This is a genomic window from Antrihabitans auranticaus, assembly GCF_016481275.1.
GTDB lineage: Bacteria > Actinomycetota > Actinomycetes > Mycobacteriales > Mycobacteriaceae > Antrihabitans.
The window spans coordinates 1-57671 of the sequence record NZ_JAEMNW010000015.1; the positions used below are offsets into that span (position 1 = coordinate 1).

At 64.1% G+C, this 57671-nt stretch carries 51 protein-coding genes and 1 pseudogene (1 of these 52 running past the window's edge); 21 read left to right on the top strand and 31 right to left on the bottom strand.

Annotated elements, in window-relative coordinates:
• Positions 1-184 precede the first annotated feature (184 nt).
• Entirely contained in the window at positions 185-355 is a 171-nt protein-coding gene (locus JGU72_RS29695) for a hypothetical protein (RefSeq protein ID WP_199687907.1), read from the bottom strand.
• Positions 356-1854: 1499 nt separating this feature from the next.
• Here JGU72_RS29695 and JGU72_RS29700 point away from each other — a divergent pair.
• Together JGU72_RS29700 and JGU72_RS29705 are read left to right on the top strand one after the other, a co-directional pair.
• Complete coding sequence (locus JGU72_RS29700; protein WP_199687908.1) at positions 1855-3051, top strand: NAD(P)/FAD-dependent oxidoreductase; 1197 nt, start codon at positions 1855-1857, stop codon at positions 3049-3051.
• The gene (locus JGU72_RS29705) at positions 3048-3965 is read left to right on the top strand and encodes an RNA polymerase sigma-70 factor (RefSeq protein WP_307828667.1); all 918 of its coding nucleotides are present in this window, start codon (positions 3048-3050) and stop codon (positions 3963-3965) included. The genes JGU72_RS29700 and JGU72_RS29705 overlap by 4 nt, the downstream gene beginning before the upstream one ends.
• Here the strand turns inward: JGU72_RS29705 and JGU72_RS29710 are convergent.
• A complete protein-coding gene (locus tag JGU72_RS29710; RefSeq protein ID WP_199687910.1) occupies positions 3962-5404 on the bottom strand; it encodes a carotenoid oxygenase family protein in 1443 nt (480 codons plus the stop codon). The two genes, JGU72_RS29705 and JGU72_RS29710, sit on opposite strands and share 4 nt — an antisense overlap.
• A 125-nt stretch (positions 5405-5529) precedes the next feature.
• On the opposite strand from JGU72_RS29710, the gene JGU72_RS29715 reads away from it, so the two are divergent.
• The 3 genes from JGU72_RS29715 (at position 5530) to JGU72_RS29725 (ending at position 8036) form a co-directional block, all read left to right on the top strand.
• Positions 5530-6150 carry a TetR/AcrR family transcriptional regulator gene (locus tag JGU72_RS29715; RefSeq protein ID WP_199687911.1) on the top strand — a complete coding sequence of 207 codons (621 nt, stop codon included), beginning with the start codon at positions 5530-5532 and terminating at the stop codon, positions 6148-6150.
• 219 nt (positions 6151-6369) lie between these two features.
• Positions 6370-7566, top strand: coding sequence for a zinc-dependent alcohol dehydrogenase (locus JGU72_RS29720; RefSeq protein WP_199687912.1), 1197 nt, complete (start codon positions 6370-6372; stop codon positions 7564-7566).
• Positions 7563-8036: a CinA family protein gene (locus JGU72_RS29725; protein ID WP_199687913.1), complete on the top strand. Its 474-nt coding sequence runs from the start codon at positions 7563-7565 to the stop codon at positions 8034-8036. Before JGU72_RS29720 ends, JGU72_RS29725 begins: the two co-directional genes overlap by 4 nt.
• A 3-nt stretch (positions 8037-8039) precedes the next feature.
• Here JGU72_RS29725 and JGU72_RS29730 read toward each other — a convergent pair whose 3' ends face one another.
• Entirely contained in the window at positions 8040-8483 is a 444-nt protein-coding gene (locus JGU72_RS29730) for a Rieske (2Fe-2S) protein (RefSeq protein ID WP_233533226.1), read from the bottom strand.
• A 254-nt stretch (positions 8484-8737) separates the two neighbouring features.
• On the opposite strand from JGU72_RS29730, the gene JGU72_RS29735 reads away from it, so the two are divergent.
• A complete protein-coding gene (locus JGU72_RS29735) occupies positions 8738-9349 on the top strand; it encodes a hypothetical protein (RefSeq protein ID WP_199687914.1) in 612 nt (203 codons plus the stop codon).
• Positions 9350-9369: 20 nt separating this feature from the next.
• Here JGU72_RS29735 and JGU72_RS29740 read toward each other — a convergent pair whose 3' ends face one another.
• The gene (locus JGU72_RS29740) at positions 9370-10305 is read right to left on the bottom strand and encodes a carbohydrate kinase family protein (RefSeq protein WP_199687915.1); all 936 of its coding nucleotides are present in this window, start codon (positions 10303-10305) and stop codon (positions 9370-9372) included.
• 151 nt (positions 10306-10456) lie between these two features.
• Here JGU72_RS29740 and JGU72_RS29745 point away from each other — a divergent pair, with 151 nt between their 5' ends.
• Positions 10457-11314, top strand: coding sequence for an SMP-30/gluconolactonase/LRE family protein (locus tag JGU72_RS29745; RefSeq protein WP_199687916.1), 858 nt, complete (start codon positions 10457-10459; stop codon positions 11312-11314).
• A gap of 32 nt (positions 11315-11346) precedes the next feature.
• A complete protein-coding gene (gene aztD / locus JGU72_RS29750; RefSeq protein ID WP_374101174.1) occupies positions 11347-12597 on the top strand; it encodes a zinc metallochaperone AztD in 1251 nt (416 codons plus the stop codon).
• A 19-nt stretch (positions 12598-12616) separates the two neighbouring features.
• On the opposite strand, the gene JGU72_RS29755 is transcribed toward aztD, so the two are convergent.
• Genes JGU72_RS29755 through JGU72_RS29765 form a run of 3 tightly spaced genes read right to left on the bottom strand, consistent with a single transcriptional unit; the run spans position 12617 to position 17099 of the window.
• Complete coding sequence (locus JGU72_RS29755; protein ID WP_199687964.1) at positions 12617-14305, bottom strand: SulP family inorganic anion transporter; 1689 nt, start codon at positions 14303-14305, stop codon at positions 12617-12619.
• Between the two features lie 38 nt (positions 14306-14343).
• Positions 14344-15105 carry an MBL fold metallo-hydrolase gene (locus JGU72_RS29760; protein ID WP_199687918.1) on the bottom strand — a complete coding sequence of 254 codons (762 nt, stop codon included), beginning with the start codon at positions 15103-15105 and terminating at the stop codon, positions 14344-14346.
• A complete protein-coding gene (locus tag JGU72_RS29765; protein WP_199687919.1) occupies positions 15102-17099 on the bottom strand; it encodes a phage holin family protein in 1998 nt (665 codons plus the stop codon). Before JGU72_RS29765 ends, JGU72_RS29760 begins: the two co-directional genes overlap by 4 nt.
• Positions 17100-17196: 97 nt before the next feature.
• Between JGU72_RS29765 and JGU72_RS29770 the strand changes: the two genes are divergently transcribed.
• A complete protein-coding gene (locus tag JGU72_RS29770) occupies positions 17197-17517 on the top strand; it encodes a GYD domain-containing protein (protein WP_199687920.1) in 321 nt (106 codons plus the stop codon).
• 5 nt (positions 17518-17522) lie between these two features.
• Here the strand turns inward: JGU72_RS29770 and JGU72_RS29775 are convergent, their stop codons facing one another.
• The 4 genes from JGU72_RS29775 to JGU72_RS29790 are packed head-to-tail and all read right to left on the bottom strand — an operon-like array spanning position 17523 to position 20395.
• Entirely contained in the window at positions 17523-18767 is a 1245-nt protein-coding gene (locus JGU72_RS29775; protein ID WP_199687921.1) for an alpha/beta hydrolase, read from the bottom strand.
• The gene (locus tag JGU72_RS29780) at positions 18764-19009 is read right to left on the bottom strand and encodes a hypothetical protein (protein ID WP_199687922.1); all 246 of its coding nucleotides are present in this window, start codon (positions 19007-19009) and stop codon (positions 18764-18766) included. The genes JGU72_RS29775 and JGU72_RS29780 overlap by 4 nt, the downstream gene beginning before the upstream one ends.
• Positions 19006-19620 (bottom strand): VOC family protein, encoded by a 615-nt coding sequence (locus tag JGU72_RS29785; protein ID WP_199687923.1) that lies wholly within the window; start codon positions 19618-19620, stop codon positions 19006-19008. The genes JGU72_RS29780 and JGU72_RS29785 overlap by 4 nt, the downstream gene beginning before the upstream one ends.
• Positions 19621-19630: 10 nt before the next feature.
• Positions 19631-20395 carry a maleate cis-trans isomerase family protein gene (locus tag JGU72_RS29790; RefSeq protein WP_199687924.1) on the bottom strand — a complete coding sequence of 255 codons (765 nt, stop codon included), beginning with the start codon at positions 20393-20395 and terminating at the stop codon, positions 19631-19633.
• Positions 20396-20566: 171 nt separating this feature from the next.
• On the opposite strand from JGU72_RS29790, the gene JGU72_RS29795 reads away from it, so the two are divergent.
• From JGU72_RS29795 to JGU72_RS29815, 5 genes are all read left to right on the top strand, one after another.
• Positions 20567-22669: a hydantoinase/oxoprolinase family protein gene (locus JGU72_RS29795; RefSeq protein ID WP_199687925.1), complete on the top strand. Its 2103-nt coding sequence runs from the start codon at positions 20567-20569 to the stop codon at positions 22667-22669.
• Positions 22670-22782: 113 nt separating this feature from the next.
• Positions 22783-25095 (top strand): hydantoinase B/oxoprolinase family protein, encoded by a 2313-nt coding sequence (locus JGU72_RS29800; RefSeq protein ID WP_199687926.1) that lies wholly within the window; start codon positions 22783-22785, stop codon positions 25093-25095.
• Positions 25096-25108: 13 nt separating this feature from the next.
• Complete coding sequence (locus tag JGU72_RS29805) at positions 25109-26806, top strand: (2,3-dihydroxybenzoyl)adenylate synthase (protein ID WP_199687927.1); 1698 nt, start codon at positions 25109-25111, stop codon at positions 26804-26806.
• On the top strand, positions 26793-28379 hold the full coding sequence (locus tag JGU72_RS29810) for an FAD-dependent monooxygenase (protein ID WP_199687928.1): 1587 nt from the start codon (positions 26793-26795) through the stop codon (positions 28377-28379). The genes JGU72_RS29805 and JGU72_RS29810 overlap by 14 nt, the downstream gene beginning before the upstream one ends.
• 35 nt (positions 28380-28414) lie before the next feature.
• Positions 28415-29155 (top strand): TetR/AcrR family transcriptional regulator, encoded by a 741-nt coding sequence (locus JGU72_RS29815; RefSeq protein ID WP_233533227.1) that lies wholly within the window; start codon positions 28415-28417, stop codon positions 29153-29155.
• Positions 29156-29177: 22 nt separating this feature from the next.
• Here JGU72_RS29815 and JGU72_RS29820 read toward each other — a convergent pair whose 3' ends face one another.
• Positions 29178-29474, bottom strand: coding sequence for a putative quinol monooxygenase (locus JGU72_RS29820; protein WP_199687929.1), 297 nt, complete (start codon positions 29472-29474; stop codon positions 29178-29180).
• Between the two features lie 60 nt (positions 29475-29534).
• Here JGU72_RS29820 and JGU72_RS29825 point away from each other — a divergent pair, with 60 nt between their 5' ends.
• A complete protein-coding gene (locus JGU72_RS29825; RefSeq protein ID WP_199687930.1) occupies positions 29535-31739 on the top strand; it encodes a DUF2254 domain-containing protein in 2205 nt (734 codons plus the stop codon).
• A gap of 6 nt (positions 31740-31745) precedes the next feature.
• Here the strand turns inward: JGU72_RS29825 and JGU72_RS29830 are convergent, their stop codons facing one another.
• Positions 31746-32069: a DMT family transporter gene (locus JGU72_RS29830; protein ID WP_199687931.1), complete on the bottom strand. Its 324-nt coding sequence runs from the start codon at positions 32067-32069 to the stop codon at positions 31746-31748.
• 167 nt (positions 32070-32236) lie between these two features.
• On the opposite strand from JGU72_RS29830, the gene JGU72_RS29835 reads away from it, so the two are divergent.
• Positions 32237-32788 carry a dihydrofolate reductase family protein gene (locus tag JGU72_RS29835; RefSeq protein WP_199687932.1) on the top strand — a complete coding sequence of 184 codons (552 nt, stop codon included), beginning with the start codon at positions 32237-32239 and terminating at the stop codon, positions 32786-32788.
• On the opposite strand, the gene JGU72_RS29840 is transcribed toward JGU72_RS29835, so the two are convergent.
• The 4 genes from JGU72_RS29840 to JGU72_RS29855 form a co-directional block, all read right to left on the bottom strand.
• A complete protein-coding gene (locus tag JGU72_RS29840) occupies positions 32767-33222 on the bottom strand; it encodes a hypothetical protein (protein ID WP_307828668.1) in 456 nt (151 codons plus the stop codon). The two genes, JGU72_RS29835 and JGU72_RS29840, sit on opposite strands and share 22 nt — an antisense overlap.
• A 5-nt stretch (positions 33223-33227) precedes the next feature.
• Complete coding sequence (locus JGU72_RS29845; protein ID WP_199687934.1) at positions 33228-35174, bottom strand: primary-amine oxidase; 1947 nt, start codon at positions 35172-35174, stop codon at positions 33228-33230.
• A complete protein-coding gene (locus JGU72_RS29850) occupies positions 35171-36625 on the bottom strand; it encodes an APC family permease (RefSeq protein WP_199687935.1) in 1455 nt (484 codons plus the stop codon). The genes JGU72_RS29845 and JGU72_RS29850 overlap by 4 nt, the downstream gene beginning before the upstream one ends.
• A 246-nt stretch (positions 36626-36871) precedes the next feature.
• Positions 36872-38377, bottom strand: a complete 1506-nt coding sequence (locus JGU72_RS29855; protein WP_199687936.1) for an aldehyde dehydrogenase family protein — start codon at positions 38375-38377, stop codon at positions 36872-36874.
• A gap of 369 nt (positions 38378-38746) precedes the next feature.
• Here JGU72_RS29855 and JGU72_RS29860 point away from each other — a divergent pair, with 369 nt between their 5' ends.
• From JGU72_RS29860 to JGU72_RS29875, 4 genes are all read left to right on the top strand, one after another.
• Positions 38747-40204: an APC family permease gene (locus JGU72_RS29860; RefSeq protein ID WP_307828669.1), complete on the top strand. Its 1458-nt coding sequence runs from the start codon at positions 38747-38749 to the stop codon at positions 40202-40204.
• Entirely contained in the window at positions 40201-40950 is a 750-nt protein-coding gene (locus tag JGU72_RS29865) for an IclR family transcriptional regulator (protein WP_307828670.1), read from the top strand. Before JGU72_RS29860 ends, JGU72_RS29865 begins: the two co-directional genes overlap by 4 nt.
• Positions 40951-41533: 583 nt before the next feature.
• Entirely contained in the window at positions 41534-41866 is a 333-nt protein-coding gene (locus JGU72_RS29870; RefSeq protein WP_199687938.1) for a hypothetical protein, read from the top strand.
• A gap of 130 nt (positions 41867-41996) precedes the next feature.
• Positions 41997-42539 carry a hypothetical protein gene (locus tag JGU72_RS29875; protein ID WP_199687939.1) on the top strand — a complete coding sequence of 181 codons (543 nt, stop codon included), beginning with the start codon at positions 41997-41999 and terminating at the stop codon, positions 42537-42539.
• Between the two features lie 4 nt (positions 42540-42543).
• On the opposite strand, the gene JGU72_RS29880 is transcribed toward JGU72_RS29875, so the two are convergent.
• Positions 42544-44034 carry an adenylate/guanylate cyclase domain-containing protein gene (locus JGU72_RS29880; protein WP_199687940.1) on the bottom strand — a complete coding sequence of 497 codons (1491 nt, stop codon included), beginning with the start codon at positions 44032-44034 and terminating at the stop codon, positions 42544-42546.
• Positions 44035-44178: 144 nt separating this feature from the next.
• On the opposite strand from JGU72_RS29880, the gene JGU72_RS29885 reads away from it, so the two are divergent.
• On the top strand, positions 44179-45741 hold the full coding sequence (locus JGU72_RS29885) for a serine hydrolase (protein WP_199687941.1): 1563 nt from the start codon (positions 44179-44181) through the stop codon (positions 45739-45741).
• Here JGU72_RS29885 and JGU72_RS29890 read toward each other — a convergent pair.
• The 13 genes and pseudogenes from JGU72_RS29890 to JGU72_RS29950 all read right to left on the bottom strand — a co-directional run.
• Entirely contained in the window at positions 45738-46760 is a 1023-nt protein-coding gene (locus JGU72_RS29890) for an NAD-dependent epimerase/dehydratase family protein (protein ID WP_199687942.1), read from the bottom strand. The two genes, JGU72_RS29885 and JGU72_RS29890, sit on opposite strands and share 4 nt — an antisense overlap.
• Complete coding sequence (locus JGU72_RS29895) at positions 46757-47065, bottom strand: tail fiber domain-containing protein (protein ID WP_233533228.1); 309 nt, start codon at positions 47063-47065, stop codon at positions 46757-46759. The genes JGU72_RS29890 and JGU72_RS29895 overlap by 4 nt, the downstream gene beginning before the upstream one ends.
• Positions 47066-47166: 101 nt before the next feature.
• Positions 47167-47307, bottom strand: coding sequence for a hypothetical protein (locus JGU72_RS29900; protein ID WP_199687944.1), 141 nt, complete (start codon positions 47305-47307; stop codon positions 47167-47169).
• Between the two features lie 200 nt (positions 47308-47507).
• On the bottom strand, positions 47508-48422 hold the full coding sequence (locus JGU72_RS29905; protein ID WP_233533234.1) for an alpha/beta hydrolase: 915 nt from the start codon (positions 48420-48422) through the stop codon (positions 47508-47510).
• Positions 48423-48581: 159 nt separating this feature from the next.
• A complete protein-coding gene (locus tag JGU72_RS29910) occupies positions 48582-49133 on the bottom strand; it encodes an Mce protein (RefSeq protein ID WP_199687946.1) in 552 nt (183 codons plus the stop codon).
• Between the two features lie 32 nt (positions 49134-49165).
• On the bottom strand, positions 49166-50425 hold the full coding sequence (locus tag JGU72_RS29915) for an MlaD family protein (protein ID WP_199687947.1): 1260 nt from the start codon (positions 50423-50425) through the stop codon (positions 49166-49168).
• Complete coding sequence (locus JGU72_RS29920; protein WP_233533229.1) at positions 50422-51537, bottom strand: MCE family protein; 1116 nt, start codon at positions 51535-51537, stop codon at positions 50422-50424. The genes JGU72_RS29915 and JGU72_RS29920 overlap by 4 nt, the downstream gene beginning before the upstream one ends.
• On the bottom strand, positions 51534-52634 hold the full coding sequence (locus JGU72_RS29925; protein ID WP_199687948.1) for an MCE family protein: 1101 nt from the start codon (positions 52632-52634) through the stop codon (positions 51534-51536). Before JGU72_RS29925 ends, JGU72_RS29920 begins: the two co-directional genes overlap by 4 nt.
• Positions 52631-53671, bottom strand: coding sequence for an MCE family protein (locus JGU72_RS29930; protein ID WP_199687949.1), 1041 nt, complete (start codon positions 53669-53671; stop codon positions 52631-52633). The genes JGU72_RS29925 and JGU72_RS29930 overlap by 4 nt, the downstream gene beginning before the upstream one ends.
• Positions 53672-53681: 10 nt before the next feature.
• On the bottom strand, positions 53682-54719 hold the full coding sequence (locus JGU72_RS29935; RefSeq protein ID WP_199687950.1) for an MCE family protein: 1038 nt from the start codon (positions 54717-54719) through the stop codon (positions 53682-53684).
• Positions 54716-56042: pseudogene (locus tag JGU72_RS29940) on the bottom strand (MlaD family protein). Before JGU72_RS29940 ends, JGU72_RS29935 begins: the two are co-directional and overlap by 4 nt.
• A 3-nt stretch (positions 56043-56045) precedes the next feature.
• Complete coding sequence (locus JGU72_RS29945) at positions 56046-56915, bottom strand: ABC transporter permease (protein ID WP_374101175.1); 870 nt, start codon at positions 56913-56915, stop codon at positions 56046-56048.
• Positions 56912-57671, bottom strand: the 3' portion of a protein-coding gene (locus JGU72_RS29950; protein ID WP_307828672.1) for an MlaE family ABC transporter permease. The gene runs 86 nt beyond the window's last position; only the last 760 of its 846 coding nucleotides appear in the window; its start codon lies off the right edge, out of view; the stop codon is at positions 56912-56914. The genes JGU72_RS29945 and JGU72_RS29950 overlap by 4 nt, the downstream gene beginning before the upstream one ends.

The window sequence follows — 57671 nt, forward strand, 5'->3', positions numbered from 1 at the left end:
ATTCGAAGCCGTCCACAACATCGACCGCGCCCTCGAAGTCGGCTCCGTCCACCGCATCGTCCCCGCCGCAGAACTACGCCCCGGCATCGTCGCCGCCATCGAACGCGGCATGAAACGGACCCTCGCGAAGGGCTGAGTTAGTTGCTTGGAAGGGCCCGGAGTTCGCTCCGGGCCCTTTTCGGGTTCAGTAGCTCGCGCCGACCATTCGCCATTCAGCGCGTTGCTCGAACTCGTCGGCAGTGATCGTGCCGGCAACGTATGCGGCGAGGTCGGCGATCTCGCGTTCGGTCGGTTCACAGAAGTCGCAGTCGTCCGCGAGCGCGCGTGACAGGACGCACCGCTGTTGCTCGGTCAACGGGTTCCACAAGTAGGGCCATCGCCTCGCAAACGGGCACGGTCTCCACGCCATCGCAGCCTCCACCGGTCGGATCAACGTATTTGCACACGCCGACGCAGGGCTCCGGCCCTCGATTGCGCGACGCTTTCCCGACCAACAGCGACGCACCTCTCCGGAAAAGGAGGGTTCGAGGGCCGCACCGCCACGCGTCCTCATCGTAAAGGGAACTCGGCTCGTGCGCCCGGAATGAATCCAAGTTGTGGCTGACGCGTCGGCGGTTCGTTTGGAGATGCCGGGTCACTCTGTCTCCCGAGCCGGTCTTTCCGCTCATCCGACGGGCGATCACTCGGTCGACGACTTCACTAGGACCCGAACCCTCGGTCGTGATCGTCTTAGACGGACGAACCCTCGACAACTCTCTGGTCGCCGTGTCGGATGGCTCGGAGTCATGGGCAGGCGAGCAGGCCTGGCTCGACGAAGCGCTGCCGTTGATCTGAATGCCACCGCAGACAGGTGCGATGACGCGCCCGTTCCAGCCAAACGCAACGTCTGCAGTCGTTGCGTTCGGCTGAAGACGTTGTAGCTGCGGATCGCTGAGTCCCCGGTGTCACAGCAGCATCTGCCGTATCGCGTGAGGGTCAACGTGCGGCCGAGTGGGCTCACCTGGCGGCGACACGGGGAGCGTGCCGCCCACATCACCCGCTCGCCGCGATCGGCGTCTCGTGACGCGCTCGTTTCAGTCAAACGCAACGTCTGCAGTCGTTGCGTTCGGCTGAATCCCTGGTGTCACAGCAGCATCTGCCGTATCGCGTGCGGCCGAGTGGGCTTTCCTGGCGGCGAAACGCAGGGTGCGCCGCCCACATCGCCCGCTCGCTGCGATTCGGCGTCTCGTGACGCGCCCGTTTCAGTCACCCGCAACGTCTGCAGTCGTTGTGTTTGGCTGAAGTCGTTGTAGCTGCGGATCTCTGAATCCCTGGTGTCACAGCAGCATCTGCCGTATCGCGTGAGGGTCAGCGTGCGGCCGAGTGGGCTCACCTGGCGGCGACACGGGGAGCGTGCCGCCCACATCGCCCGCTCGCGCGATTCGGCGTCTCGTGACGCGCCCGTTCCAGCCAAACGCAACGTCTGCAGTCGTTGCGGCTGCGGATCCCAGAATCCCTGGTGTCACAGCAGCATCTGCCGTATCGCGTGAGGGTCAGCGTGCGGCCGAGTGGGCTCACCTGGCGGCGACACGGGGAGCGTGCCGCCCACATCGCCCGCTCGCCGCGATTCGGCGTCTCGTGACGCGCCCGTTCCAGCCAAACGCAACGTCTGCAGTCGTTGCGGCTGCGGATCCCAGAATCCCTGGTGTCACAGCAGCATCGGCCGCACCAAGTGGATCCCGCACGAATACCTCAGCGACGAGACCGCCGACGAACGAAATCCCGCGTGACGCAGGTCACATATACCGCCATGTCACGAATGGCGCGGCTGCTTACGTCTGGTGGTGGTCAGGCAAATCTACGGAGGAAAGCACCATGAGCACCGACACACCGACCACCCACCGCGTCGTCATCCTCGGCGCGGGATACGCGGGATTGTCGACCGCGATCAACCTCGCCGCACGCACGAAGCGTCGCGCGGACGTGCAGATCACGCTCGTCAATGCAGAAGAGCGCTTCGTCGAGCGTCTCCGACTGCACATGACGGCGACCGGCCAACAGCTTGCGGATTTGAACATTCCAGAGTTGTTGACCGGCACAGGAATCGAGTTCGTCCGCGGTTGGGTCACAGCGCTCGACGCCGACGCGCAAACGGTTCGAATCGACGACAAGCGCACTCTTCGCTATGACACCCTCGTCTACGGACTCGGCAGCGTTGCCGATACGTCAACCGTTCCCGGCGTCGACGATTACGCCTACACCCTCGACAGCGCCCGTGACGCAACGACGTTCGCGCAGCGGTTGAACCGGCTCGACCGTGGGACCGTCGTGGTCGGCGGCAGTGGCCTCACCGGCGTCGAAGCCGCCGCGGAAATCGCCGAACAACATCCGCATCTGGAGGTCGTCCTGCTGGGCCGTCACGAACCTGGCGCAACGATGGGTCCGAAAGGCCAGGCCTACGTGTACGACACCCTCGACCGCCTCGGCGTACGCGTGCGCAGCGGCGCCGAGGTGACGAAGGTGCTCGCAAACTTCGTGGAATTGGCCGGCGGCGAGAGTGTTTCGGCCGATGCGGTGCTGTGGACCAGCGGCGTGCGCGTGTCACCCGTTGCCGACCTGGCAGGGCTCACCGTCGACGACACAGGCCGAATCGTCACCGATTCCACGCTGCGTTCGACCTCCCATCGCACTATCTACGCGATCGGCGACGCGGCCGCGATCCAGCAGAGCTACGGCGTTATCCACGGCACCTGCCAGAGCGGCATGCCGACCGGAGTGCACGCCGCAATCTCGATCGCACGCGAGCTGAAAGGCAAGCAGCCCAAGCCTTTCCGATTCGGTTACTACCACATGCCCGTGAGCCTCGGCCGCAAGGATGCTGTCATTCAATTCACCAAGGCCGACGACACCCCGCGGCGCCTGGTCCTGACTGGCCGAAAGGCAGTCTGGTACAAGGAAACGGTGAGTTCAGCACCATGGCCGACGTTCGGCCGGATGAAGAAGTACCCACGCTCGGCGTCGGTGTGGCCCCGCGGTGGGCGGGCCAATCGCCTCCAGGTCGGTGCACAGTGACTCCACTTTCCGAAACCGGTCAGCGGGTATTCGACGAACATCGGAACCTGTTGTTCTCGGTCGCATACCGCATCCTCGGAACCGCAACCGATGCCGAGGATGTGGTGCAGGACGCGTGGTTGAGGTGGTCCGCAGCCGACCGGTCCCAGGTGGCCGACCCGAAGGCGTACCTGGCCCGGATCGTGTCGAACCTCGCGATGGACCGGCTACGGTCCACTCGCAATCAGCGCGAAACCTATGTCGGGCCTTGGCTTCCCGAGCCGATCCTGACAAGCGGTGACGCTGCCGACGACGTGACCACCGCCGAGTCGGTGTCCATGGCGATGCTTGTGGTGCTGGAAACTCTGAGCCCACTGGAACGTGCCGTGTTCGTCCTGAAAGAGGTTTTCGACTTCAGTTACGCCGAGATCGGGGAGGCAGTCGAGCGTTCGGAATCCGCGGTGCGCCAGGCGGCGCACCGCGCCCGCGGCCACGTGCAATCCCGGCGACCGCGATTCAATCCCGACCGGTCGCAGCAACGTGATGTCACCGAACGATTCTTCGCGGCGGCGACCGGCGGCGACATCAACACCCTCATGGCGTTGATGTCGCCCGATGTGACACTGTGGACCGACGGCGGCGGCAAGGTGCGGCAGGCGATGAAGCCGGTGATCGGTGCGGACAAGGTCGCCGCGTGGTTCGCGGGCATTGCTCGCCGCCCCTACCAGGGCATCGAACTGTCGGACATGGCTGTCGAGTTGGCGGAGATCAACGGCCGCGCCGGCTTCGTCTTCACCGGCGCCGGTCGTGTGATTGCCACCCTCACAGTCGATCTCGACGAGGAGGGCCGCATCTCGAACATTCACAACGTCGCCAACCCTGACAAGTTGCAGGCCATCGGTGACGGCACATCTCACGATATTGCCGCTCGCTAGAGCACCGCCGGACCTGCTACTCGCTCGGTGAAACTGCCATGAAACCCGGGGAATACGTGCCGGTCCAAATGCGCAACGGCGATCGGCGCGTGCTCGATGTCTGCAGCATCGAGCACGAACAGCGCTGTGCGGTGCTCGGCGGGCAGGTACGCAACGACCAACAGCCAACCGTCGTCCTCAGCACCCTTTGTGGATGCCCGTACGAAGATCGGCTCGCCCGGGAACTCCCCATGGGCGAAGGTGTGCGCACGCTGTTCACCGGTCTCGTTGTCCAACTTGACTATTGCGGAGTCGAACCCTGGCCCCGACTGCGAGAAGTAGCTGTACCGGTACTGACGACCGGTGCGCCGCTCGTCATGCACCGGGAATTCCACGGATTGCAGATCTATATCTTCGACTTCGACACGACCAGCGGGTCCGATGCGCAATCGTGCGGGCCAACCGAGGCCGGGTTGCTGAGTCCGGAACTGTTTCAGATCGACAGCAAGTAGGTCGAAGCTCGGATGGCGAACGATATCGAGGACGATATCGGACCCGTCCTCGTACGCATTGTTGACGTGCACGTAGACGAGGGGGTCGCATTCGATTACCCGCTGCCGGCCGCCGCACCTGGGAACCAGCACGATTTTCATGCCGAGCTCCGGACGAAACTGCGTCGTATCGCCCGTATTTCCGAATCCGAGCAACGCTCGTGCCGCGTGCACGGGATCGACAGCGATGGGCGCGATGGCGAAAACGAGGTAGTTCTGCGTGATCGCGAAGTCGTGTTGAATCACGACGTCGTCCAACGGCACGACGGCCTCGCTGTGGATCCTGCCGCCAGGGTCGACGCGATAGCAACGCAAACCGGCGGGGACACGGGGCGCGAGCCGGGGCGCCAAATCGAGGCCGAAGTTGAACATCTCGCCCGTCAGTGGATCGATTTTGGGGTGCGGCGAGAACCGTGTCAGCTGCGGGAGCCGACCATCGAACGTGCACTGCCCGATCGTCGTCAGATCGTCAGGGTCGATCGCCCACGGCCGACCGGCGTCACTCAGCGCGAGCAGACGCTCGGCGTGGTAGACCACGTGCGTGTTCGCGCAATCGGCTGGCATCCGTCCCGCGTTGTGCCGCAACGCCTTTGCTTGCGTGTAGATGCCGCGCACCCGATCGCCGTGACCGCGCTGCTCGGCGAGAAACTTCGGCGTCCGGACATATTTGGACTGATAGCGGACCCGCCCTTCGTCGATCACGAACTTCGACACCAGGCCGTCGCCGTCGAACGGGTGTGCAGCGTAGAAGCCGCCACTCTCCCACTGCCCCGGGCCATTTCGATACAACGTGCCGCGCAACTCCTGTGGGAGAGTTCCAGTCAGCTCGAGAACGATGTCGGCGGGAGCCTCGACGGCCGGCCTGAACGCGGCCGCGGCCGCCGGATGCGCTACTGCAGTGGTGGTCATACGGGTCCTCCTTGACCTGACGACTACACGCCTCGGCTGAGCCGAGACTTCTGACTACGTGCGTATTCTCTGACTACGCGCGTACTCACAATGGGTGCCTAGTGGCACTTTGTCAAGATGTGTAGATGACCGAGCGACCGTATGCAGGCAAGTTCGCCGACGAACGTCGAGCAGAGCGCCGCGAACGACTCGTCGCGGCCGGTTTCGAGCTGATGGGAACCGACGGAACGGCTGGAACCTCGGTGCGGGCAGTGTGCCAGAAAGCGGGCCTCACCAGCCGCTACTTCTACGAGAGCTTCGCCGGCCTCGACGAGTTACTACTTGCGGTCTTCGACCACATCATGACAAGAACGACGGATCGGATCCTTGCGGCGATATCGGCAACGGACGGCAGCCTCGCCGCGACGATCGAGGCGTGTGCACGCGCATTTGTCGAGGTCACCCTTGATGACCCACACGCGATGCGCATCGGTTTCGTCGAGGCCTGGAACAGCGAAGCGCTTATGCGCCGCCGAGTTCAGACTCTGCACTCCTGTGCGCACCTGATGGCGTCGATGATCGCCGCCCAGAACGAACTGGATGCACCACGGCTAGCGGCGGTCGAGGTCGCGGCGTTCATGGTGGTCGGCGGCCTACTCGAATCGATCCTCGGTTGGATCGACGGATCGCTCGAAATCGAGCGCGAAGCGCTGGTGAAACATTTCACGGCTGCCGCGGTGGGCGCCATCGAGCGCGCGATCAGCTGAAAGGCTCTGCGGCTCTTTACGTGCGCCCTTCGTACGGTGGCACTGCCGAAGACATACCCTGGTCTGGTTCGCGAACCATGACGTTTTGCGCCGACGATTCGGGGTAGACACCTAGGGCGTGTCCCTATCAGGAGCGGGAGTCACGTACCGGAGTTGAGAAAGCAGCGAAGGGTTCTCTGCCCGCGCCTGCGAATAGCTCACCACTCCGAGGTAGGTGTAATGAAAGCCGTTACCTGGCAGGGCCGTCGAAAGATCACGGTCGAGACCGTTCCGGACCCCATCATCGAGCAACCCACCGACGCCATCATCCGCGTGACATCATCCGGTATCTGCGGTTCCGATCTGCATTTGTACGAGGTCCTAGGTCCGTACATGAGTCCGGGTGACATCCTCGGCCACGAGCCGATCGGCATCGTAGAAGAGGTCGGCAGCGAGATCACGAACCTGCAGAAGGGTGACCGCGTCGTCATCCCCTTCCAGATCAGCTGCGGTAACTGCTTCATGTGCACCCAGGGTCTCACGACGCAGTGCGAGACAACACAAGTCAAAGAGCAAGGCAGCGGTGCTGCGCTGTTCGGGTACTCGAAGCTCTACGGGCAGGTGCCCGGTGGGCAGGCCGAATACCTGCGCGTTCCGCACGCAGATTTCACCCATGTGAAGGTCCCGATCGGACCGTCGGACAGCCGGTATCTGTACCTGTCCGACGTGCTACCGACCGCCTGGCAAGCTGTCGCCTACGCCGCCACCCCGGAAGGCGGATCACTTGCAGTGCTCGGATTGGGCCCGATCGGCGACATGGCCTGCCGGATCGCAATCCACCGCGGGTTACGGGTGATCGGTGTCGACCGAGTACCGGAACGTCTTGCGCGAGCCGCCGCACGCGGTGTCGAAACGATCGACTTGGACGCTGTCGGAGACGGCCTTACCGACACGATCCGCGACATGACCAACGGTCGAGGTACCGACTCGGTCATCGATGCGGTCGGCATGGAGGCGCACGGCTCGCCGGTTGCATCGTTCGCTCAGCGTTCGGCAGGACTTCTTCCGAACGCCCTGGCAGAGAAGGTAATCGACACCGCGTCGATCGATCGACTGGCGGCACTGCTCAGCGCTATCGACATCGTCAGGCGTGGCGGCACGATTTCGCTCATCGGCGTGTACGGCGGAATGCTCGATCCGATTCCTATGCGTGTCCTGTTCGACAAGCAGATTCAACTGCGCATGGGGCAGGCCAACGTCAAGCACTGGGTGGACGACATCCTCCCGCTGCTCACCGACTCCGACCCCCTGGGTGTGGATTCTTTTGCGACCCACAGACTTCCGCTCGATGCGGCTCCGGAGGCATACAAGATGTTCCAGAAGAAGTCGGACGGCGCTGTGAAGATCGTCCTGGACCCCGCTGCGAGATCGCGATGACTACGTCACTGCACGACATCTGTGCAGAGCTGTCCGACGCGGCACGGCAGTCCGGGCGCCGGATCGCCACCGCCGAATCGTTGACGGCGGGCAGCATCGCCGCCGAAATCGGCCGCGCGAAGGACTCTGCCGAGTGGTACCTCGGCGGCATCGTCGCATACAACAAAGCCGTCAAACACTCTGTACTGCATGTACCGCTCGGTCCGGTCGTGTCCGAGGACGCGGCACGGACGATGGCGCACGCAGTGGCCACGATGATGGGCGCGAACCTCGCGCTGGCGGTCACCGGCGAGGCCGGTCCGGAGCCGTTGGAGAGCGCACCCGTCGGCACGGTGTGGTTCGGAATCGCCGACCATGGCACCGTTTCGGGCGAGAATCATCACTTCGACGGCGACCCCGCGCGGATCGTCGAGGCGACGGTGGAAAAGGCTCTGCAATTGCTTGTTGCGCGGATCCGCGCAACGCGCTGAGCGTCAGTCGACGATCACCGAATCGCCCTCGACGGTGACGCTCCGCGGGGCCAGCGGCGCCGTGGCGGGACCGACGAGTACCGACCCGTCGAGACCGAATTTGCTCCCATGGCACGGGCAGTTGATTGTGCCGCCAGAGACGTCGGAGACCGCGCACCCGAAGTGCGGACAGACGGACGAGAAGCCGCGGAAGTCACCGCTGGAGGGCTGGGTCACGACGACATCGCCGAGAACCGTTCCACCGCCGACGGGTACGTTGGCCGCGCTGATCGTCGCTCGGACGGGTGTCACGCCCGGTCCGGCGCCTGAGCCCGGCGAGGCCGATGCGACTGCATTCCCCAATAGGGCGCTGCCTGCGGCTACGGCGGCTGTGCCGGCAACGACGGCTCCGATTGCCGTCCGGCGGGAAATGTTCATGCTTTCGCTGTGCTTGTCGTCGTTATGCATGGCAGATCGCTCTCGAGAGGCTGCGGTGGTCGAATCGGCCCTGTCTGTCGATAACTACGGACCAGGCAGTCGGGCGGTTCAATCCGATCGCCCGAAGTACGTGAAATTGGACTCTTGTGCCGGACGGCCCAGCAGCGAACGATTGATCTGCGGATGTTGCGTCTGCGGACCGTTCGGAATTCTGACCACGGTGAACCGCGACGAGTCAACCCCGTGCACGTTGCGGAGTGACCGCTCCGCATGAGGAGGATTCGATGTTCATTCAAGTCATTCAGGGTCATGCTTCCGATGCCGACGGACTGCGGCGGTGCATGGATCGATGGGCCGACGAGCTCGAGCCCGGTGCGACCGGCTACCTCGGCACCACCTGCGGGCTGTGCGACGACGGCACGTTCATCGCGTTGGCACGATTCGAGTCGGAGGACGCCGCGCGCCGCAACAGCGAGCGCCCCGAGCAGGGCGTGTGGTGGGCGGAAACGGAACGCTGCTTCGACGGTCCGGTCACCTTCATGGATTGTCCTGAGGTGACGCAATGGATGGGCGGCGGTTCGGACGAGGCGGGGTTCGTTCAGATCATGGAAGGCCATACGAGCGATCCGGCACGCATGCGCGAACTGCTGACTCAGGCCGGTGAACGTATTCACGAACTGCGTCCCGAGATCCTCGGGGGCACAATGTCGACGTTCGGCGACGACGGCTACGTCGAGGCCATCTATTTCACGTCGGAGGCCGACGCCCGCGCACACGAGCACATCGACATCCCCGACGATCTGCGCACACTGTTCGAAGAGGAGAACCGTCTAGCAGGCGACGTCACCTACTTCGATATTCACAAGCCGATGCTTGTGTCCGCCCGGAGGCGGTAAAGTGCAGCGCCACAAGTGAATCAGCGTGCCGCCGACAGCTCCGCGAGCGTCGGCGGCTCCGCGCCCGCTGCTGCCACGGTGAGTGCTGCCGACAGGTTCGCATGGTTCAGGCAGTCACGTAGAACATCGAGCGAGATTGCTCGTAGCGCATCCCCACCGAGGAGTCCACGAACAGCCAGTGCGTGCACGAACCCGGACATGAAGGCGTCACCGGCACCGATCGTGTCGACGACGTCGACGCGCCGTCCCTCGATCCGAACCGATCCCTCTGCCGTGTAGGCGACAGCCCCCTTGGCACCCTCCGTGACGACGACGATTCCCGGTCCATCCGACAGAATCCGGGCCATCGCGTCCTCGAATGTGTCGCCGGGGCGCAGCCACTCCAGATCTTCGTCACTCATCTTGACGACGTCGCTCTGCGCGATCATCGCGTCGATCCGGGCGACAGCGTCCGCACGGGGTTGCATCAACGACGGTCTGGCGTTGACGTCGTAGCTCACTGTTACCGCCGGGCGGCGATCCGACACCAGGCGAGCTACCGCGCCGGCACCGGGCTCTCGCGCAACACCGATCGAACCGACATGAATGTGGTCGATCGGCGGAAGGTCTGCGTCTGCGAGATCCCAGTGGATATCGAAGATGTATGTGGCGCTGTGATTCTCGTCGAGCGTTGCCATTGCAGTCGACGTGTCGACCCCCGCCGGACCGGCCTGAACCACCCGCACACCCGACGCGCGCAACACCTCTTCGATAGCGCGGCCGCGCGCGTCGTCGCCGAACGAGGTCAGCAGTGTCGTCTCGATTTCGAGTCGACCGAGGCCCTTTGCAAGGTTCGCGGGACTCCCGCCCACGTATTCCGTGCTCGTGCCGTCTGCGTAGCGCACGATGTCGATCAACGCTTCGCCGACCACGAGGACTCGGCCGCCACTGCCGTCGTTCGAGGCGTCAGACGTCATGTGAGCTGCCTTCCGTCGTTGTCGGATGCACCGAACAATCATCGTCCACTCGCCACAGGCGTTTGTCGATCTCGGCCCCACCCGTTCGTGTAGGTAGCAAGAGGGCGCCGAACCCACTGGCCCTCGTACCTACCGCTAGGAGTGACGAACGATGAGCGAGATTCTGTTGACCGGACTGCGTATCGGCGAGTCGGCCCGTTGGCACGACGGACGGCTGTGGCTGTCGAACTGGGGCACCCAACAGGTGCTCGCAGTGGACCTCGACGGCAACAGCGAAGTGATGGCCACCGTCCCTACAACTCTTCCGTTCTCGATCGACTGGCTGCCTGATGGCCGATTGCTCATCGTCTCCGGACCGGAGGGCAGGCTGCTGCGCCAGGAACCGGACGGATCGCTCGTCGACCACATAGACCTGAGCACGCTGCAGGCGACGTTCAACGAGATCGTCGTGGACGGCCGCGGCAACATCTATATCAACGGCGGCAACGACTTTCATCCCGATGCGGGCGAAGCGCCCGGCTTCATCGCTCTGATCACTGCGGACGGGACAGTACGCCGGGTGGCCGACAAGATCGATTTCCCCAACGGTATGGCGATCACCCCCGACAACTCGACGCTGATCATCGCCGAGTCGTTCGCACAAACCCTGACGGCCTTCGATATCGGCGCGGACGGCGGTCTGTCCAACCGTCGAGTGTGGGCGCCGATATCGGGCGACGGCATCGTGCTGGATTCGGACGGCGCGGTGTGGACTCCGGGTTGGAGCGACTCGGGTCCCGCGTGCGTCCGAGTTGCCGAGGGCGGCGAAGTGCTGGCAACGATTCCCCTGGACCGGGCCGGTTTTGCGTGCACGCTCGGGGGCGAGGACGGGCGGACCCTTTTCATGCTGTCCGCCGAGTGGCGCATGGCAGACGGGTTCGAGGACAACGTCGATCGCCTCATAACCGGCCCGTGCACCGGTCAGGTCACAACGGCTCGCGCACCGTTCCCGCACGCGGGCAGACCGTAATCAGTTTTGACAATCGTTATCATTAAGGTTAGATATGTCGCGTGATCCCCCACACGCGAAAGTTCCGCCGCGGAATCGTCCTCAGCTGTTCACTCATCGCTGCAATCGGCACCACCGGCTGCGGTTCGGATTCCGATTCCTCCGATCAGAAGCCCGGTAAGCCAAGCACTGCAATGGAAGTCGCCACACCGAGTCCGCGAATTGCAGTCACATACGACGGCGGCATAATTGTCGTCGACGGCAAAACCTTCGAACACATCGCCAACTTCGAACTCGAAGGGTTCAACCGCCTGAACCCGGCCGGCGACGGCCGCCACGTCCTCGTTTCGCACGGCAATGAGTTCCGCGCACTCGACATGGGAGCGTGGAGCACCGACCACGGCGATCACGCCCACCACTACGCCGGCGAACCCGCGCTGACCGACATTGCATTCACGTCGGAAGAGCCGGGTCACGTGGTGCCCCACAACGGACGGACCGCGCTGTTCTTCGACGGCTCGGGAGTGGTCGAGACATTCGATTCTGGCAACCTGAGTGCCGGTGTCCAACCCGAAACCCATTCCTACACAACGCCGCAGCCGCACCATGGCGTGGCTGTGGAATTGTCCGACGGTCGGCTCGTGACCAGTGTCGGGAACGAAGAGGAGCGCACCGGCATCGCCGTCCTCGACCGCGAACGCAACGAAATCGCCCGCAACGCGGACTGCCCCGGAATTCATGGCGAGGCGATCGCCGCGCGCGAGACCGTCGTCTTCGGCTGCCAGAACGGCGCCCTCGTCTACCGCGACAACGTGATCCGCAAGATCACCAGCCCAGACCCGTACGGCCGGATAGGCAATCAGGCGGGCGCCGAGGATTCGACGATCGTGCTCGGTGACTACAAGGTCGACCCGAACGCCGAGCTGGAACGACCGACTCGAATCAGCTTGATCGACACCGAGTCCGGCAACCTCCGGCTGGTCGATCTAGGCACCAGTTATTCGTTCCGCTCACTCGCTCGCGGCCCGGGCGGCACAGCCCTCGTGCTCGGCACCGACGGAGCACTGCACGTGGTGGACCCCGTCGCCGGAGCGATCACATCCTCGGTTCCCGTGATCGCGCCCTGGGAAGAACCCGAAGACTGGCAGACTGCGCGACCGACGCTGTTCGTGCTGGATCGCACCGCCTACGTCACCGACCCGGCGTCCGACTCTGTCTATACCGTCGATCTCGCGACTGAAAAAATCGACGGACCGTTCCAGCTCGATCACGCACCCAACGAGATCGTCGGCATCACAGGCTGACAACCGCACTGGCCGAAGTTCACACTGCCGACTCTGCCGACCACCGTCGAAACGCCTCGACGGCGCTCGGCAGAGTCATGAAAATCATTTGTTCGCTTATCTTTTCGATCATTCCAGCGGCGGCGAGAGAATTGCGGAGGTCCTGCTTCACCCGCGCCATCGCAAACTCGATCCCTTGTTCTGCCAGGTCGATGCGGAGCTGATCGAGCGTATCGAGCGCGGTGAGGTCGACTTCGACGTTTGCCTCGGCGTTGAGGACGAACCAGCGCGCCGGGTGTGGGGACTCCGCAACCGCCTGTAACGCCCGACGCCGAAAGTTTTCTGCGTTGGCAAAGAAGAGCGGCGCGTCGTATCGATAGATCACAAGCCCTGGAACGGTTTTCGCGTTCGAGTAGTCGTCGATATCGTGCATTCCGACAACGCCGGGCACGTAGCCGAGGACGCCGTCGTGCGGCCGCGCCACTCTGCGCAAGAGATCCAGGATCGAAAGAGCTACGGCAACACCGACACCGTAGAGAACGTCGAAGGCAAGGACTGCGAACGTTGTGAGGACGGCAAGGACCAGTTCGCTGTTACGAAATCGCGCGATCCTTCGAAACTCGTGGACATCGATGAGGCGCGTTGCAGCGTAGATCACTAGTGCGCCGAGCGCCGCGCTCGGAAAGACCGCCAAAAGGCCACGTGCAGTGAAGATTGCGATCAAAACGGTGGCCAGGGCGACCAGGGAGTACAACTGGGTCCGGCTGCCGATCGTCGCACCGATAGCTGTCCGCGACCCGCTGCTGCTGACCGGAAATCCCTGCAACAGCCCTGCTGCAACGTTTCCCGCGCCGAGCGCCCCGAGTTCGACATCGGGGTCGATGTCTTCACGCGTCCGCGCTGCAAACGCACGACCTGTGAGCACATTGTCGGAGAAGGCAACTATCGCAATTCCGACCGCCGGCAGGAGCAAAACTTTCAGGTCGTCGATGGCGACGCCCTCGAATCCCGGCACCGGCAGGCCGGCGGAAATTGCGCCGACGACACGAATACCCTTGTCCTGCAGTGAAAACAGGGCCACAACGCCCGTAGCCAGCAGAATACCCAACAACGGCCCTGGCAACCGTGGCGACAGGCGCGCAAGGCCGAAGAGGACGACCAGGACGGTCCCGCCAAGCGCAAAAGTCGGCCAATGAATCAGGTCGAGCTGCGTGCAGAAGGAACCTACCTGGGTGACGAACGATTCGCCGTTGACCAGAATTCCGGTCACTTTCCCCAATTGACCGACGATCATCATGAAGGCGATTCCGGCCATGTAGCCGACCAGAACCGGCTTAGAGAGCAGGTCGGCCAGCAAGCCCAGCCGAACCAGCCGCCCGACCAGACAGATCGCGCCAACGAGCAGCGCAAGCACCGCCGCGAGCGCGCCGTAGCGCTGCGGGTCGCTTGCTGCGAGCGGAGCCAAGACCACAGCGGTCATCAACGCCGTCGTCGATTCGGGACCGACCGATAGTTGCCGTGACGAACCGAGGAAGGCGTACAACGCGATCGGCCCGATCGTCGCCCACAAACCGGCGACGGGCGGCAACCCGGCAACGGTCGCGTACGCCATGACTTGTGGAATCAGATACGCAGCAACGGTGACGCCGGCAACGACGTCCCCGCGCAACCATTTCCGCTGGTAGCCCCGGAACTGAGCCACACCGGGCGCCAACTTCTCCCACTGCATCTTCGCAGGATTCCGCACCCTCGCCCTCCGGTCCAGTCCTATACGGCGATCATCTCCCCCAGACCGAGAACGGCCGCACGACAATCCGGCGCTTCACGCGCCAATGCCGCAACGAATTCGGGACCGGCCGCGTCCATCCAGTCGTGTGGCCACGTCCGAACGGCGGGCAGGTGCAGCGTATTCCAGTGGACTGGCACTGCCCAACGCGCGGCGACCATGCGGCATGCGATCGCCGCCTCCACCGGTCCCATATGACCACCCGACAGCCGTTTACCCCACCCGCCGACCGGAACCACCGCGAGATCGATCGGCCCCCCTGCCGCGTCAGGCAACCTGGCCATGTCATCGAACAACTCGGTATCGCCCGCCACCCACACGCGCCCGGACGGTCCCCGGACCAAGTGACCGTTTGCGGCGTTGGGCCGATGCGGCATGGGCCTCGATTCGTGAATGGCGCGTGTCAGTTTTATCTCCACATCCCCCTTACCGATCGGCGTCCACGCATCCGTCCCGATTGCCCGGCCGTCCAGATCCTTTCGGCGCGCCCATTGCGCATTCGCCGCCGCGGTGTAGATAGGCACGTTGCCGAGCAGCCGCAGTGAACCCAGCTCGGCATGGTCGTAGTGGAGGTGGGACAGCAGCACAGCATCGGCGCCGGCCCAAGCCGACTGCGCAGGTTGGACACCGCGGCGGCGCAGGATGCCGTTGTGCCGCAGGAGAAGCGGGTCCGCAACGACCCGTGCCCCGTCGAGGTCGATGACGACAGTGGAGTGCCCGAGCCACCTGATTCCCAGGCTCATGACGATGCAGTCCGCAGGTTGCTCCTGTGACCCAGGGATTCGAGAATGCCGACGAGGTGCCGATGCAACACATCACCACCGATGATCGGCTCGGTCGGCATCAGCAATTCCGGCGGCGCGAGGACGAAGCCCCTGTCCTGCCAACCGCCCAAACCGCCGTGGCAACCGACAAGCGGCTCGAACGCGGCCACGTCACGGGTGTAGGTGTCGATTGCACTGTTCACGTACAACTCCGGGGCTGCCGCCTGCTCCGTGGCTGCGAGCAGGACGGTCGGCGCATGCGCTCCGAACGGCAGCAATGGGTCTACTCCCTCGATGACACCGGATCGCAGATAGTGCCGACCGGCGGCGCCGATCGCGACCGGACCGTCCGCACCGAGCGCCGCGACGAAACCGATCCCGGGATGCGCAACCAGACCGGGCACCAGCGCTGGCCAGCGCTCCTCGATCTCTTCGAGCAGCAAACGCGTCGGCGCCGGTATGTACACAAGCCCGAGATTGCCACTGCCGAGGACGATCAGTTCGGCACCGGCGTCGGATTCGGTCGGCAGGATTCGCTGCCCGACCCTGGTGGCCGCGTTGTGCGAAACACCCGACGAGAGGTCACCGGTCAGGTCTTCGAGCACCGAATCCACACGGCCCCAACCCTCGACGCTGCTCTCGATCCCCGTGGTGTGCGAGTGCGTGAGCGACTCGCACAGTTCGCTGAGATCGAGGCCGTACCGTGCCGCGAACGGCTCCCCCTGCGACTGCCCGTGATCGCTCAACAGCACGAAGTGATACCGCCGCGGCGCCCGGTCGGCAACCCGCTCGAGCACCGAAAGCACCTGATCGAGGCTGGTGAGCGCAGCCAGCGACTCGATCCGCGTACTGCCGGCGTGGTGCGCGATCTCGTCGTAGTCCACATAATCGACATAGATCGCCCGGGCGCCGCGCATCAGCTCCTCGCTGACCATCGTCGTATTGAGGTCCCGGAGCAACCCGTTGCTGAACGCACGCAGCCCGGCGAACGTCCACGACCGGTGCACCCGAGGGTGCACGGCCAGCCGCTTCTGCCGAGCGGCCGAGAAGCGCTCCCGACCGATCTCGGCGAGTGTTCGGGTGACGCTGCGGGCCAACCCATCCGGTCGCAACAGGAATCGCGCGAACACCACCCGCGTGCGGCGTGAGCTGCGCGTGACTTCGAGCCTGCTCATCGTCATCGCGGCCTTCGGAGCGTCGCCCGTGAACAGGTTCGAAATGGACACTCCGTCGTCTGCGAGGAGCCCGCGCCCGGTACTCGCGCGGGACTCGATGATTCCCGCGTCTGCGGGCCGGTTCGCGACCAGTACGCGCCCGAGCTCACGGTCATACCAGCGGAACGCCGGCACCCCGGCCGCCGTGCCGTGCAAGATCGCCTGCTGGCTTGCGGGCGTCGTGCACGGCAATTGCACGATCCACTGATGGACAGACTGGGAACCGGCGTCCACCCAGCGCCGCAGCGTCGGCATCGTCCCGGACTGCAGCGCCCACTCCATCACCGGAAACGACACTCCGTCGAGCTGAACGAACAGGACCCCGTCGACCTCCGGATCGGTCACCGCGCTCTGCGGAAGTCGTAAAAGGCTGGCCACGAACGACTCGTCGGTACCCGCACTGAAGATCCAGACGAGCACCGTGCCGATGACCGCGGTGATCCAGGCGGCGGCGAGCGCGATCCAGAACGAATCGACCTTGGCGCCCGGCACGACGGACATCGCCACCTGCATCACGACCGCTTGGCCGAAGATCGTGGCTACGACAACGGCGGCCCACCCGATCAGCGCGCTCAGTTGAACCAGGACCGGACGGACGATCATTCCGACCACGCCGGTCACCGCAGCCGCAACCAACGCCGGCTGCCAGGACGTAAACGTGAACCCCGGCAACAGAAAAGCCGTGAGCAGCAACGCAAAGAACGTGAGCAACCACGACGCGAGCAGTCTCACCACATCGGCAGCGCGCAGGCTCAGCACGATTCATGATCGCACGCGACTGCAATTCGACGTTGCGCAAATGGACTCGAGCGGTGAACGATCGAGTACGACTGTCGACTCGATCCAGGGAGCAACGATGCCGAAGTACCTATGGAAAGTCCAGTATTCGACCGAGGGCGCGCAGGGCCTGCTCGACGAGGGCGGCTCGGCCCGCCGGGCGGTGATCACGAAGATGGTCGAAAGTGTCGGCGGCACGGTCGAGTCCTGCCACTTCGCACTCGGGGGCGATCAGCTGTATGTCATCGGGTCCGTACCCGACGAGGTAGCGGCAGCCACCCTTGCATTCCGGACGGCGGCATCGGGATCTGCCCGGTCCGAATCGATCCCGCTTCTGACGCCCGAACAGGTCGATGAGGCCGTCGAACGCGACGCCGACTATCGGGCGCCCGGAAAATAGCCCCGTCAGCCGAAGCGCTCGGTGAGCCACTCTCCGATGTCGGCTGCTGCCAGGCTGGCACCGGTCGGTTCACCGCGAACGATCGGGCCGCCGAAGTGCGTTCCCGGCCGCCGCACACTCGACTTGTCGTCGGCGCCGAGCGCCGCGATCATTGCCTTCGCGTCGTCCGGGAAACATGCTTGGTCGCCGGATAATTCGATGAAGAGCGTCGGTGCAGTGACTGCAGGCGCGCAGCGCAGGAAGTCTGCGTTTGTCGACAATCCGGACCAGGTCGACAACCACGCGTCGGGCGTTGCGAAGCGCGCGAAACCGACGAGACCGTAGTTCGTCAGGTCGGGTCTGTGGCCGAACAGCGATCCGTACGGGCGGTCGTTCGGGCTCAGCGAAAGGTCGGTGAAGCGTAGGTCGGCGTCGGTCCGGTACACGGTCAGCACACGGGGCACCAGCGCGGCGCGGCGATCGCGCGCATCGTCGCTCGCCTTGTAGCGCCGCCGGGCAGCGCCGGCCTCGGCGACGCGCTCCCGCGCTATCGCATCGAGACGCGCGACTCGCTCACGCTGGGCCGCACGATATGCGCTGACGAATTCGGTTGCGTACGAGGAGCTTTCGGGCGGTTCGGCAAACCCGTTCGCTGCCGAAAATGGGTTCAGCGCGGGGTCCGCCGACAGCGGATCCGCCTCGTCGATCACCGACGGGTCGATCAACCGCATCAGCAAGGCGCCCTGCCCAGGATGCGGCGCCATGAAGATGGCGCCGTCCGGAAGTGGCATGTCCGCACCGGCGAGGTCGATCGGCCGCCCGGCCGGCGTTTTGGCGATTCGCTCTTGCGCGGGCAGACCCGCCTGCTCGTGATAGTAGGCAAACAGCGCGCCACCACCGGAATGGCCGAGTGTCACGATGTGCGCAAAACCGTGGTCGCGCAGGAACCGCTGTCCTGCAGCAGCATCCAGCAGTGCCTGCTCGTGCACGAGTGCGGTGTCGTTGTTGACCGACCGCGTGCCCTGGGTCCAGACGGCGAATCCACGGGCCAGCAACTCGGGAACCAGCACATGATGAGTCAGGTCCTGACGCGGGTGCATCAGGCTCACGACGGTCGTCGCGCTCGGAACAACGCGCAGGATGCCGGAAACCTTTGCCCCGTCGTGTGTTTCCAGCTCATGGACCGTGACGCCCGTCTCGGGCGGGATCTGTGCATTCTCGATGTACCGGCCGGCACCGAGACGTTCGGACGTCTGGGCGGTCTGGGTCATAGCGGCTCGATTCGCATTGCATCTTTGTCCCACTGCGTAATTCGCGAGGCACCCAGCCCTGCGACGCTGCTGTACCAGACCGCGTGCCGGCAGCCCGTTTCGCGCCGGTCGATGACGATCGGCAAATCGGAGGCGATGCGGAAGTACGGGCCGATCCGATCGACGGTGACCGCTGGATCGACACTGGCCACGTCCACGACAGGGACGTTCTCGGGAACGTCGAGGATGAACAGCGTCGTCATCGGTTACTCAACTCCCAGGCGGCCGCGCGCTCGACGATCAACTCGGCTTTGCGCGTCAGCAACGCCGCCATGCTCGGATCGGGACCGCTCACGACGTCGAGGAGCGCGTCGATCGTCAGATTTGCGTCGAGATCCTCCTGCGGCGTCACCGGACGCAGGGCGCGCGTTATTTCGATCATGTAGCCGTTGGGATCGTGGGTGTAGATGGATTCGATCGTCTCGTGCTGAACCTGCATCTCGACGGGCCACTTGCTGTCGTCGAGGCGGCGGCGGTACTCCAGCAGAGCCCGCTCGCTGTCGACATGAATGGCGAGGTGACGCGAACGGATGAACCAAATAGGCACGTGCTGTTCGAATTTCGCATAGACGTCACCCTGCGGTCCACCGTCGAACGGTTCGAGGCCGAAGTAGTAGAAGAAGGCGAGTCGATCGTCTTTCCCTATGTCGAAGAAGAAGTGAATGAAGTCGGGATGCTTGTCCGGACCCCATCCCGCTGCGCAGATCGAATGCACCACAGGGAAACCGAGCACATCGCGATAGAACGTGACTGTTCCCGCCGGGTCGAATGTCGGGAAGGCGGCGTGGTCGACGCCGCGGACCATGTGCTCCATGCTCTTACTCCTATGCGGGTACTGATACTGCGGATACGGAGTCGGCCCGAAGCAGGCTGCCCGCACCCGGGATGGCGACGGAAAGCCCGAGGCTGCGCAGAATGCTGTAGGCGCCGGCGGTCGCCGCGGACAGGACGGGAACGCCGAACTCCCCCTCGGCGTCGTCGACCAGGTCGAGCGACGGCATCTGCACGCACGCCGAAATGACAAGTGCATCGACATCTTCGAGGTCGAGCGATCGCGCTGCTTCGAGAACTCTGTCGCCTGGAATACAGCCGACTTCGGCGTTGTCCGCTACTTCGAGGGCACGCCAGTCTGCGACGACGAAACCCTCGGCCTCGAGATAGGCGACTACCTTCTCCGCCAGCGGACGCAGGTACGGGGTGACGAGGGCGATTCGCCGTGCGCCGAGCGCATGTAAACCTTCCACGAGCGCGCCCGCGCTGGATCGAACCAGCGCGTCCGAACCACCGGCGGCGAGTTGTTCTGCGACAGCACCCTCGACGCGTTGATGCTCACCAGGCCCGCCGACCATCAACGCCACCAGGCAGGCATAGAGAATCACTTCGGGACCCGCATCCGCGATCTCCATGACGCAGCGCTCACGTTGGGCATTCATCGCGGCGAGCTGTTCGGGCGACACCGTGTGCATCCGCATCCGCGTCGAGTGAAACGAAAAACGCGAATCATCATGGCGTGCGAGTAAAGCCGGCATTTCGGTCTCCACGGTGACGTTCGAGCTCGGCACCACCAGACCTATGCGATGAATCCCCATCGGCAAACCTTCCGTTGTTTACGTGTATGACAATTATTCGACGTTCACGAAAGCATGTCAAGAGCGCTACACAGGGGTGACCCTGTTCACAATTGGGACTTGACACATCGTCATTGACGTCAAATACTTTACGAAGACGTAAGACACCACAGATTGAGGAGTACATCCGCCATGGGGTATGTGATCGGTGTGGACGTCGGTGGCACGTTCACCGACGCTGTTCTGGACGACGACGCAGGCACGGTCTTCGCGGCAAAAGCGCCGTCGACGCCGCCCGACTATTCACAAGGGGTGCTCGACGTCCTCGATGCGCTCGCGGCGCAACTCGGGGTGCCGATCGAGGAAATGCTCGCCAAGACCCACCACATCGCCCATGGCACGACGTCGTCTCTGAACGCGCTCGTAACGGGCAACGTTCCGCCGGTCGGCTTCCTGACCACCAAGGGCCATCGCGACTCGATCTACATCATGAACGTCGAAGGTCGCTACCTCGGGCGCTCACCGGAACAACTACAGAACGTGATGGGGCAGAGCAAGTCCCATGGCCTGGTCCCGAAGAAGCACGCGCTCGAAGTGACCGAGCGCCTCGACAGGGACGGCAACGTCGTCGTCGCACTCGACGAGGTGTCGGCGCGCGCTGCGATCGAATCGCTGCTCGCCGATGGACTGCGCGCCATTGCTGTTTCCCTGCTGTGGTCGTTCCGGAATCCTGCGCACGAGCAACGTATTCGCGAACTGGTCCACGAAATCGACCCCTCCGTCTTCGTCTCACTCTCGAGCGAGGTCAGCCCGCGAATCCGCGAGTTCGCCCGCAACGCAACCACAATCATGAGTACGCAGATCGGCACCGGCCTGCGTGACTATCTCGGAAATCTCGAAGCGAAACTTCGCGAGCGCAAGCTCGCCGGTCCCCTTCTGGTGATGCAGAGCAACGGTGGCGCAGTCGCTGCCGCGGAAGCACCGCGAAATGCGATCAGCACGGTGGGCTCGGTTCTCACCGGTGGCGTAGTCGGCGCGGTCTCACTCGGCAAACAACTCGGGCACAGGAACATCATCGCCACCGACGTCGGCGGAACCACGTTCCTCGTCGGACTCGTCGTCGATGGTGAGCCGGTTCGAGCGAGCAGCACGATCATCAACCATCATCCGATCAACGTTCCGACGCTGAAAGTCCATGCCATCGGGTCAGGTGGCGGCGCGATCGCATGGCTCGACGCAGGCGGCAACCTGCAGGTCGGACCGCACAGCGCGCAAGCTGTTCCAGGCCCCGCGTGTTACGGGCAAGGTGGCACGGAACCGACCAACGCCGACGCCAACCTCGTGCTCGGAATCCTGCCCGAACGTGGACTGCTCGGCGGCCGCAAACCACTCGACAAGGAGCTCGCCCGCGAAGCAATTCGAGTCAAAATTGCCGAGCCGCTCGGACTTTCGATCGAAGATGCGGCCGCAGCCATCTACGCGGTGCAGAACGCCCAGACCGGTGACCTCCTGCGCAAGACCGTCGTCGAAGCCGGTCACGATCCGCGCGACTTCGTGCTCTACGCCTTCGGCGGAGCCGGCCCGGCGCACTGCGCCGCATACGCAGCCGAGGTCGGCGTTCGCGAGGTCATCGTCCCACTCGGTCAGGTTGCCTCCGCGTTCTCCGCATACGGGCTTGCGGCATCGAACATCGTTCTCGCCGCCGAGCTGTCGGACCCCGGACCGATGCCGATGGACCCGCTCCGGGCCGAGAAGAACTTCGACCGCCTCGAATCCCAGGTACGCGAGCAGCTCGACCGGCAGGGGCTCACGTACTCCAGTGTCGAGGTCGAGCGCGAAATCGACATGCGCTTCGCCATGCAACTCGCCGAAGTGGCGACCCCGATTCCGGGCGGCACTCTGGACTCCACGGCTATCGCGCACGCATCGGAACTGTTCGAACAGCGGTACGCCGAGTTGTACGGCGCCGGAAGCGGTTTCCGCGAGGCGGGTATTCAGGCCATCACCTTCCGCGTTCGCATGACCGGTGTGCTGCCCTTCTCCCCCGCACTGCCCGACCTCAAATCCGCCGACTCCCCGGACGCAACCCCAGCCCGGATCGGCAGTCGCAAAGTATGCCTGGACGGAACCCTCGGCTACGTCGACACCGACGTCTACGACTACAGCCTGCTGCGCGCCGGTCACGTGCTCGCCGGTCCGGCCATCGTCGAGGTGCCCACCACCACAGTCGTCGTACCGCACGCCACCACCGGCACCGTCGACCGCCTCGGCAACCTCAACATCGTCGCCCAGTAGGAGCAGATCATGACCCTATTTCCCGGTTCGCCCCTTCCTTCCGCTCCTCGCTCCGCTCCTCGCTCGTCCCTCGCTGCGGTACTCGCTGCGATGCTCAGGAAGGACCTCACCTCATGACCATGGCCATCCCCGGCTCGGAGATCTTCTCCAGCCGACCCATCGACCCCGACGAACTCACTCGTTCGCTGCCACCGTCCCTACCGGTGCACACAGTCACGCAGGAACAGATCGACAACATCGACCCGCTCACCTACGAGGTCGTCCGGCATCGGCTCTGGTCGGTCACCGAAGAAATGGGCGAAGCGCTCAAGCGCATGTCCGGATCGCCAATTGTGACCGACGCCAACGACTTCGACTTCGCAATCAGCGACGAGGTCGGCCAGGAAGTGCAGGTCGGGCTCTACAACACGATGCTCGTGGGCGCCGTCGATCTAGCCATCTACTGGACCCTTCAGCACCGTGCGACCAACCCCGGTATCGCCGAAGGCGACATGTTTCTGTGCAACGATCCGTGGGTCGGCGGCGGCCTGCACCAGAGCGACGTCATCGTGTACCAGCCGATTTTCCACGACGGCAAGCTGTTCGCATGGACGAGCGCGATCTGCCACGAGCCGGACCTCGGCGGCGTCGGCCTCGGCTCGTTCTCCCCCGCTGCCCAGGACGTGTTCTCCGAATCACTGCCCACACCACCGATCAAAGTCGTGCGCGACAACGTCTTACAGGCCGATGTCGCCGATGCGTGGGTCCGTCGTTCGCGTGTCCCGATGCTCGTCGGACTCGATCTGCGCGCGAAGATCGGCGCAAACACCGTCGGCCGCAACCGCATTCACGCGGTCATCGAGCAGTACGGGGCCGACACCGTCAAAGCAGTGATGAAACGCATGATGTCGGACGCGGAACAACGGTTGCGCACCAAGCTGACCGGGCTTCCCGACGGCACCTGGCGCGCGACCGGCTACCAGGACCAGTCCCATACCGGCGATCGTGGCCTGCACAAGATCACCGTGGCGATGACGAAGAGCGACGACCACCTGTCGTTCGACTTCACCGGAACCGACAAGCAGGTGGGCGTCATCAACTGCACCTACGCAGGTATGCGCGGCGGTGTCATGCTCGCCCTGCTTCCTATTCTCGCCGGCGATATCCCCTGGTCCGCAGGTGGATTGATGCGCTGTTTCGATCTGATTTCGGAAGAGGGCACGATCAACAACGCGACCTACCCCGCCGCCGTGAGCCGCGGCCCGATCGGACCCGCCTGGCTGACCGGCACCCTTATCGCGGAGTGCCTGTCGCAAATGCTCGACCGGTCTGTCGACCTAGGCAAGAGCGTGCAGGCAGCGTGCTGCGGAACCTGGGACACCGCTGTCATCGCGGGCCTCGACGAGCGGCCCGAACAGCCCGTACCGTTCCTCAACATCCTGATGGAACCGATGGCCGGCGGCTACGGCGCACGACCCGCCGCCGATGGCATGGATACAGGCGGCCTGTTCTGTATCCCGATGGGCCGCGTCCCCGATACCGAGATGACCGAGTTCCTCTATCCCGTTCTGACTCTCTGGCGGCGTGAGGAACCCGATTCCGGTGGACCCGGCCGGCACCGCGGCGGCGTCAGTGCATCCATCGCGATCACCCCGTACGGCACGAGCCTGCCGATGGGCCTGGTCCTGGCATCGGCCGGAAAGGCCGTGGCACAGAACAACGGTCTGTCCGGCGGCTATCCCGGCAATACGGGCGTCGACATCCTGGCCCGCAGCACCGGCGTGAACGAGCAGTTCGCCGCCGGGAAGATCCCCGGGAACCTCGACGATCTGGCGGGCGAGCGCGAGCTCGGGCCGTGCTACGCCGAAAGTTACATCGCCCCAGGCGAAGTCCTGTACATGCACTGGCAGGGCGGCGGCGGTTACGGTGATCCGCTGCGCCGTGATCCCGATGCAGTCGCGGTCGACGTCCGCGAAGGCAAGGTCACGGCGGGGGCCGCCGAATCGGTGTACGGCGTGGTTATCGGCGACGAGGCGGCCACAGCCCGATTGCGCGCGACAATGCGCGACGAACGCCGGGACCGCTCGACCGGCTACGCGAAAGACGCGCCGATCATGGACCTGACCGCTGCCCGGCGACTCGACGACAACCTCGCCGAAATCACAGTCGGCACCACCCACGTCATTGCCTGCGCGCACTGCGGTCGTCTGCTCGGCGACGAAAAGAACGACACGGAGCTGCAACTCGCCAGGTTCGAAGGGCCGTCGCACCTCGCCGGTCCACAGGTGACGTCCGATCCGAGCGAGTACGTCGACGATCCGGTCGTGTTCAGGCAGCTCTCCTGCCCTGGCTGCTGGACCGAGTTCTACTCCAGCATCGTTCCCGCCGATCACCCCGACCACGCCCTCGACCTCGCCCGGTTGCTCCCCGCGGCACCGGCGAGCTGACGGAAGGAATGCAGTGACAGTCTCCGACTGGGGTGGGCGCCTCGTGCGCTACCCAGAGGAACGCGCCAACGCTTACCGCGCCAGCGGAGCCTGGAGCAGCCAGACCACCGGAGGGCGGCTCCACGGCGTCGCCCTCCGGTTTCCAGACCGGCCCGCGGTAATCACCGCCGAGGCTGAAATCACCTACGCCGAACTCGACAGCCGCACCGACCAAATCGCAGCCGGGCTGGCCCAACTCGGGCTTCGCCCCAGGGACCCGGTCATTCTGCAACTGACGAATCGACTGGAGACTGTCCTCGCCTGGTACGGCACGATCAAAGCGGGACTGATTCCCGTCGCGACGCTCGCCGCACACAGACAGCACGAGATCGGCTACCTGAGTGCGAAACTCGGTGCCGTCGCACACATCGTCGAAGCCGGTCTCAACTTCGATCTCGTCCGCTTTGCGTTCGAGCACGCCGACGGTCATCCAACGCTGCGTCACATCATCGTCGTCGGCGATGCGGCGGCCGGCGCACGGCTCGACACGCTCGGCGCGGACGTATCCCCTACCGCCGCACGCGAGTTCGTCGAACGGGTGGAGCGCGATACCGACCCCGAAGATGTCGTTGCGTTTCAACTCTCGGGCGGCACGACGGGCGTCCCCAAGGTGATTCCCCGCATTCACGCGGAGTACTGGAACAACGCGGAGTTCTACGCGCGCTGTCTGGGATGGGACCAGAATACCCTTGTCGCACACTTGATTCCGATCGTCCACAACGCCGGCATCGAATGCGGTCTGCACGCCGCACACGCGGTCGGAGCATGCCTCGTACTCGCGACAGCGCAGGCCGAAGCCGCCTTCGAACTCATGGCGCGCGCTCGCGCATCCGCTGTACTCCTCGGGCACGGCCACTACCAGGCCACGCGACTCCCGGCGTTCGAGGCAGCACGACCACATCTGCGACAGGTCGTGCTTTCCGGTGCGAAGGTCGAGCCCGAACTGTTCGAACATGTGCAACGCGGTGCCACTTGGGCAGGTCAATTGTTCGGCATGTCCGAGGGGATGTTCCTCGCTACCCCATTGAATGCACCTGCTGCTGCACGCCTTTCGACAGTCGGCACGACGATATGTACGGACGACGAGATCCGCATACTCGAACCGGGCACGGAGTCCGGGGTTCCCGACGAAACGGTCGGCGAGTTGTGTTGCCGCGGCCCGTACACGATTCCCGGCTATTTCGATGCGCCGGAACACAATCGGTCCGCCTTCACCTCGGACGGCTTCTATCGGACGGGTGACCTCGCGAAGATGACCGTCATCGGCGGCGAGCGGTATGTGTCGATCGAAGGCCGGATCAAGGACGTGATCAATCGGGGTGGCGAGAAGATCAACGCCGAGGAGGTCGAGATGCTCCTTGCCCAGCATCCCGACGTAGCCGATGTTGCGGTCGTGGCAATGCCCGACGCCCGCCTCGGCGAAAAGACATGCGCCTATGTCGTTGCGGCAACGGGGAATCGACTCGATCTCGACGAGATCCGGCACCACCTCGCCGACCTGGGCGTCGCAAAGTTCAAGTGGCCCGAACGACTCGAATGGGTCGACGCCCTGCCGCGCAGCAACGTCGGAAAGGTCGACAAGAAGTTCCTACGCGCGGCAGTCGCCACGAAGCTCGAGGAAGAGCGGAATACCGCTTCTGCGAAGGGAAGTGAACACTATGCGACTCGCTGACGTTGCGGTCATCGGCGGCGGACCGGGCGGGCTGTACGCCGCGCGACTGCTCAAGTTGCGGCATCCCGATGCAGACGTCGTCGTCTACGAACAGGGGTTTCCCGACAAGACATTCGGGTTCGGCGTCGGTTTGGCATCCCGGACACAGCGCAACCTGCGCACGGCCGACGCCGCATCGCTCGACGCCATCGTCGACGTCGCCTATTCGCACGAAATGTCGATGCAGGTCGGCGACAGCGTGGCCCGGCTACCGCAGCGGAATCTGCTCGCCATCGCCCGTACGCGCTTGCTGGCCGTCCTCCAGGAACAGGCGGAGGCCGCGGGAGTCCGGCTCGAGTTCGGCGACCGTCGCGAAATCTCCAGTATTGCAGCGGATCTCATCGTCGCCGCCGACGGCGTCGGTAGCCCGACCCGCAACGAACTCGCCGACCAACTCGACGTCACAGTCGACACGGGATCCGGCCTGTACCTGTGGTGCGGAACCGAATTCGCCTTGCCGAGCGCGATCTTCGTCCCGATCACCACCGCGCACGGCACGTTCGTCGCGCATGGCTATCCGTATGAGCCGGACCGCAGCACGTTCCTGATCGAAACCGACGAAACAACCTGGCGCAACGCCGGCTTCGATCGCACAACGGAACAGACCGCGCACACCGACAGCGACGAGGTTGCGCTGCGCTACCTCGAGCAGGCGTTCGAGGGACCGCTGGCGGGACACGCGCTGGTCGGGAACAAGACCAGGTGGACCCGCTTCCGGACCGTGAAGTGCGGCTCGTGGCACCGCGGGAATGTCGTTCTCCTCGGGGACGCCGCACACACAGCGCACTACTCGATCGGCTCCGGAACGAAGCTCGCAATGGAAGACGCGATAGCTCTCGATGCGGCTATCGCCGAATCACCCGACCTCGCAACAGCACTCGTCGCATACGAGACGCAGCGGCGGCCCGCGGTTGCGCACCTGCAGGAGGTCGCGCATCGCAGTGAGCTCTGGTGGGAATCGTTCGCCGAGCGACTGGACCTTCCCGTCGAGCAACTTCTACTCGCCTACATGACACGTGCGGGAAAGGTCGACCTCGATCGCTACGCCAACTCTGCTCCGGCCGTAGCTCGCGCGGGGCTGGCCGCATATGCGGGCGTCGCCCCGGCTGCCGTGCCGGACGCCGGCATCACCTCATGGGTGCTCGGGCGCCCACTCGAGGTTTCACACGATCGATACCGGACGCGAACTGCAGAGGAAGCGCTCCGTACAGCGCCGAGTACAGCGTTGGTTTCAGTCGATTTCGACTCCGCCTGGAGCATCGATGCCGATGCATTGGTCGACAACCCACCCCGCGCAGAAACGTTGTGGTTGACGGGTTGCGCCGAGCGGTCGGCGGTTCTTACCCGCCTCGATGTCGCCGAGCGGCTGCGCCGGCGAACGGGCTCCGTGGTGGTCGTGGAGGCTCCCCGGCGCTACAGCGCCGACCTCGCCGCCGGGCTTGCAAGTGGCCGGACCGATCTTGTCGCCTTCACCGACGAGTTGGATTCGGCGGCCGCCACACCCGCCGAACTCACCGAAGAAGTCACGGTGTGAGCCGTCCCTTGCGGTCCGGCCGATATCCTTCGCACATGCCCGCTGAGCCGCAGCCCGAGCGCACGTCGAGCAGTACCCGACGCGATCTCGTCGAAAAGCAGATCATGCAACACGCGACTGCGCTGTTCGCCGAGAAAGGATTTGCAGGCACGAGCCTGCAAGACATAGCCGACGCGATGGGACTGACCCGTCCCGCGCTCTATCACTACGTCGCGAACAAGGACGAACTGCTCGCACGACTGGTCACCGAGATCACCGAACAACCCGCCCAGATCCTCGCGGGGATAAACAAGCGCACCGATCTCGGTCCCGTCGACAAACTTCATGCCATGGCGGAAGCTATTGCCCTGCATCACGCGGCGGCACCCGATCGGTTCAGGCTGCTCGTCCGCTCCGAAACCGAGCTACCCGACGATCTCTCGAGAACTCACGAGCAGAGCCGTCGACGCGTCCTGAAGGAGTTCATCTCGGTCGTAGGCGCGGGGATCGACGACGGCTCGTTCCGGCCGGTCGATCCGCGAGTCGCATCGCTCGCCATCATCGGCATGGTGAACTGGATGGCCTGGTGGTACCGGCCCGACACCGAGACCAGCGCCAAGTCCGTCGCCACCCAATTGGCCGACATGGCAATCCACTCCGTACTTCAAGAGGGTGATGCGGGCCAGTTTGCCGACGGTCCCGCTCGGGCGATCGGTTTGCTGCGGCAAAATCTCGACTACCTCGAACAGCAACTGGCCGAACCCCGTGCGCGGTCGGAGAGTCCAGGGACTCTCTGATCGCGCACGAGGGCGAAGCCCCTTACGCGATTCCTGCCCCGAGTGGGTGAATCGCGGGCGCAGCGGCCAGCAGGCTGCCGACTGTACCCATCGCCGCCTGAACGTGTGCGGACTGCGCATGCTGCGCAAGGTCTTCCTGGCTACGCCAGACCTCGCGAGCAACGAAAGTGCCCGGAGCTGCCAGCGATTCGGACAGGTCGTAGGAGACACAACCTTCTTCGGCGCGGGTGGCATTGACCAACTCGATCAGCGCTGCGCGGACCTCGTCGACCGAGTCCGGCTTCGCTTCGATGATCGCGACAACGTTCAGATTGCTCATGCCTAGAGTCCACCACGCCGATGTGTCACCGGTCCAGGACCGCCAGGGTTAATCTCAGGTATGAACCGCTGGTTCCACGAGGTGATCGTCGATACCGGTCGCCTGCCGCTCTTCTTTCTCCTGGTCGCGTTTCTCCTGGCTTTCCTGTTCATTCGATTCAGCGTGCGCATGATCCGCGCCGAGGTCTCGTGGTGGCCGGGGAATGTCACACCCGGCGGAATGCACATTCACCACGTCATGTTCGGGCTCGTGATGATGCTCATCTCCGGCTTCGGCATGGTCGTGCTCGCCAACTACGAAACACCGGTGGCGAACTGTGTTTTCGCGGCAATCTTCGGTGTCGGCAGTGCGCTGGTGCTCGACGAGTTCGCGCTGGTGCTGCACCTGCGCGACGTCTATTGGGCAGAAGAAGGTCGCTCCTCGATCGACGCGGTGTTCGTTGCGATCGCGATCTTGACGTTGTTCATGCTCGGTGTCCGGCCCATCGGTTTGGCGGGCGACTTCGACGACGTCGACGTGGTCAGTCTCATCGTCGTTCTGATCTTCATGGCATTCGACGTCGCGCTCGCAGCAATCACGCTGCTGAAGGGCAAAGTGTGGACCGGCCTGCTCGGCATCTTCATCGTGCCGCTGCTGCTCGTCGGCGCGATTCGGCTCAGCCGACCCAATGCACCGTGGGCGCGGTGGCGATACGGCGACAAACCCGAGAAGTTCGCCCGCGCGGTCGAGCGCGAAACCCGCTTCCGCGAACCGGCCGTCCGCGCGAAAATCGCACTCCAAGAGGCCGTCTCGGGCCGCTTCGGCGTACCCGCGGACCTGCCCGAGCGACTCGCCGAACACGAGCCCATTCCGCCGGTCGAACGCGAGAAGGTGCCAGGGGCATTCCTGACGGCGCTGCGCTGGCGGACCGTCCGTCGCCGCCTGCGTCCCACCCCGTCATGGCGACTGCCGCTTGTGATGTCCCTGATTTCGTTCGTTGTCGCAATCTTCTTCGTCTCGCTCGATTCCGAACTCGCATCGGGCGCATTCGAGAACGCCAAGGTCACCGCCACCATCGATCGCGGCGCGACGGCGACCCTCCTATCGGTCATCGCCGGCGCGATGGTGACGCTGACCGGTCTGGTCTTCACCGCTCTGACGCTCGCAATGCAGGTCGGCGCATCCCAGATATCGGTGAAGGTTGTACCGATCCTGCAGGAGGACCGGCTGATTCGGTGGTCGATCGGAATGTTCCTGTCGACGTTCGCATTTGCCCTGATCGTCGCGCTCGACCTCGCGCTCGACGACACTGGTTCGGCTCCCGCACTCTCCACCCTGCTTGCGTTCCTGCTCGCCTTCATCAGCATCGTCCTGCTCATCGCCCTGGTCGCACGGGTCGGTTCGGTGCTCAATTCGGGTCAGTTGCTCCGCCGGATCGCGGCACGCGGACGCGTCGCCATTCTCCGCAGCTATCCCAAGGCCGATGCGGCGAGCAATCTCGACGGTCCACCGTTGCAGAGCCTTGCGGGCACCGACAGCGACGTGACGACCGTGATTCGCCTGGACCAGCCCGCGCCGAGCGGCCGGATCCTCCTCGCGGTCAATCTGGCCCGGATCCAGCGCATTGCCTACCAGTGGGAGGTAGCGGTCGAGCTGAAGCCGAGCATCGGTGAATTCGTCGCCCAAGGCTCGCCGCTCTTCGAGGTTCGCGGTCCGGCAGACCGCATAAAGCCGCACAAGCTCACGTCGTGCCTGCTGTTCGGTGACACGAGCAGTCCGTCGACCAGCCCGACCGCGGCGATTCAAACGATCGTCGATATCGCCCTGAAAGCGCTCTCTACGTCGGTCACAGATCCGGGTCGCGCCATCCAGGCGATCGACCACCTCGAAGACATGCTGGTTCTCCTCGCGCCACGCTTGCGTGCCGAACCTGCGGATTCACATCTGACCCGCATTCGCGGCTACAGGCGGACCTGGGCGGACTACCTCGCGATCGCCACCGACGAACTCCGGCATCTGAGCACACAGTCAGCGCAGGTTCAGCGCAGGCTCCGCGCACTCTTCACGACGCTCCTGGATACCTGTGAACCTGACCAGCATCCGCCAATTCTGAGCCGCATTGCTGCGCTCGACGCGAAGATCGAACGGGAATGGATCGACCCGTTGGACGTGCGTCTCGCCCGCGTCGCCGATCCGCAGGGCATGGGTTCGGAGTTCGGCGCAACCGAGCGGACGCGTCCGCTCATCGTCGGCGTTCCCGCGACAGGTACCAGCGCACCCGAATGACGGGGCTCAGTGCGCACCCGCGAAGTTCAGGACGACGACACCGGCGACCACCAACCCGACGCCGGCAACCTTGGCGGCCGACATCGGTTCGTTGAGGAACAGGACTCCGATGACGACGATCAGAGTCGTACCGAGCGCCGACCACAGCGCGTACCCGACCCCGACCTGCATCCCACGCGAGATGGATTGCGCCAACAGCGCGAACGCGACCGCGTAGCCGGTGAGGCATCCGATCGTCGGCCACAGCCTACTGAAGCCCTCGGTGCTCTTGAGCAGGCTGGTGGCGATCACCTCGGCGATGATTGCGCCCACTAGAAACAGGTAGGCCATCGGACCACAACCTTCCGGTGTCTGCGGTCGGTGCGGCTCGACCGAGCGCCCGAAGCCGCGAGTCTAATCGCGGCCGGTAATCGGTTGGCTCCGCACGCAGGGCCGGATAGGGTGCTGGCGGACAACTTTCGGGTGAGGGACCTTCGGGGTTTGGGAAAGGATTGGTCATGGGAACGATTGCGGTACACGAATTCATCAGTCTCGACGGGGTGTTCGAGGATCCGAGCTGGACTTTCGAATACGGGTTCGATCCCGCGATGGGCGAGACGCTCGGTGGCATCACGGGTGGTGCACAGGCAATCCTGCTGGGACGCAAGACGTTCGAGATGTTTGCCCCCGCGTGGTCGACCCGAACGGTCGAGGACGACCCCGGTGCTCCGTTCTTCAACGACACAGCCAAGTACGTCGTCGGTTCGCAGGAGCCGAGCGTCGAATGGTCGAATTCGACCCGCCTCGGGTCGTACGACGCGGAGGCGATCAAGAAGCTGAAGGACGAGACGGACGGCACCATCTACATCTCCGGCTCGGGCACGCTCGTCCGCGCGCTACTCACGGACGGTCTCGTCGACGACCTGCACCTGTTCGTCTACCCGGTCGCACTCGGCAAGGGCGAGCGACTCTTCGCCGAGGGGTCCGACGCGACCAAGCTGGCGTTGAAGGAGCACGAAACCTACGCCAACGGTGTGGTGCACCTGGCCTACGGTCCGGCGGCGAACTGACGCAGCTGCGGGACTGCGGCGCGATGGGTCGCATGGAACACGACGGCTACGGCGAGGAGTAATTCGACCACCGCTGTCAGCGTTGCCGCCCCCATCACCGTCGACATCGCTTCATGGTGACCGGCGGAGGTGGGTGCACCGTGGTGGGCGTGGTGCCCGCTTCCACTTCCCATGGTTGCCGAGTGGAGGACGAGCATCCCGGCCGACATCATGGCCACGATCGCCCAGTCTCGTACCGACCCGCGTCGCCACAGGTGCCGCGCACAGTAGAGACAACCGACGACCATGGCGCCCAGCAAAGTCGCGGACACCGCCGTGGCGGGTGGGTGCTCGACCATAGCCCACGTGTGCAGACCCGCTGACCCGGCCGCAAGGCCCGCTGCCGCGCGCCGCATCGGGACACCGATGCGACGCGCGACCACTGGCGAGAGCACGACCGTCACCCTTCGCAGCAGTGGGTGGCGGTACTCGACGGCACGTCGAGGGCAGGGTTGCGATCGAAGAAGCCGACCGGCTTCAACTTGAAACCCGCGTAATCGACGGGCATCACCGGCCAGTCCTCGGGCCGTGGAAAATGCGTCAGCCCGAAGGTGTGCCACAGGACCAGGTCTTCGCCGTCGATGCTCCGATCACCCACGATGAAGCTCGGCAGCCCCGCTTCGCCCGGGTGCTGATTGACGAAATCTCCTGCGGGATAACGCTGCGACTCGTCGTACTGCGTAACCCAGAGGTGCTTGGTGGCAAACGCCGCTCGGGCCGCGATCGAACTCGACGGGTCGGCGAGCAGGACCGGCTGGCCTTCCGGATGCAGCGCGTAGCCGACGTTCTGGCCGAGCCTGTTCTGCTTGGTCGGGTTGGTGATGTGCCATACCCGAGCCTTGCTGTTGTCGGCCAGGCGCAGGCCTTCCGACTCGGTCGCAAGCTTCGTCTTCCTACAGCGGAATGCGTTGCCCCACGGGTTTTCCGGCCCCATCGGCACCGGGACCGCATCCACTTCTTCGACGACGTTCACGTTGCCGTCCACAGCCATGTCGAGCCGTGCGGAGAACAGATGCTGGTGGAACGGCGCGCCGAGGCCGGGAGCCATTTCCGTCGAAAAGCCTTCTGCGCCTCGGTAAGCGGAGGTGAACACGATGCCCGTTGCCTTTGCCTCCAATTCGACGGTGCCGTCGAGGTACAGGTACCAGTAGAAACCGTAGTCGTAGTTGCCGATGGTCAGGAAGAACGAGATGACCAAACGTCGCGAGCGACGCGTCTCGGTCATGCCGTTGAACATATCGGTGTGCTTCCAGAGCACGCCGTAGTCCTCCTCGTGGAGGCAGATCGCATTCTTCATCAGCTTCGGGTCGCCGTTTTCATCGGCGATCGTGACGTCGAAGTACTTGATCTCGCCGAGGCAGTCGCACCCGAGCTCGAGCGAATTCGTGTAGCGACCGAACAGGTACTCCCCCTGGTCGAAGTAGTTCTGCCAGTATCGAACCGGCGAGGGGTCGGCGTACGGCACCACCATCTCGGAGATCGACGCGCGGTAGACCACAGGTCGCTCTACGCCACCGTCGGCGAAGGACAACTGGTGCAGGGTGAGTCCCTCACGGATGTCGAAGCCGAAGCGGAAGGACCAATCGGCCCAGGTGATCTTGTTCCCGTCGACGGCGAAGCTCGCGCCGTCCGGCTGCGTGATCTCGATCGGCTTGAGATCGGTCCGTGCAGGCGACGCGTGAGGCGCGGCGTTCCATTCGCCGCGTTCTGCCGGCACCGCAAGGTCGATCTCGTCGACCACCTTGACGACGCGTCGAGCCGTCAGGTCGACATAGGCCACGACTCCGTCGATCGGATGCGCCCACGGCAGGTCGGCTCCGTCCTCCTGGTGGAAGGCAAGCACCCGAACGATTCGCCGGCCGACCTCGTCCTCGTGTCCGAACGAGCCCGCCGACAACGGAACCGCACGCACCTTGCCCGGTTCGATCTTTCGCTTGGCCATTGCAGCGAGCCACTCTGCACTATCGAGCAGGAACGACTCGATGTCTTCGAATTCCTCGTCGAGGATCGGTACCTGTCCGTCGGCCGCGGCGTCGATGACAGTTGCCCGGGTTACCGCTCCCGCCGTGATCGAGACCACCAGGTCGGTTCCCATTCCGGTTGTGCGGTCCAGCAACAGCAGACGCGCACATCGTTCGACCGGATCGCCGGGCGTAAAGGCGAGCACCGTTGCCTTGTGGGGCTCGTCGAGCGCGACATAGACGAATCGCACGCCATCGCCGAGCAATCCTTCGTCCTCGACGATCCGCTTGACCGCACGGATCTCGTCGGCGGACAACGGTGTCAACGGGTGATCCGGTGCTGCGGGCACGGTGCGGCCGGGGGTCTCGATGGTTGCTGTACTCATGATGCGATCTCCTTGTCGATCGAATTCTGTTGGTGCGCAGCGTGTGGTCGGAGTAACGCGACGGCGGCGCCGCCGATGAAGGTTCCCGCGAGCAGCACGCCGATGATGGCGGCGAGCGTGCCGGAGCCGCCGACGAGCATGGGCAGCTTGTCGATCGTCATCACGAGAAGCACTGCAAGACCGGTCAGTCCGAGGCCGGGAGCGACGACCGTGTGCCAGAGCCGGTTGTCCACGCGCGAGCGCCGGAAGTAGACGAGGATCGCTGCCGACGTCAGCGTCATCAGTGCGACGATGCCGACCGAGGACACACCGGCGAACCAGGCGAACACTTCGGTGACCGGGTCGAGGCCCGCGAGTGCCGATACGGCGACCAGGACGAGCGCCGATGCGGTCTGGACCACCGAGGCGACATAGGGCGACGCGTGCTTGACGTGCGCGCGGCCGCACACCGCGGGCAGGGCCGACGTCGCGCCGAGGGCGAAGATGTATCGCGACAGGACGTTGTGGAAGGACAGCACGGCCGCGAAAAGGCTTGTGATCAAGAAGATCTGGACCAGATCGCCCGCAGCCGAGCCGACATACCGGACAGCGGTGTCGGTGATCATTCCCTCGGGATTCTCCGAAGCGAGCGTGACGGCGCCCTCGTCGCCCCAGGCACTCACCATCGCCCAACTGGTCAGTGCATAGAACCCGCCGATGAGCACCAGTGCCAAGTAGGTGGCGCGGGGAATCGTCCGCGCGGGGTCCCGCGCCTCGTCCCTGAATACCGCCGTCGCTTCGAACCCGATGTATCCGGCAATGGCGAAGATCAACGCAATCCCAGGCGCGCCTTCGAAGAAGTTCCCGGGATGCAATGCTGCCCGCGACATTCCGTCGGCACCGCCGCGTCCGACGATCGCTGCGTCGATGACGAGGACGATCCCGACCTCACAGACCAGCAAGACGCCGAGCACCTTGCCCGACAGGTCGATGTGCCGATACCCGAGCAACGCGACGACGGCCATCGTCGCGAATGCCCAGCCGTACCAGGGGATATGCGGTCCCCCGTGGGAGGTGACGAGGTCGTCGGTCGCCGCTCCGATGTAGCCGTACACGGCTACCTGGACCGCCGTGTAGGACAGCAGGGCCAGGAAGGCTGCACCCAGGCCCGCATGCCGACCCAGACCGTGCGTTATGTACGTGTAGAAGGCGCCTGCTCCGGGGACATGGCGGGCCATCGCCGTGAAGCCGACCGCGAAAAGTAGCAGCACGGCGGTACAGACCACATACGACGCGGGATAGGCGGCACCGTTACCCGCGGCGATGCCGAGCGGGACGGTGCCCGCCACGACTGTGAGTGGGGCTGCGGCCGCAACCACCATGAATACGATCGCGCTCGGCCCGAGGGTGCCGACCAAGCGGTCGCCGGCGCCACGGGCTTGCGTGCTCTGCGCAACTGCGTTGATTGTCATGACATTGTCCGACTCTCGTCTAGAGATTGTTTATCGAATCGATCGGGAGTGCTCACCGAAATAATGCAGGGGGTGCGCGCCGTTAGAATTTCGGCGTCGTAAAGATTGGCGAATCCCGAATGAGAATTGCTTCGTAGCGAATTCTCATTCGGCCGCCGAAGTAGCGGGCCCGGCCGCGGCGGCGTTTTGCGGCACCGCGACCGGGAGGCATGTATCCGGGTGGATCGGACTACAGGGTGGATCGGACTACAGAGCGATGTTCACCGATTTCGTCTGCGTGTATTCGGCAATCGCACCCGCACCGAGTTCACGACCCCACCCGGACTGCTTGTAGCCACCGAAGGGCAACGCGGTGTCGAACGCGTTGTGACAGTTGATCCACACAGTGCCCGCCTTGATCTGACTTGCCACCTCGTGCGCGCGTGAGACGTCACGGGTCCAGACGCTGGCAGCGAGACCGTAGGGAGTGTCGTTGGCCGCCGCTTCGATGCCCTCCGCGCGGTTGAACGGCACTGCAACGGCGACCGGTCCGAAGATCTCTTCCTGATAGACGCTGAAGTCGCGACGCACGTCGACGAGCAGTGTCGGTTCGACGTAGAAGCCGTGGTCACCGTGCCTGCCGCCGCCGGCAAGCGCCCGAGCACCGGCGGCAAGACCAGCGTCGATGTAGCCGGTCACCTTCGTCAGCTGGTCCTGCGAGATCAGCGGTCCGATGTCGTTGGTCGGGTCCATGCCCGGTCCGATCTTCTGAGCGCGCGCGAAATCGGCTACGCCGGCTGTGAATTCGTCGAAGATGCTGTCTTCGACCAGCAGTCTGGTTCCCGCGGTACAGGCCTGGCCGTGGTTGAACAGGAAGCCGCTGGCAGCGCCCGGGATGGCTGTGGCGAGGTCGGCGTCGGCAAAGATCACCTGGGGGCTCTTGCCGCCCAACTCCAGCGACACCTTCTTCAGGTTGCCCGATGCGGCATTGACGATCTTCTTGCCGACCTCGGTGGATCCGGTGAACGCGACTTTGTCGACGTCGGGGTGTGACGACAGCGCGGCACCGACGTCGCCGTAGCCGGTGACAACGTTGAACACACCGTCGGGCACGCCGACCTCGGCGATGACTTCGGCGAGCAGGAGCGCTGTCAGTGGTGTCTGTTCGGCGGGCTTGAGAATCAGAGTGTTTCCGCAGGCCAGCGCCGGTGCAACCTTGAATGCGGCCATCACGAGCGGGAAGTTCCACGGGATGATCTGCGCGCACACGCCGACCGGCTCGCGCACGGTGAAGGCGTGAAACCGGCCACCCGGTGCCCACGGGACCGAAACCGGAATCGTGGTGCCCTCGATCTTGGTGGCCCAGCCGGCGTAGTAGAAGAAGATCTCCGCCGCCCACGTCACGTCGACCGCCTGCGCGACCGCCACGGACTTGCCGTTGTCGATCGTCTCGAGCTGCGCGAATTGTTCTGCGCGAGAAAGGATGCCCTCGCCGATCTGCCACAGCATGCGTTGGCGCTGCGCCGGCGTCAGCGCACGCCACGGACCGGACTCGAAAGCCCGCCGCGCCGCCGCGACCGCCCGGTCGACGTCGGCGACGCCGCTGTGCGGAACGGTCGTGATCGCTTCACCGGTCGCGGGGTCCAGCGTCTCGAAGGTGGCGCCGGACAGCGCATCGATCCATTGCCCGTCGACGTACATCTGCTTGGGTCTGGATACGAACTCGACGACGCGGGAATCCAGGCCGGCGGGCGAGCTGATGACAGCAGTCATGACGTCCTCACATGTGAATAGGGAAATATTAATTCAGCGGCTATACCCTGTTTCGAGTATTTCCGCCGTCGGCGCTTCGACCTGTTGCAAAGGTAACTCCGCAATGTGTCCCGAGTCACGCGTTATTTCGAATGAGAATTTCTCCGGCGAGCCATTCTCATTCCCCTCGCGCGGCAATTCTCATTCCACATTCGGCGACGCCGCAGGTTGCAGCACTCACGCCTGGCCGGATGTGTTCACCGCCTACTCCCGCTCTGCCCGGATTCTCATTCGGCAGCGCGCGGAATTAATGACGGAACTATGTGCGGACCGCGCCGGATGGGCTACGTTCCAAACAACTACCTTCCGGGCGAAGAGAGAGTGGTAGGCGTGGCCGGCAGTCAGACGATCCGAAGCAGCTCACCGGTGTCCGGTCTCGACCGGGCGCAGTTGAGCTTTGCGCAGGTGCTCGGTCAGTCGGTATCGGCTGTGGCGCCGTCGGCTGTCATGGTCACCCTGCCCGCAATCGTTCTGCCGGCCGCGGGCGGACTCGTGCTACCGCTGTTCGCCGTCGCCGCACTGCTGATGACGGGAGTCGGCTATTGCGTCGGGCAGTTCGCAACGCGCATGGTGGCGGTGAGCGGCGTCTACAGCTACACGGTGAAGGGCCTTGGGCCGTTGCCCGGTTTCGGCGCTGGTTGGTCCCTGCTGATCGGCTACGCCGCGGCAGCGATGGCGAGTGTCCTGGGCGCAGCGAGCTACCTTTCCGCGTTGGCCGGCAGGGTCGGCCTGCCGCACGGAACCGCGACGGTCGCGGTGCTAGCCCTCGCCGTGTGCGCGATCGCGCTGCTGCTGATGGTTCGCGGGATCGGGTTGTCGGCACGAACGTCGTTGGCAATCGAGGTGTTTGCGATCGCCGTTGCGGGCGCGGTTCTCGTCGTCGCCTTCGCACGGTCCTTCGGCGATGGCCATGATCCCCCGAATACCGTTACCGACCAACCGCATTCAGCCATCGGCTTCGCGCTACTGCTGGCGATCACGTCGTTCGTAGGTTTCGAGAGCGCGGGAACAGTCGCGCGGGAGGCCCGCAATCCATTTGTCGCGATTCCGCGCGCTGTCAGGTGGACCCCGATCGCGCTGGGCGTCCTGTACCTGTTCGCCGCGGGGCTACAGCAGTCCGATCGCGTACGGGACGGCCTTGATTCCGTTCCGATCGTGTTGTCTCTCAGCGACGGCGCGGGCGGTGGCTCCACGGCGTTGTCGGTGGTCATGGAACTCGGGGTCACCGCATCCTGGTTCGCGTGCGTCATCGGTTCGGCAACAGCGTTGTCCCGCACGCTCTTCGCGATGGGTCGCGAGGGCGTCGTCCCAGCGGCGTTCGGGCACACCCACTCCCGGTACAAGACGCCGCATGTCGCGTTGCTGACCACGATGCCGATCGTGGCCGCGGTTCCGATCGTCTACCTGCTCGGTGCCGGCTCGAGTCGGGACGTCCTCGTCGGCCTGCTCGCAGTCTCGGCCCATGGCTACGTTGTTGCCTACGTACTGCTGTGCGTGGCGACGCCCACCTTCCTCTACCGGATCGGCGAGCCCGGTAGGGTCCCCCTGCTCGTCGGAGCGACGACAGCAGTGGCAATGGTCGGGCTCATCGGCTGGGCGGCGTTGTCGGGCGAACTCGCTGCCGGCGCCTCGACCGTCGTCTACGTCGCGCTGCTCTTTGCCGGTGGCGTTGTCTGCGCGCTCCGCGTGCGCAGGGATCGGACCGTCCTGGATCGAATAGGTGTGTACGACGAAACCATCGCAGACGACCTACTGGTGGATCACCGGCCCTGGGAGGTGCGCCGGTGAGCCCCGATTCCGTGTTGTCCGGTCGGCAGCCGCAAGCAGTGCAGAGTGCTCTGCGCGTGCTCGAAGAGGTTGCGCGTGCCGGGACCGGCGTGACGGCGAAGGACATCGCAGTCAACCTGTCGATGCCCTCGGCGACGACCTACCGCCTGCTGAATCTCCTTGTCGGCGAAGGTTACGTGGTCCGCCTACCGGACCTCACGGGGTTTGCGCTCGGCCAGAAGATCGGTCTTCTCGTCGACGCCGCTGTTGCACCGACGGTCTGTACGGCAGCACGCGATGTACTCGCCGAACTCCGGCTCTCGGTGCGACTCGGCGTGCACCTGTTCTACTTCACCAACACGGCGGTCCGCAGTGCCGATCTCGACCCCGAGTTTCCGCCACCGGTCGACGATTCCGTTCTGAACCGCCACCTCCACGCGTGCGCGGTCGGCAAGATTCTGCTCGCCGAGAAGCGGGACATCGCCACTCTGATCGGTCCGCGTCCGGCCGCCGTCACCGCGCGAACGATTACCGCCGTCCCGGATCTGGCGCGTGAACTTGCAGGCGTGCGCGAGCAGAGCGTCGCCGTTCAGATCGGGCAGATTCGCGAGGGTTCCGGGTGCATTGCCGTACCGATCCGGTCCGGGAAGGGCACGCTGGTCGCGGCGCTTGCGATGTCGGGTCGCGCCGACCAAGAACAGGTACTGCGACGGCAACTCGCGCTGCTGAGCGAATTCGCCGGCCGTTTGAGCCCGTTGCTGGCGTGAGTGAAATTCCTGCGGAGAGTCACCTCTTTCGGCGACTTTCGGCCCTTGCGAATCTGCCGCGTGGCGAATCGGCCGCGTGGGAATGTAGCGCGGACGACGCGGGCATTACCGCCCGCTGTGACGCTCGGACCCGTTGCAAACATGCGCCGCAATGTTGCCGACAAAGATCATCAAGAAAATTTTCGACGCGGCAAACCAGTCTGCAGTCCGCTGATCTGCAGTCGATCCGCGCCGCACCGTGCGGACTCGAAACGTCGACTGTGGCGCTCGCATCAACGCGAGCAGGCTGCGCCACGAACCCCACGTGCGCACGCCCCGCAGACTGAAACTATTGCAGCTCAATGTAATTCCTCGTGGTCCAGGCAACTCGCCCAAGATTTCGGCAGCCGGCGATCCGGGGTGCTTCGACATTGTCGGTACTCTCGAATACGTAGAAAGAAGAGCCCTTACCGACTTCGGACACCATCGTCGAACCGCCGCGTACCGATTTCCGCGACGTTAACTGCGCAGGGAAAGTCTTCTGCCAGCACCGAAGCGGGCTTACTGTGTAAGTGGGCGGACTAACTGAATCTGAAGGAGAACAATGAAGACCCGAAATATCGTCGCAGGTGCCGCGTTCGTCATGTTTGCTGTGGCGTCCGGTACCGGGATTGCATCCGCCGTTCCGAGCATCGGCTACCAGCCGAACGACAACCCATCGACCCCCGGGGTCAACGAAGCCGGCACAGTGGAAACCCACATGTCCAGTAGCGACGTGAACGCTGTGGCGAACAGCCCGTACCTCCCGTACACACCGCTGGGTGCAGGCATCGCTGCCGCACAACAGATGGGGAACGACTGCTACACGGTCAACTCGTCCAGCCTCACCAATCACGCGATCCAGGGCTACGACGCCGACGAGAACGGCAACTGCTGACCTCGAGTTCCTTTCGTGCAAGCGCCATGACCGACGTCGATGCCGGTTGAATGCCCAGAGAACTGGGTAATCGACCAGCATCGGCGATGGCGTAGTTCCTCCGCTTCGCCGCAAACGAAACGGAGCGATCATGATTCTTCTCGGACTTATCCTTCTTCTCGGAGCTGTCGTCGTCGGCGTGGCGGGCGTGCTTTCGAACGCCGGATCAGCCGACGGACTGAGCGGCGGCTTCGACATCTTCGGCTACTCGTTCACCGGCACCGAGAGCGACCTGTTCCTGGCCGGAATCTGTGTCGGCGCAATCGGCCTCCTCGGCCTCGGCCTGCTGTTCTCCGGATCCCGCTCGAGCGCGCGCAAGGCGCGCACAGCGAAGCGTGAACTAAAGCGGTCGCGTCGGGAAACTGTTGCCGCTCAACAGGACCGCGACAATGCTTTGCGTGACCAACAGCGGGCTGCCGTTCCCGCCCAAGCAATGCCGGCCCAAGCTATGCCGGCCCAGGCCATGCCAGCTCAGGCCATGCCAGCCCAAGGCGTGCCGAACAACGATTCACGCCTTGCGCCCAACACCGCCGCACCCGCCGGTGTCGTGCAGCGCAAGCAGACCGGTGGCCACTTCTGGAATCGCTGGTCCGCCAATCGTCGGGCAGGCCAGGTCGGCACCGGACGCCGATAGCCGACTAGCGCGTGGGCCTCGGCGCGTAGATCCGAACCGGAACCGCCTTTCCCTTGAGCGGCACCGCATCTCGCTCGATCCACGCGTCATCGTCGAGCAGCGACCACGTCGAATGTGTGATCAATAGATCGTCACCGGTTTTCCGCGTGGCGGTCTCCACACGCGCCGCGGTGTTGACGGTGTCACCGATGACCGTGAAGTCGAGTCGGCCACCGCCGCCGATGGTTCCGGCGATCACCGGCCCCGAATTGACTCCGACACCGACCCGCAGACCGCCCCCGCCGCGCTGCACCGCCGCCACGATTTCGAGTCCGGCGGCTACCGCGCAACGCGCATGGTCCGCCAGCCGGTCCGGAGCGCCGAAGACCGCAAGCAGGCCGTCTCCGATGAACTTGTTGGCGTGCCCGCCATGGCGGAGAACAATCGGCACGATCTGACCGAAGAGAGCGTTCAACCGCGCGACCACCTCGTGGGCATCGGCCGTTTCCGCGAACGCCGTGAAGCCGCGGATATCGGCGAACAGCAGCGATACGTCGACCTCCTCGCCCTCCAGGTCGGTACCTTCCCGCAACACACGCTCGGTGAGACCCGGATCGACGTACGCACCGAATGCAGCCCGCAACTTCTCGCGCTCGGCCAGCCCGGTTGCCATGTGGTTGAAGCCTGCCTGCAGCAGCCCGATCTCGCTGCCGTCGTCGACCTGTACGCGGGTCTCGAAGTCGCCGTCGGCAATACGCTCCTGCGCCGCGCGCAACGACCCGACCGGTTCGGCAATGGAGCGTGCCGAGAACTGTGTCGACACGAAGCCGATCGCGAGACCGGCAACGGCAAGGAACAAGGTCGCCTGGACCACTTGGAGCCGGTCATAATCGACGCCTAGGAGGTCGAGCGCCGTAATGATCGCTATCCCAAGCAGCGGAACGGCAGTACCGAGCGCCCAGAACGCCACGAGCCGAATCCCGACGCCCGGCGCCGCGAACGTCGGCGGTCGGCCATCCGCGAGCGCTAGCGCCGTGATCGGGCGCATGATGCGCTCGACGATCAGGTATTGCATTGCGCATGCCATCGCCCCGGCGAGCAAGGTGGGCCACAACGCCGCCGGAACCGCGTGGGTCGAGATGCTCGCCGCAAGCGCAGTCAAAAGCGCCGCCGCGATCAGCCAAACCACGAAGGTGCCCATCGCCCACCGGCGCGGATAGCGCAGGACCTCGTCGCGCTCGCGCGGTGTGGGTGGCCGGTCGACAGCAAGCCAACTGACGATCGAACGCAGCGGACGCCACCAGATCAACCAACCACCTATTGCGAACGACACAACCACGTACAGCGCGATCGCCGGGATCGCGAGAGCCTGCAGATCATCGGTCTCCTGGTGTGTCAGGGTCGTCGGCGTCAAATAGAGACCGAACGCGGTGACCAGAACAGCACCGAGCACGTTTGTTCCGACGCCGGCGAAACTCAGCTGTTTTCGAACGGAGCGAGTCGCCAACGCGGACATGGACGAAGCGTAAAGCGACGCGTTCGACGCCATACCGGAATCACCTCGAACCGATTCGACATCGCATAGCATTTGGCTGACTTCGAGTGGAAGCGTGGTAAGCCGATGCAGACGCCCTGGCACAAGACCGACTCTCGTCCACGCATGAGGGCGCAGTTGGCGCTCCTCGCAGCAGTTGTTTTGCTCGTCGGCTGCTCGAGTGGTTCCGACGAAACAGCTGCCGCACCCTCGTCGAGCGACCTACCACCCAACGAGGTTGCAGCCGTCCCACTTCCAGGAGACGGCGTGGACATTGCAGTGAGCAAGCTCGATGATCTAGTCAAAGGGATCATGGATCGGACCGGCATACCCGGCATCGCTGTTTCCGTCGTCCATGACGGAAAAGTGGTGTACGCGAAAGGCTTCGGAGTCAAGGACAACCGCGGCGACGATCCCGTCGATGCCGACACGGTGTTCCAGATTGCTTCGTTTTCGAAGTCGATTTCGGCAACCGTTGTGGCGCACGAGGTTAGCGAAGGCAAGATCACCTGGGCGACTCCCGTCGCGCAGCTGGTGCCTTCGGTGCGCCTTGCGGATCCCTGGGTGTCCGACCACGTAACTGTCGGCGACTTCTTTTCCCACCGGTCCGGCCTGCCGGGAGCCGCCGGGGATCTGTTGGAAGACTTGGGATACGACCGGCAGTACATTTTCGAACACTTGCGGCTGCTGCCCCTGAATCCCTTCCGCATTACCTATGCCTACGCAAACTTCGGGCTGACAGCCGGCGCCGAAGCCGCGGCCTCGGCCGCCGGCACCGACTGGGCAACTCTTGCGGACGAGGCGATCTACAAGCCGCTGGGCATGGCGTCCACGAGCTCGCGGTATGCGGACTTCGAGAAGCGCCCGAACCGCGCTGTCCTGCACATGTACGACGACGGCAAGTTCGTCCCGATGATTCTGCGCGATCCCGACCAGCAGGCGCCCGCCGGCGGCGTCAGCTCTTCGGTGAACGACCTGGCGCGCTGGATGCAGCTCGTACTCGCCGACGGCACCTACGAGGGCAAACAAATCTTCAAGCCGGAATCGTTGTTGCCCGCTGTGACACCCGAGATGGTCTCGAGCCGGGCCAAGAACCTCGACGAAAGATCCAGCTTCTACGGTTTCGGATTCAACACGGGTATTTCGTCGAGCGGTCGAACGACGCTGAATCACTCCGGCGCCTTCGTCAGCGGCGCATCGACGACATTCACCCTGATTCCTTCGGCAAATGTCGGAATCGCCGTTCTCACGAACGGTGCGCCGATCGGGGTGCCCGAGACGATCAACGCCAGTTTCGGCGACCTCGTTCAGTTCGGTGAGATCCGGGAGGACTGGGAAAATTACCTCACGAAGGCACTCGCACCGCTGACTGCGCCGGTGGGCTCGCTTGCGGGCGAGCCGCGCCCGACAGACCCGAACCCGGCCAAACCGCTGACCGACTATGTGGGTTCCTACGCGAACGACTACTGGGGGGCCGCGACGATCAGCGAAAAGGACGGCAATCTTGTGCTCGCGCTGGGACCGGGCGGCAGGACCTTCCCGCTGACCCATTGGGACGGCGATACGTTCACCTTCACCCTGCTCGACGAGAACGCGCCGCCGGGAACGATTTCCAAGGCGACCTTCACCGACAACCGCCTCAACCTCGAGTACTACGACGGCGACGGGTTGGGCACCTTCGTCCGTTAGGTACGCGACCGTGCCAGCGCGCGGGCTCTGCGGCGGTCGCGGTAGAACAGGGCGGCCGCGCGTATCGAGTCCGGTACCGGGCCTGGCTCCCACCCCAGTTCGCGTGTCGCTTTCGTGTGGTCCATCGGTGACATCACGTAGGACAGGCGGACCGAGACCGATGTGAGCAGCACGTCCCGGCGAAAAACCGTGGCCCACAGATCACCGCATGCACCGAGCAGTCGCGCAACGAACAGCGGAATTCTGACCATCGGCTTCCGCGCTCCAGTCGCGTCCGCTGCGATGTCGAAGATCTCGCGGTTACCGATGAACCGCTCCGAGATGATGTATCGCTCACCCACCCGGCCCTTGTCAGCCGCGAGGCACAGGGCCAAGGCCGCATCGTGGATGCCTACCGCCTCCGCCGCAAGCTCGGCAACATAGGCGACCGCCCGACCGTGCGCCGCAGCGTCGACAAGCTTGCCGTGCGGTGTCGAACCCCAATCGTCGGGTCCATACGTGTTCGCGACACAGAGCACAACCGCGGGAAGGTGCCGATCGCGGCAGTAGTCCAACACGAGCTGCTCCGCGGCCACGCGTGATTCGACGTACGGGCCGCCGAGGTGCGCCCAATTGCACGCGTCCGCCTCGGTCGCCCGCGATCCGTCGTCGCGACGCCCGATCGTGGCGATCGAACTGGTGAACACGAAACGGCGCAAGCCCGCGTCGGCGGCGATATCGAGGACGCGCCGCAGGCCCTCCACATTCGTCCGGAACAACGGCGCCGCATCGCGCAACCACGCACGTGTGTCGACGACGCAGTAGAAGACGACGTCGCAGCCGCTCATCGCCGACCGCACGGCATCGTCGTCGAACACATCGCCGTAGTGGTAGTCGACGTCGAGGCCGTCGATAGCGCGCAGCTTGCTGGTTCGGCGCACCATCACACGAACGTCGTACCCGGCCTCGACCAACTGGCGGGTCACGTGGGACCCCAGAAACCCACTAGCGCCGAGCACGAGTACGCGTTCGCCGTTCATAGGCTGTGATTGTGCTCCTGCGCCGCCCGAAGTTGCTCGAGTTGCTCCTCGACTTCGACCAGGCGCCGATACAGGGCCTGAATGCTGGCCATGCACACGCCGTTCGCATCGATGACCGAGATTGCCTTAGGCGAAGACCCGAGCCCGAACGTCTCGGCAAAATCTTGCGCCATCGGCCCCAAATGCCTGACCGACGGGTCCTCGAAACCGTACGTCCACGCGCTCACCGGAAGACCCGCAAGCCGTTCCAGGACGTCGTTCGCGCCGGTCGGCACAGGTCGGCCGACCGGCGCCCTGCGGCGCATGATTCTCGATTTCGCCCAAGCGGCAGGATGTCGTAGCCGCGCGCGCAGCCGAACTTGCTTGCGATCGGGCAAGGTGTCCGGCCGGGACATGCGACGTCAGCTCACCGGGTGAGTTCGACGATGTCGTGCTTTACAGTTTTATCGCTGATCAGAAGGCCGATTCCAGTCGCGACCACGCCGATTCCCAGCCCGACGAGAGTGCCGGCGATTCCGATTCCGAGTCCGATAATTGTGCCGATCATTTTTCTTCTCCGACTTGCTACTAACGAGCACCGGAAGTCCACATCGCCGACTTCCGATCAAATTGGACTGTTCCAGCGTCCTCCTCGGACGGCGGTGCCACAACCCGATCCCACAAAAACAAGAGGACCCAGGCAATAGCCCGGATCCTCTTGTCATGACTTGCGGCGGCAGCGCTCGGCTGTGCCGGCCGGTTAGATGCTCAGGCGCCGATGGCCGGAGCGATCGTGCCGTACCAGGACTCGTGCAAGCGATCCTGCCAGTAGTTCCACCAGTGGACACCCACGGGCGCAGTGTGGACCTGAACGCGAGCCCCTGCGAGCTGCAGGGCTGGGACGAACGTCCGGCTGCTGATGCCCGAAGCGGTCTCGAGCGGAACCAACTGGGCGAAGAGCACCGGGTTGAACGAACGGCTCGCCGGGTTGAGCGCAGCGTCCGTCACCGACGGCACGCCGTCACCGGAGGAGATGTACACGGCCTTGCCACGCAGCGCACCGACGTTGAGCAGCGGATCGTTGCGGAACCAGCTGGCCGAGGGCCACGGTCCCCACATGTTGACCGAGTTGCCGCCCATTTGCGCGACCGAGATCGCGATTCCCTGCGCGAAGCCGGGGCTGCTCGCCGTCGGGTAACCGCTGTAGGAGGCCACCGCCTTGTAGAAGTTCGGGTTGTGCGTCGCGAGGTTGAGCGCCGACGTGCCGCTCATCGACAGACCCGCGATGGCATTGTTGACGCCGTCGCTGTTGAAGTTGTCCTTCATGTACGCCGGGAGCTCACGCGTGAGGAACGTCTCCCAGCGAACGTGGCCCAGTGCCGGGTCGTCACGCTCCCAATCGGAGTAGAACGTGCCGCCGCCACCGAACGGGATCGCGACGTTGACGTGCTTGTCAGCGAAGAAATTCTCGACATCGGTGTTGATGAGCCAGCCGTTGTCGTTGTCGGGAGCGCGCAAACCGTCGAGCAGGTAGAACGTGGGCGCTGGTCCCCCACCCGCTGCGGTCAGGACCTTCACCGGGATGTTCTTGTTCATTGCGGCGGAGTACACGTACACGAGTTCGCTGCTTGCTGCAGCTGTGCCGGCGCCGGGAAGCGCGACAAGGCCGAGCGATGCCAACATCGCCAGGACAGCGATAAAAACGGTCTTCAATCGACGGACCACCGGGAGAACCTCACATTTCGGGGTGTGTCTAGAAATAGCTCCCGGGAGCGTAACAGGCCGATAACCGTTTGGTCTCATCGAAAGCAAACGCGTCCGTTTTGCCGTCTACGCGAGGGTTCAGAGCAGATCGACCTTGCTGGCCAGCCAGCGACCGTCGACTTTCTGCATTGTCATGACCATTCGATTGCGGTCCACACGAGGCTCCGGGTTGGCCGCATTGGTCACCGATTGGTCCACGTAGAGCAGCACTTCGACGGTGTCGGACGTCGCAGATTTGATCCCGGTTTCGAGCACGGTGCCCTGCGCTGAGGCGTTGTTGTCCAGCAGCAGTTGGCGCAACTGGTTGCTCGCCTGCGAGTACATGTCCTTGAACTCACCGGTTGCGCCTGCCAGCACTGCTTCGAAGTTCTCGTTCAGCTTCCCGGCATCCACCGTCGTCAATGTCACCGCATACGCACGGGCAGCGTCCTGCGCGGCCCTTGCGGCATCGTCGACGTCGTCGCTCTGCTTCAACTTCCAGCCCAGGACGCCCGCGGTCGCGAGCGCACCGACCACCAGGAGCGCCACCACCGCTCCGCCGATGCGCAATCCCCAGCGCGGCCGCTGGGGCGGCGGTGCCTCTTCTTCTGTCTTGTTCAGGTCGACGGCAGTTGCTTCGTCCACGGACATCTCTTCTCCTCGTTCCGCCGCCAGGGCTCTGTTCAGCCCGTCGGCGTCGGTATCGTATTCGGCCCGATCGGAGTCGGATCCGACGTCTGTAGCGGGTCGACTCCCGGTGGCGGTCCGGCGGTGTCGTCCCCGGGCGGCCGCGGCGCATTGCGTGAACCTCTGATCAGGACGCCTGGATCGGGGTTGTTGCAGTAGGTGTAGAGGTACGGCTCCGGATACAACGGAAGGGCAGCCGAGTTGCGCGGCAGATCGTAATCGCAGACATACCTCGGGTACGGCTCCGCGATCGCCCATAGACCGCCGTCCCGGAAGATCGACGTGATCGCCGCGAGCGTGGAACCGCGGTCGCTAGGAGTGAACAACTCCTGCAAGGCCGGCACTCGGAGATAGGTCACCTGCGAGACGGTTGCCAGGTTTCCCAGCAGCTGGACCATCGTCGGCGAGTTGTCCGCAATGACTGCATCGATCGACTCCATTGTCGTCGAACCGTTGTCGACAAGCCGCCGGAACCCGCCGTCCATCCGGTCTGCCGCAGAGAACAGACTGTTCAGGTTTCCTGCAGTTTGCGTCAGCCCAACCGATGTCTCCGACAATGTACCGAGCACGACTTTCGTGCTGTTCAGCATCGAAACTGTCTGCGGCAGTACCGAATCGAGTGTCGAGATCAGGAACACGCCGCCGTCCAGAATCGACGCGAGCTTCTGCGGAGCCTCCGGGCCGACCCGCAACTCATCGATGATGCCTTGCAATTTCGGGACGTCGATCTGATCGCCCGTGCCCTTGAGGTCGAGCAACAATTTTGCGAGCCCGATCGGCACACTCGTTCTGTCGGAGGCGATTACAGTCCCGTCGACGAGGTAGGGACCGTCCGTGGACGTCGGCCTGAAGTCCAGGTACTGCTCACCCGCCGCCGAAAGTCCGGAGACCCGAACCTCGCTGTTCTCAGGAATTTTCGTTTCGGAGTCGATCGATGCTGTTGCAACGACGCCGGTTTCGGTGAATTCGACTGCCTCGACCTTGCCGACCGGAATACCGCGGTAGGTCACGTCCTGCCCTGCCAGCAACCCGCCGGACTCTACGAGATCGACGTGCACCTGGATCCGCTCGGCGAACGGGTCCTGTTGGAGCGCACCGAAAGTCAGGTACGCGATCCCGAGTACGAGGATGAGCAGAAGAGATCCGAGCGACAGCACGGTGCGGTTGCGGCGAACGAATCCGACGGACCCGACGGCGCCCCGTGCCGAACGCTCCACGATCCCGACTCGTCGGGTTGATGTCGTTCGATTGGTCATCGGCCCGGTCCGATCACGCGGTCTTTGAGGCGCAGCAGGGTGTATACCAAGCTACCGACGCCTGCCGGCACGTCGTTCAATTCCGGCAGCCGGAAGCCAGGGTCACCAGGCGAATTGAAATCGGGTAGGGCTCCGGCGGCGAGCTGCATGATGTCGACGTCGCCACGCAAACCCGACGCAGGCAACGTCGCGATCAGCGGCACGAACAGTGCGTTGATCGCGTCGACGCTCGTATTGGGGCTCTGGGCAATGTCGTTGAACGTGGCGGCCAGCAGATTCAGGTCGTGAATCATGCCGCGTTCGTCGATGCCCTGGATCGACGGGAACTTGCCCAGCTGATCGGTGATGCGCTGCACTGTGGTGAGCAGATCGACCAGCTGTTGCGAGTTCTCGTTGATCACCGAGACGGCCGGCCCTGCTGCCGCAACGGCGTCGTTGAGGCTGTCGCGCTGCTCGTTCAAGGTTGCGGTCAGTTCCGCCGTCTGGTCGACGGCCGATCTGATCTCGCCCGAACGAGCGGCAAGAGTCGAGATCAATCGTGTGGACTCGTGGATGAGGCCCGCCAAGTTGCCGCCGCGATCACCGAGCGCCGAGCCGAGACCGTTGAGCACCTTTGTCATGTTCCGGATCGCACCGCCGTTCACAAGCAGCGAAGCGGCGGTCAAGATCTCTTCCACAGTCGAACCCGCCGTTGTCTCGGCAAGCGGAATGGACGCACCATCGGTGAGAACCGCCGCCCCGGGGACCGCTTCGACCGGCGGCGTGACCGCAACGAAGACGTCGCCCAACGGTGTCGCCGAACGAAGTTGCGCTGTCGTCCCCACCGGAAGGAGCACGCCTTCACGAATCTGCATGTGGACGATCGCTTGGTAGTTGTCGACCGACATCGACGTCACCTGTCCGACGTCCGCGCCGGCGAGCTTCACCTTGGCCTTGGTCGGCAGGTTGAGCGCATTGGCGAAGGTAGCGGTGACCTCGTAGCTGTCCGCACCGACGCCGGGGGCAGGTAGCGGCAGGCTGCTGAGGCTGACCCCGCAACCCGCAGTCGACACTGCGACTGCGGTCGCGAGCAGCACCACTCGCATCCGCGTTCCCCTCATGCTGCCCGTCATCTCGGCAACTCCGACATTGCGGTGAGGATGCTCAGCACGCCGAAGTCCGGTCCGTAGTCGGACAGCTTTCCGGTGTTGCACCCCAGGTTCTGCAGGTTGAGCAGGTTGCAGATCTCTTTGCCGAGTTGGCTGTCGAGGATGATCTTGTCCGTCACCGCGTGAATCCGCACTGCCTTGTTACTCGGATCGATTGCCCGGTAGACGTTCGACAACGTCAGCGGCGCGAGATCGAGTGTCTCTGCGAGATTCCGTTCGAAATCACTGATCGCTGTGGTGATTTTCGTCGAATTACCCACCGTCGCCCGGATCTTCTCCCTGTTGTTCTGCAGCAGCACGGCGGCCTCCTGCAGAATCTCGTTGATCTGCGCGCCTGTCGTCCCGGAACCGAGGTCTTCGTCGGCGACTATGTCCGTCAATTGCCGCAGGTTCGAACCGAACTCGCGGATCGTGGCGTCGTTGTCGGCCGCAGCCTGGGTCAGCACATCGAGATTCTCGACGATCGACGTCAGCTGATCCCGGGTCGCCGCACCGCCATCGGAACTCATGCGAAGCGCACTTGCCAACTGACTCAGTGCAGTTCGAATCTTGTCGCCGTTGCCGGCCGTTACTGCACTGCCGACATCGAGAATGTCGGCGATGGGGCCGTTGCCGTTTCGATCACCGTCCAGTTCCGTGCCGAGCTTGTCGGCCATCGCCAGAACGCGGTCGATCTCGATCGGCGTCCTCGTTCTGTCGACACCGATGTGGTCGTTGTTCGCGAGCGTCGGTCCCTCGCGGTACGGCGGGGTGAGTTCGATGTGCCTGTCGGTGAGCACAGACGTCGACAACGTCACCGCCATCGCGTCGGCGGGCACCTGCACATCCTCTTTCACCGTGAACGACACCCTGACGTTGTCGCCGTTGGGCTCGATGGATTCGACCTTGCCGACCGGCATTCCGAGGATTGCGACCTCGTTGCCCACATACAACCCTGCGGCGTTGTCGAAGTCCGCGGTCACGGTGATGGTGTCTGCGGAGAAGGGATTCGACGAGCAACCCGACAGCGCCGCCGCCAGGACAGCGACCGCTACATATTTGACCGATCGCACTGCTTTCATTGGCAATCCCTGAAGTACTCGGGCAGGTTGACCTGCTGTGCGCGACCGCTCAGCGCGCACATCCACGAGTTGATGAACGGGCCGCCGGGGACTCCCGCATCGACTCCATCGGACGTTCCGGTGGCGTTCGTGGCGTTTCGCAGCGTGACGGGAAGAATTTGCAGAATGTTTCGAAACAGATCGTCGTGCGAAGCGAGCATGTCCGTCATGGTTTCGAGGTTTCCGAGCAGCTCGTCGATCGCAGGCTGATCTTCGACAACGACGTCGCGAAGCTGCGTCACGAGCGTCGTCGTCGCATTCAGCAACGAGTGCAACGTTTCTCGGCGAGCCGCGAGGTCACGAAGCAGGTCGTTGCCCTGATTGAACATCACGCCCAGTGACGACTTCTGTTCGGACAGAACGGTTGTGATCTCGCTGGTGTTGGACAGCAGCGATCCGAGGTCCGCGCGCCGGTCGGCAATGATGTCGGAGAGCGCCTTGATGTTGTCGAGGGCTTGCGGAATCACCTCGGGTGCGCCCTGGAGTTGACCGGCCAGAGTGGTCAACGACTCACCGATCCGAGCGGCATCGACGTTCTCGAAAGTCGTTGTCGCGTTGGTCAATGTCTTCTGCAGATCGTAGGGAACCGACGTCTGCGACAACGGGATTGTGCGGTCCGGTATCTCTCCCGTGCCGGCAGGCAGCAACTCCAAGTAGCGCGACCCGAGCAGGGTGGTGAGCTTGATTTCGGCCCGCGTATCGGTGCCCATCGGGATATCGGAGTCGATCATCATCTTGACGACGACGTGGTCACCCGCGAGCTCGGTACCGGTGACCTCACCGACCGGCACGCCGGCGACCGACACGACATCGCCCGGGCTGAGTTGCGCGACTTGAAGAAACTCCGCCTTGTACTCGTCCTTGCCGAGGTCGAGAGAACTGACGATCAGGGTCGCCGCGATGACAACGACGATCACGGCAAGCGCGGTCACGCCGAGTGCGAGCTTGCTGTAACTCTCGATCGGCCTCCGGAAGAAGCCTGCTGCACGCGATTTCATCGGCACCCGTTCACCTGCAGATCGCAGAGTATTTAGGCGACCCGCCAGGCGTGGCGAGCGCAACGATCGTCGGAAACAGCGGGTGCAGTACCGGCAACAGGCTGACGTAGGCGTCGCAGAAGTACATGTTCATGTACGTACCGTCTTGCATGATTCGTGCGAGCCCCTTGAGGAGTAGCGGCAGGTTGGCGCCCAGATACGCGAACCTGTCCTGATTCTGGACGACGTGACTCGCGAATCCTGGTTCGCGCGTCAGCAATTCACGCAGATCGGGTTGGACGTCGGACACCACCGCCGCAATCTGGCTCGTCACCGCCGCGATGCCGTCCAGCGATGTGGTGAGCGAGTCCTTCTTGCTTGCCAGGGTCGAGAGCAGCGCACTGGTCTGATCGATGACGGTGCGGACATTGCCGCTCTGTGCCGCCAGATTTCCCACAACACCGTTCAGGTTGGTGATGACCGCGCCGAGGACCTCGTCACGACCGGCAACGGATTCGGCCAGGGCCGACGTCTGGGCGATCAACGATGTGATCGAGCCGGAATCACCTTGCAGGGCAACGATGATCGCGTTTGTGACGTTGTCGACCTCGTCGGGGTCCAGTGTGCTGAACAACGGCTCGAAGCCGTTGAGCAGCGCGGTGACGTCGAAGGACGGTTCCGTCCGCTCGACTGGAATCTGGTCGCCGTCCGACAGTGTGCTCGGGTCTCCGAACTCGGCGAGCGACAGTCCGAGATAGCGTTGCCCGATGATGTTCTGGTAGACGATCGATGCCTTCGTGTTGCCGTACACCGGCTGGTCGGCCTCGACCTTGAAACTCACATCGGCCAGCACACCCGACAATTCGACCGAATCGACGCGCCCAACTCGCACGCCGGCCATGCGGACGTCGTCGCCCGCCTTCAGACCGGTCGCATCGGTGAACAGGGCGGAGTACTCCTTGGTCGACCCACCGATGCCGCGGTTCAGAGTTGCAAAGACCATCCAGGTCAGCACAGCGGAGATCACCAGGAAAAGGCTCAGCCCGATAAGCGGCTTGCGATAGCTCACCTGACACCTTCTTCCGGCGCCGGTGCAATATCGACGACAGTCCCGCGCACGAGCGGACCGAGCAGCAACTGCGCTGCCGAACTCACGTCACCGCCGAGGATGCGCCCGAGCAGTTCGCGCTCCTGCACGCTGCCGAACCGGTCCGACGCTTCCGCCGAGCCCGAAGTTGCTGCCCACCAAGCTCGGCGGCGGTACGAAGGTGCGCGGGTCGAGCGACGGCGGAAGTTGCGGCAGCGGCATCGAAGTCGGCGCCGTGAAGCAACTCGGACCGGCCATCTGACCGTAACGCGGGCAATCGGCACGCGTGTACTGCCGAAGCGGGCTGAACGAAACGATGACCTTGACCGTCGGCTTGTCGGTGTTGCCGAAACCCTGCGTCACAATGCTTTGCGACAGCAGCGGAATCCGGCTGAACGCAGGCTCCAACTTGCCCGCGTTGTCCGCGACAGTTCCGACCACCGGCGTCAGATCCGTTGTGATGCCCACCAATTGGTCGGTGTTGTTCTCGAACGCCGTCGCGATCGTGCCTGTGGTCTGCTGACCCGCGGCGAGGAAATTCATCAGCTCCGCACGCTTCTCGGCCAGCGTGCGCAGCGGCACGACGGCGTTGTGCAGTGCGTCGACCAACTCGGGTGCCGAACCGTTCAGGCCGACAACCGCCTCCGATAGGCTCTGGATCGTCGACGTTCCGACGCCGGGTCCGATGAACGTGTTGAGCTCGTCGACGATTCGCTGCAGCTGCGAGCCTGCTGTCACGAGCGTGTCGCCTTTACGGTCCGTCGCGTCGGCGATCGACACCAGAATTCCGAGGTTGCTGGTGGGATCGGCTGTGCCCAGAGCCTTCACGACGTCGCGCAGCTTGTTCAGCGCCGATTGGAATTGCACCGTCGGCTGGCTCCGGTCCTCGGGAATCTCGGCGCCCTGCCGCAGTTGCGACCCGTCGCCGTTGTCGACGAGCTGCACCGACGAAACGGCGAATACGTTGGCGGGCACCACACGCGCTGCTACCGCGCTTGCGACCGAGTCGGCATAGTGCGGAATCAGGTCGATATGAACGTAATTGGGTCCACCCTCGGTGCTCGGTGTCACCGATGCGACCGACCCGACGATCACGCCGCGGTACTTCACGTCGGACCACGCGGGTAACCCGTCACCGATATCGCTGAGCGCTGCCGTCACCTGCACCTTCTTGTCGAGGTCCCCGTTGGATTTGGCGACCATCAACGCGATCACGGCCGCGCTGACCACGATGAAGATGAACCCCCGCAAGAACAACTGCTTGATCGACGGACCGCGGCCGTCGGTATCGAACGAAATCGCCACTGCTCAGCCTCCGAACCGTGCGCCGGAGTTGAACCCCCACAGAGCCATCGTCAGCAGCATGTTGGCAACGAGCATGACGGTGATGCTCGCTCGCATCGCGCGGCCCGCTGCAATGCCGACGCCCTGCGGCCCACCGGACGCGTAGTAGCCGTAGTAGCACTGGATCGTCGTCGCGATCAGCACGAATACCACAGCTTTGATCACCGAGTAGAGGATGTCCACCCAGTTGAGCGTCAGCGCGAAGTAGTGCATGTACGTGCCTTCGGACCCGCCACCCGACAGCGCGACGACGAGCTGCACCGAGATGTAGTTCATAGCCAGGCACACGACGTACAGCGGGACGACCGAGATTGCCGACGCCACCAACCGGGTCGTCACCATGTACGGAATCGGCCTGATCGCAATCGATTCCATGGCGTCGATCTCTTCGGAGATCCGCATCGCGCCGAGCTGCGCGGTGAAACGACAACCCGCCTGCGCCGCGAACGCCAGCGCCGCCATCACGGGAGCAAGTTCACGCGTCGAGACGATCGAGGTGATCATTCCCGTCGCGGGCTCGAGCCCCAGAAGCTTCAGCGCGTTGAATGCTTCGATACCCACGATTGCGCCGGCACTCGCACCCAGCACGATGATGACACCGGCGGTACCACCGCCGACGACGATGGATCCGTTGCCCCAGGTGATGTCGGACTGCACGCGCAGCAGTTCCTTGCGGTAGTGCCGAAGCATGATCGGAATCGAGCCGACCGCGCGCAGGAAGAACGTGATCATGTGGCCCATGCGCGTGATCGGCCGCGTCGCACCGACGAAGCCCTGCAGCAGCGGCCGGACGAACGGCGCGACCGCCGGTGGGTAGTAGCGACTCGCCATCAGATTCCGTGCCTCGGGAAGATCAGCACGTAGAGCTGGGTCAGGACGACGTTGACGATCATGAGGAGCAGAATCGACGCAACGACAGCCGCGTTGACCGCGTTCGCGACACCGGCCGGGCCGCCCTTGGTATTGAGTCCCTTGTGGCAGCCGATGATCGCGACGATCGCACCGAAAATTGCCGCCTTGATCAGGGCGAGGACCATGTCACCGACGGTCGCGAACGAGGCGAAAGTGGAGACGAAACTGCCCGGGGTTCCGCTCTGGACGAAGGTGTTGAACAGGTAGCCGGCGAGGAAGCCGACGAAGCAGGTCAAGCCGGTCAGTGCGATGCCGACGACGATTCCGGCGGCCAGCCGCGGCACCACCATGCGGTGCAGCACCGACACACCCATGACTTCCATCGCGTCCAGTTCGTCGCGAATTTTGCGCGAGCCCAAGTCTGCGCAGATCGCGGAACCGACCGCCGACGCCATGAGCACCGCAGCCACGAGCGGAGCGCCCTGCTTGATGACTGCAAGCCCACTGGCGGCACCGGCGAGCGAGGTCGCACCGACCTGACCGGCGATCAACCCGAATTGAATCGACAGCGTGACGGCGATCGGAATGGTCACGAACAACGTTGGGACGACGGCAGTTCCGGCCATGAACGCGGCCTGCTGCACGAATTCACCGAACGGAAAGCGACGCTTCGCGATGTCGACGAACATGTATTGGAACGCGCGGGCGCCCAGCATGAACTGGCCGCCGAGAGTCTCG

Excerpts from the sequence above, each read along its gene's own strand:
- JGU72_RS29730 (WP_233533226.1), bottom strand. The coding sequence starts at position 8,483 with ATGCATAACGACGACAAGCACAGCGAAAGCATGAACATTTCCCGCCGG.
- JGU72_RS29735 (WP_199687914.1), top strand. The coding sequence starts at position 8,738 with ATGTTCATTCAAGTCATTCAGGGTCATGCTTCCGATGCCGACGGACTG.
- JGU72_RS29790 (WP_199687924.1), bottom strand. The coding sequence starts at position 20,395 with ATGGGGATTCATCGCATAGGTCTGGTGGTGCCGAGCTCGAACGTCACC.
- JGU72_RS29775 (WP_199687921.1), bottom strand. The coding sequence starts at position 18,767 with ATGACCCAGACCGCCCAGACGTCCGAACGTCTCGGTGCCGGCCGGTAC.
- JGU72_RS29850 (WP_199687935.1), bottom strand. The coding sequence starts at position 36,625 with ATGACAATCAACGCAGTTGCGCAGAGCACGCAAGCCCGTGGCGCCGGC.
- JGU72_RS29920 (WP_233533229.1), bottom strand. The coding sequence starts at position 51,537 with ATGACGGGCAGCATGAGGGGAACGCGGATGCGAGTGGTGCTGCTCGCG.
- JGU72_RS29880 (WP_199687940.1), bottom strand. The coding sequence starts at position 44,034 with ATGTCCGCGTTGGCGACTCGCTCCGTTCGAAAACAGCTGAGTTTCGCC.
- JGU72_RS29810 (WP_199687928.1), top strand. The coding sequence starts at position 26,793 with ATGCGACTCGCTGACGTTGCGGTCATCGGCGGCGGACCGGGCGGGCTG.
- JGU72_RS29795 (WP_199687925.1), top strand. The coding sequence starts at position 20,567 with ATGGGGTATGTGATCGGTGTGGACGTCGGTGGCACGTTCACCGACGCT.
- JGU72_RS29835 (WP_199687932.1), top strand. The coding sequence starts at position 32,237 with ATGGGAACGATTGCGGTACACGAATTCATCAGTCTCGACGGGGTGTTC.
- JGU72_RS29875 (WP_199687939.1), top strand. The coding sequence starts at position 41,997 with ATGATTCTTCTCGGACTTATCCTTCTTCTCGGAGCTGTCGTCGTCGGC.
- JGU72_RS29885 (WP_199687941.1), top strand. The coding sequence starts at position 44,179 with ATGAGGGCGCAGTTGGCGCTCCTCGCAGCAGTTGTTTTGCTCGTCGGC.
- JGU72_RS29930 (WP_199687949.1), bottom strand. The coding sequence starts at position 53,671 with ATGAAATCGCGTGCAGCAGGCTTCTTCCGGAGGCCGATCGAGAGTTAC.
- JGU72_RS29825 (WP_199687930.1), top strand. The coding sequence starts at position 29,535 with ATGAACCGCTGGTTCCACGAGGTGATCGTCGATACCGGTCGCCTGCCG.
- JGU72_RS29900 (WP_199687944.1), bottom strand. The coding sequence starts at position 47,307 with ATGATCGGCACAATTATCGGACTCGGAATCGGAATCGCCGGCACTCTC.
- JGU72_RS29740 (WP_199687915.1), bottom strand. The coding sequence starts at position 10,305 with ATGACGTCTGACGCCTCGAACGACGGCAGTGGCGGCCGAGTCCTCGTG.
- JGU72_RS29760 (WP_199687918.1), bottom strand. The coding sequence starts at position 15,105 with ATGAGCCTGGGAATCAGGTGGCTCGGGCACTCCACTGTCGTCATCGAC.
- JGU72_RS29725 (WP_199687913.1), top strand. The coding sequence starts at position 7,563 with ATGACTACGTCACTGCACGACATCTGTGCAGAGCTGTCCGACGCGGCA.
- JGU72_RS29820 (WP_199687929.1), bottom strand. The coding sequence starts at position 29,474 with ATGAGCAATCTGAACGTTGTCGCGATCATCGAAGCGAAGCCGGACTCG.
- JGU72_RS29895 (WP_233533228.1), bottom strand. The coding sequence starts at position 47,065 with ATGCGCCGCAGGGCGCCGGTCGGCCGACCTGTGCCGACCGGCGCGAAC.
- JGU72_RS29845 (WP_199687934.1), bottom strand. The coding sequence starts at position 35,174 with ATGAGTACAGCAACCATCGAGACCCCCGGCCGCACCGTGCCCGCAGCA.
- JGU72_RS29890 (WP_199687942.1), bottom strand. The coding sequence starts at position 46,760 with ATGAACGGCGAACGCGTACTCGTGCTCGGCGCTAGTGGGTTTCTGGGG.
- JGU72_RS29780 (WP_199687922.1), bottom strand. The coding sequence starts at position 19,009 with ATGACGACGCTGTTCATCCTCGACGTTCCCGAGAACGTCCCTGTCGTG.
- JGU72_RS29830 (WP_199687931.1), bottom strand. The coding sequence starts at position 32,069 with ATGGCCTACCTGTTTCTAGTGGGCGCAATCATCGCCGAGGTGATCGCC.
- JGU72_RS29870 (WP_199687938.1), top strand. The coding sequence starts at position 41,534 with ATGAAGACCCGAAATATCGTCGCAGGTGCCGCGTTCGTCATGTTTGCT.
- JGU72_RS29915 (WP_199687947.1), bottom strand. The coding sequence starts at position 50,425 with ATGACCAATCGAACGACATCAACCCGACGAGTCGGGATCGTGGAGCGT.
- JGU72_RS29905 (WP_233533234.1), bottom strand. The coding sequence starts at position 48,422 with ATGTTGGCATCGCTCGGCCTTGTCGCGCTTCCCGGCGCCGGCACAGCT.
- JGU72_RS29700 (WP_199687908.1), top strand. The coding sequence starts at position 1,855 with ATGAGCACCGACACACCGACCACCCACCGCGTCGTCATCCTCGGCGCG.
- JGU72_RS29800 (WP_199687926.1), top strand. The coding sequence starts at position 22,783 with ATGACCATGGCCATCCCCGGCTCGGAGATCTTCTCCAGCCGACCCATC.
- JGU72_RS29745 (WP_199687916.1), top strand. The coding sequence starts at position 10,457 with ATGAGCGAGATTCTGTTGACCGGACTGCGTATCGGCGAGTCGGCCCGT.
- JGU72_RS29925 (WP_199687948.1), bottom strand. The coding sequence starts at position 52,634 with ATGAAAGCAGTGCGATCGGTCAAATATGTAGCGGTCGCTGTCCTGGCG.
- JGU72_RS29815 (WP_233533227.1), top strand. The coding sequence starts at position 28,415 with ATGCCCGCTGAGCCGCAGCCCGAGCGCACGTCGAGCAGTACCCGACGC.
- JGU72_RS29755 (WP_199687964.1), bottom strand. The coding sequence starts at position 14,305 with ATGCAGTGGGAGAAGTTGGCGCCCGGTGTGGCTCAGTTCCGGGGCTAC.
- JGU72_RS29715 (WP_199687911.1), top strand. The coding sequence starts at position 5,530 with ATGACCGAGCGACCGTATGCAGGCAAGTTCGCCGACGAACGTCGAGCA.
- JGU72_RS29855 (WP_199687936.1), bottom strand. The coding sequence starts at position 38,377 with ATGACTGCTGTCATCAGCTCGCCCGCCGGCCTGGATTCCCGCGTCGTC.
- JGU72_RS29910 (WP_199687946.1), bottom strand. The coding sequence starts at position 49,133 with ATGTCCGTGGACGAAGCAACTGCCGTCGACCTGAACAAGACAGAAGAA.
- JGU72_RS29710 (WP_199687910.1), bottom strand. The coding sequence starts at position 5,404 with ATGACCACCACTGCAGTAGCGCATCCGGCGGCCGCGGCCGCGTTCAGG.
- JGU72_RS29785 (WP_199687923.1), bottom strand. The coding sequence starts at position 19,620 with ATGGAGCACATGGTCCGCGGCGTCGACCACGCCGCCTTCCCGACATTC.
- JGU72_RS29770 (WP_199687920.1), top strand. The coding sequence starts at position 17,197 with ATGCCGAAGTACCTATGGAAAGTCCAGTATTCGACCGAGGGCGCGCAG.
- JGU72_RS29720 (WP_199687912.1), top strand. The coding sequence starts at position 6,370 with ATGAAAGCCGTTACCTGGCAGGGCCGTCGAAAGATCACGGTCGAGACC.